This window comes from Streptomyces achromogenes subsp. achromogenes, assembly GCF_000720835.1.
GTDB lineage: Bacteria > Actinomycetota > Actinomycetes > Streptomycetales > Streptomycetaceae > Streptomyces > Streptomyces achromogenes.
Genome location: NZ_JODT01000037.1, coordinates 1 through 57671 on the forward strand (window position 1 = coordinate 1; position 57671 = coordinate 57671).

The following is a 57671-nucleotide window of genomic DNA, read 5'->3' on the forward strand; positions in this document are numbered from 1 at the left end:
CCCACCCCCACCCCCACCCCGAGCCCGACGCCGTGCCCGGCCGTCGTGACCGGCTGAGGAGGCCCGGGCCGGCCTGCGGCGCGTACCAGCGCGTACCAGGTCCGCGCATTCCCGTGCCGGACACCCCCCTCACTCTCTACCGTGGCGGAGACCGGTGACCCAGCGAGTCGGCCGGTCGTGACCCGGACAGAGAGGCCCGCGTGGAAGACATCTCGCAGTACGACGACGACCTCTGGGACGACTTCGAAGACGACTGGTTCGCACCGCCTGAGATCACTTACCAGGAGGCCGTCGAACGCCTTCGAAGCCTCGCGGGCCAACGCGCCGACGTGGTCGTGGAGTGGGACGGCAAACGCAAGGGGGACGGCCGCCGGTGGCGCGACGACGCACGGGTCGTCTTCACCGGCGCCGGCGGTCCCCGCATACGGCTGAGGTCGGCGGCGCAACTCCCGTACGTCGAACGCGTCGTCGGCTCAGGGGTTCCGCTGCCTGAGCGGCATGCCATCTGGTACCCGCAGCAGGGAGTGATCACGGCGCGCCTCGTCGGTGACTTCGACCAGTTCCACAGTGCCTTGGTACGCGGTCTCCTCCCGCGGCAGAAGCGGGCCGTCGACCTCGAGGGCCCGCTGGGCGCGGACCTGGCCGGTGTGCTCGCCTCCACCGGGGCGTTCCAGGTCGGCGAGGAGGCGGACGGCTCGGGCCGGTCGCTGCGGCTGGTCTCCGTCCCGCCCGAACTGTCCCTGCTGTACAACACCCGCGACGGCGGCGGCCTCTCACCGAGTCTGGAACTCTCGGGAGTGTCGGCCCCGGACGCGGCCGAAGCACAGAAGACGCTGGTGGCGTACGGCACTTCGTACCTCTTCGGCCTCGCCAGGGCGCAAGGGGCCTCGCTGCGCCTCTGGGACGACGGGTACCGTCTCGGGAGCCGGAGGGGTCCCTCCTACTCGACGAAACTCCGTTTCCCCCAGCGGCAGTACGACACGGAGCCCGCCGAGCTCTACGGCGCCGGCAACGCCGCGGGGCGGCACCCCGTCGAACGGTGGCTGAAGTACTACCAGGTGCTCGAGTTCTACATGCCGAAGGCCGCCGCCCAGGAAGTGGCCCGGCAGGGAGTCGCCAAGCAGGATCAGGCGCAGTCCCCGTATGCGCGCCCTGGCAGAACCCGCAGCCTGGGGAGCGAGCAGAACCAGCTCGACGCCGTGATCGACCTGGCGGTGACCCAGGCCGAGGTCGCCGGACTCCTGCGGGACCGGGAGCTGTTCACGACACTGAGTGACCCCGCGGTCATCCAGCACGTCGAGACACTCGAGGACGACGGCTCCGGCGCCCCGCTGCCCGGCGGCGACTACCGCGCGGCCATCTCTTCACGGGTGTACGGCATCCGGAACAGGATCGTGCACATGAAGGAGGGCGGCGGACAGCGGGGCACGCCTCTGCTGGGCCTGCACAGCAGGGAAGCGCGGGACCTGGCCGCCGACCTGCGACTGGTTCGCTACCTGGCCGAGAAGGCCATGGAGCACTGGGCCACAGACCTGCCCTGAATCCCCGCGATGTCGCGTCCGAAGCTCATCCGGGAGGATCGGGTCCGGTCGGAGGCGGGGTAGGGGGACTTCTCAACGTTCCGCCAGGGGAAGGGGGCATCACCTCGTGACCATGCCCGTACGCCGTATACGACCACGCACCGGCCGCCGGTCGTTCGATCTGCGCTCGACCGCCCTGTTCTTCGTGCTGCTCGCCCTGCTCCTGTGTGTCCTGGGCTTCGCCGTCCGTACGCTGGCCGGGACCGCCGAGCGGCGCCCCGCCTGGGTGGTCGTCCTGTGCCTGGCGGGTCTCGCCGCCGTCCTGGGGTGGGGCCGGCGGCGGCGCCGGCTGTCCGGCGCCCGGACCGCCCGGCGGGCCGCCGCCGCACTGGAGGAGGGGGTGCACACGGCGCTGGAGGAGTGGGAAGCGCCCGCGGCGGACACCCCCTCCGCCGGCGACCGCTACGTCGCCGCTTCCCCCGGGTACGACCGCGCGTACGACTACGACGCCCTGGACGCCGACGAGTTCGAGCGGGCCGTGGCCGGGCTGTGCGAACGGGATGGCTGCACCGGAGTGGAAGTCGTCGGTGGCGCGGGCGACTTGGGCGCCGATGTGCTGGCCGTGGCACCGGACGGGCGGCGGGTCGTCGTCCAGTGCAAGCGCTACGGCGACGGGCACCGGGTCGGCTCGCAGGACCTGCAGCGCTTCGGCGGCACGTGCTACACCGTGCACGAGGCCGATGTCGCGGTCCTCGTCACCACCAGCGACTTCACCGCCCCGGCCGTCGAGTACGCCGAACAGTGCGGCATCGTGTGTTTCGGCCGCCCGGACCTGCTGGCGTGGCACGACGGCACCGGGCCGGCCCCCTGGACGCTCGTGGACGGCGCCGGCGGATGCTGAACGGCGGCGGGCCCGCCCGCCGGGATCAGGACACTCGCCGGCGGCACGCGTCGGGGGAGCCGGGGCGGGTGGCCCGGCTCCCCCTTACCTCGCGGGGCGGTCAGCCGGTCGTCAGGGTGGCGTCGTCGACGACGAAGCTGGTCTGGAGGCCGGAGTCCTCGGTGGCCGTGAACGTCAGCGTGATCTGCTGGCCGGCGTACTGGCCGAGGTCCAGGGTGTGTTCGGTGTACCCGGTGGACGCGTCGGCGTTGGAGTAGGTCTGCTTGGCGGTGCCGTTCACCTTGACCTGGAAGGTGTCGTACACCGTCGTGCCCGACTCGGCGGTGTCGATGTGCAGCCAGTACCTCAGGGTCGCCTTCGCGCAGCCCGCCGGGACGGTCACCGTCTGACCGATGCTGTCGCTGGCGGCGTAGCCGTACCCCGCCAGCCAGGCGTACCGGGACCCGGAGTGCGCGGACTGGCCGCTGAACGTGCCGATCGCGCCGGTGTCACCCGTCCACGGCGACGTACCGCTCTCGAAACCGCCGTTGGAGATCACCTGGGACGGGGTGCAGCCACCGGCGCCCTTGACGGTCAGCGTGTACGACGCGCTGTGCGTGGCGGTGCCGGTGCCGGTGAAGGTGAGCGGGTAGGTGCCCGGCGGTACGGAGGAGCCGACGGAGACCGTTGCCGTGGACGGGGCTCCGGAGGTCACCGAGGCCGGGCTGAAGGAGACCGTGACGCCCGTGGGGGCACCCGAGGCGGACAGGTTGACCGTCTGTGCCGAGCCGCTGGTGGTGGCCGTGGACACGGTGGCGGTCAGCGAGGTCCCCGGGGCGGCGCTGCCGGTGGCCGGGTTCACCGAGACCGAGAAGTCGTTCGCCGGGGCGGTGTCCGAGACCGCCTGCTTCCACAGCGTGTAGGCGACACCGTCCGCGCTGCGGTTCAGTCCGGTGGCGTTGATGTTGCTGGTGGTGTCGCACGCGGAGTGGTAGCAGCCGTCGTACGCGGCGCCCGCCGTGCCGCCCCACTTGGCGGCCTGCGCCGAGGTCTTGCGGGCGCTCGCGCCCATGGCGTAACCGGAGGTGGGGATGGAGTAGTTCTCGAAGGAGTAGTCGTCGGAGCGGCCCGCCCCCTCGGTGTTCTCCTCGGGCTGGAGGTTCAGCGAGTCCCAGTACGCCTTCATCGGCGCGGCGGCGGCGGAGGTGATGTGGTTGATGAAGTAGCCGCCGTTGGGCGAGGCGACCATGTCGAAGTTGTAGTACGCCTTGATCGCCGAGCGCTGGGCGGAGGTCAGCGAACGGACGTAGAAGTCCGAGCCGTTCAGGCCCTGTTCCTCGTCCGTCCACCAGCCGAAGCGGACCCTCGCGGCCATGGAGGGGTCGGTCTGGGCGAGTTTGAGCGCGACCTCCAGGAGGGTGGCGCTGCCGGAGCCGTTGTCGTTGATGCCGGGGCCGGCGGAGACACCGTCCAGGTGCGAGCCGAACATGTACACCTTCGACGCGTCGCCGCGGGGCCACTCGGCGATCAGGTTGGGGCCGGCGCCGCTGGTGCAGCCGGAGGTGCAGGCCTGCTCGGTGACGGTGTAACCGGCCGCCTGGAGCTTGCCCTTCACATAGGCGACCGAATCCCGGTAACCCTGGCCGGTCGACCGGCGGTTGCCGCCGTTGCGGGTGGCTATGGCGTTCAGCTCGGTGAGGTGCGCCTGCACTTTGGTGACGTCGATGTCGGGCGCGGCGGCGGCCAGGGCAGGGGTGTGTGCCGCCGTGGTGCGGTGGCCCGCGGGGGCCGCCTGGGCGCTCGCGGGCAGCAGGGCGAGGCCCGCGGCGGCCGTGGCCAGCGCCAGGCCCGCCAGGGACAGTCTTCGTGGTCGTAGCACCATGTCTCCTTGTGGGGTGGAGGAAACGCCGGGCGTGCGGCGGGCCCGGGTGAGCCGCGCCACGACACCCTGAAGAGCATGCGCATGCCAAGCCCTCGGTAAGCACGGCCGCGCGGGACCGGCCGGATCAACGGCTCCCGCCCGTCCTCCCGGCGGGCGCCGGCACGGATGCCGTACGGGCGCGCCGGGGCCCCGAGGAACCGGGCGGGCGGCCACGAGGTTAACGGCCCCGCCCCGCTCGCGCCCCTGGCCGAAACCGGCGCGTCCGCTCCCGGCCAGACCGTCGCCCGGGCGTCCGGGTCCGGAGGACGGCTCTGGCCTCCGCCGCGAGCCGCCCGTATCGTGCGCGCATGCGTGCGCGGGAGAACCCTTCGCGGGGTCGGCGGCCGGCGGACTCCGGGGCGAAGGAGACCTATCTGGCCATGGTGGAACGGATCGAGACATCGGACGCGCGGCATACGACCGAGCGCGAGGAGCTGCGCGGACTGCCCGCCGAAGTGACGCGGTGGCTGGCGGAGCGGCGGCTGCTGGACCCGAGCGGGGAGCGGCTCAGCCCCCCGGAGCGCGCCCTGCGGCACGTCGTCTCCGAGCACCGGCGCCGCCTGCGGGAGACGGTCGACGGACTCGCCCGGGACGCCCGTGCGCTGGACGACGTGCTGTCCCTGCTGACGGTCGCGGTCGCCCGGCCCGGCAGCCGGGAAACCGTGGAGACGGAGTTCTTCACCGACCGCGAGCGCACCCGGCAGCGGCTGGAGGAACTCGACGCGCTGAGCCGGGAGGAGTTCCTGGCGATGCGCAACACCTTCCCCGGGGCACGGGTCCTGGACGCCAGCCTCGCGCGGGACCTGGAGATGGCGGCCGACGGCATCCGCATGCGCCTGCTGACCTCGCAGCAGGCGCTGCGCTCACCGGCGTCGGCCCGCTATCTGGCCGCGCTGGCCGAGGCCGGGGTCGAGGTGCGGGTCGCGGCGACGGTGCCGCTCCACATGAACATCATGGACCGCGCGGTCGTCGTCATCGGGGTGGGCGCCGGTCCGCGGGGCGAGGGCGGGGACGTCATCCTGCACAGCGGGCCCGTCGCGCAGTGCTTCGCCCGGGTCTTCCTCCACGCCTGGGACCTGGCCCGGCCCCACACCGAACGGCCCGCCGGGCCGGACCGCCCCGGGCCCCAACTGTCCGCGCTGGAACGCGAGGTGCTGGCGCTGCTGGCCACCGGCGCCAAGGACGACACCATCGCCCGCCGACTGGACTGCTCGGACCGCACCCTGCGCCGTCTGATGCACCAGATCATGACGAAACTCGGCACCTCCAGCCGCTTCGAGGCAGGAGTGACCGCGGCCCGCCTCGGCTTGGTGGACTGAAACCGGCGGCAGCCCTGCGCGGGGCGGCCGACGAACCCCGCCGGTGCACCCGGCCGCCCCGGAAGGGCCGACTAGAGGACCGGCGGTCCGGCCTCGACGCGGCGCAGCACCGGGGCCAGGCGGTCCAGGTCGGGGCCGGTCTGGAGCTGTCGCTCGTCCCACCAGGTGGCGCCGGCGTCGCGCAGGGGTCCGATGACGTCCCTGGCCTTGGCCGCGTCGGGGGGTGTGGCCCCGCCGAGCACGAACTCGAAGGGACGGTCGGTCCCGGCCGGGCGGTGCGCGCGCACATAGGCGACGAGATCCCGTACCTCCGCCACCTCGGGCACGTGACCGTGCCGGGCCGTCTCGAACAGCGGTACCGCGCCGTCCCACCGCGCCGCGCGCCGCATGGGCGCACGCCGCGGCCAGAATCCGCCGAGCCACACCGGCGGACGCGGCCGTTGCACGGGCGGGGGCAGCAGCGTCACGTCCCGGACCTCGTAGTGCCGGCCCCGGTGGTTCACCGGCCCACCGGACCAGAAGCGCCGCAACAGCTCCAGTCCCTCGTCCAGCCGCTCGGCCAGGACACGCGGCTCCGCTCGGTCGCCGAAACTGTGGTACTCGTCCTCGACCGGACCGCCCAGGCCCGCGGCGAACACGACCCGGCCGCCGCTCAGGTGGTCCAAAGTGGCCACCTGGCGGGCGAGTTGCTGCGGACGGTAACGGGGGACCGGTGTCAGCAAGGTGCCCAGCCGGATCCGGGAGGTCGCCAGCGCGGCCGCGGTCAGCAGCATCCAGGGGTCCCCGAAGGGGCGCCCCTGGTGCCGCCGGTGCAGCACGTGGTCCCAGACGAACAAGCCGTCCCAGCCGGCCTGTTCGGCGGTCCTCGCCACGGTCGCGACGGTGCGCGGGTCGGCGAAGTCCCCGAAGTTGGGGAGGTTGACGGAGAAGCGCATCCCCGAAGGATGCGCGCCCCGGCTCCCGCGGGGCAACGGGGAATCACCGCGTGCGTGTCCGTGACTTCTTGACGTGGGGTGGTCCCGGGGGGAGCCAGGACCACCCCTGGCGTGTTCTCGGGTGTCGGGACGGGTGTCCTTTCCGGTCAGGGGGCCACGGCGCGGCCCGTCTGGGGGGAGATGCGGCCGGCGCACAGGCCCTTGCTCGCCAGGGTCTGGGCGATGCGCGGGATGGCGGCCAGGGTGTTGGCCGGCCACTCGTGCATCAGGATGATCTGGCCGTTGCCCAGCCGGGACACCGCCTGCACGATCGCGTCGGTGCTCGCGCCGTTCCAGTCCTGCGAGTCGACGTCCCAGATGATCTGCCGCAGGCCGTACTTGGCCTCCACCGCCTGGACGGTGGCGTTGGTCTCCCCGTACGGCGGGCGGAACAGCTGCGGTGTGCCGCCGCCGGCCGCCGCGATCGCCTGCTGGGTGCGGGAGATCTCGGAGTCGACCTGGGCCTGGCCGAGCTGGGTCAGGTGGGGGTGGGTGTAGCTGTGGTTGCCGACCCACATGCCGGCGCTCACCTCGGCCCGTACCTGGGCCGGGTAGGCGGCGGCGAACTGGCCCTCGTTGAACATCGTGGCCCGCAGGCCGTTCTGCCGGAGCGCGTTGAGCAGGGCCGGAGTGTGGTCGTTGGACGGGCCGTCGTCGAAGGTGAGACCGACGTAGCCGTTGCAGGCGGCGGCCTGCGCCGGAGGGGCCTGGACGGCGGCGGTGACGGTGCCGGCCACGGCCGTCACGGCGACGGCCAGTCCGGTCAGCAGGGAACGGGGTGCGGCGCGCATGCGGGTGGGTCCTCCTCGGGTCGTGCGGGACCACGGGTGGGGGGATGGACGGACGGAGGGGAAGGGAGGGAGGGCCGGCCGGCCGCTCGGCCGGTCAGCCGCTCACCGTGATGTTGGAGTAGCCGCTGCTCTGGTAGCCCTCGGTGGCGAGGATCATGTAGTACTTGAAGCTGCCGAGGGGCATGCCGACGCGGGACCAGGCGTCGAAGTGGTTGCCGGTGGTGATGGTGCCGCCGGTCCGCTTGGACTGCCGGACGCTCCAGTACTGGTTGAAGGTCTTGGTGCCTTCCACCGACGGGGCGTTGTACCGCGTGGTCTGGTAGATGTCGTACGTGCCGCCGTCGCTGGTGACCGTGCCCTTGTAGGTGCCGGTGGGCCGGTAGGTGCCCCAGTTGTCGACGATGTAGTACTCCACCAGCGGGTTCGACGTCCATCCGTACAGGGCCAGGTAGCCGTTGCCGGACGGGCTGAAGCTGCCCGAGTAGTTCACGGTCCTGCGCCCGCCGGTGCTCCAGCCCTTGCCCGCGACGAAGTTGCCGCAGTTCGTCCACGAAGTGCTGTAGTTGCCGCCGGAGTTGAGGGTCATCGAGACCGCGCCGCCGCCGTCGGTCCAGAAGGAGTAGTAGAAGCCGTTGTTGGTGCCGGTCTGGTTGGTGGTGATGACGGTGGCGGCGTCGGCGGTGCCGGGCAGCAGCAGCCCGGAGGCGGTGGTGGCCGCGGCCAGGGCGCCGGCGCGGCCGATGAAGCCCCGGCGGCTCATCGGGCGGGAGAGGGCGTTGTCCATGTCCATGCTTCCTCCTGGTGGGGGTGGATGAGCAGGAGCCCGGGGCGGGCACGGCCGTGCGGGTGCCGGGCGCAGGGGTGGTAGGGCCGGCGATGGGGTGGCATGTACACGCCATGCGCTAGGTCGGGGCCGTTCCTGCTGGAGGGCGAGCTCGATTGCTGGAGAGTATGCGGCCGGGCCGAAACGGAGGTCAATCCGTCTGTTTCCGAAACTTCATCGAAACAAGGCGAGCGTTTGTGGGAGGCCGTGTCGAAAGTTTCGTGCTCTCTGGCTGGGTGGGGGTCAACCTTGGCTGTCCGGACGGTTGACGGGGTAGAGGTGGGTGTTTAGCGTGACGCAACACTCGTTGTCAGTTACGAAACTTTCGGCTTTCTCAGGAGTGCTTGTGAACCTGCCCCGCATCACAGCGGTCGCCGCCGCGGCTTGCTGCCTCGCCCTGCTGCCGCTCACCGCCGCGAGCCCCGCCGGCGCGGCGGGCGGCCCCGCCGTGCCCGACCGTCCGCTGCGGCAGCTCGCCGCCGACGACCAGCTGCGGATCGGCACCGCGGTCGACACGTCCGCACTCGCCGACGACGCCGCCTACCGCCGGCTCACGGGTTCCGAGTTCTCCACCGTCACTCCGGAGAACGTGATGAAGTGGGAGGTGATCGAACCCCGCCGGGGCGAGTACGACTACGCCGACGCCGACCGGCTCGTCGACTTCGCGCGCCGGCACGGGCAGAAGGTGCGCGGCCATGTCCTGGTCTGGCACAACCAGTTGCCGTCCTGGCTGACCTCCGGCGACTTCACCCCCGAGCAGCTGCGGGAGATCCTGCACCGCCACATCACCGACACCGTCCGGCACTTCAAGGGGCGGGTCTGGCAGTGGGACGTGGTCAACGAGGCGTTCAACGAGGACGGCACCCTGCGTGACAGCATCTGGCTGCGCGAGCTCGGGCCCGGCTACATCGCCGACGCCTTCCGCTGGGCCCACGAGGCCGACCCGCACGCCCTGCTGTTCTACAACGACTACAACACCGAGTGGACGGGCCCGAAGAGCGACGCCGTGTACGACCTGGTGAGCCGGCTGCGGGCCGAAGGGGTGCCCATCGACGGGGTCGGCTTCCAGGGGCACCTCGGCATCCAGTACGGCCTGCCCACCGACATGGCGGCCAACTTCGCCCGCTTCGACAAGCTAGGCCTGGCGACCGCCGTGACCGAGGCGGACGTGCGCATGGAGATGCCGGCCGACGACGGCAAGCTGGCCACCCAGGCCGAGGGCTACCGGCGCCTGCTCGACGCCTGTCTGCGCGCCCGGCACTGCATCTCGTTCACCGTCTGGGGCTTCACCGACAAGTACTCCTGGGTGCCCGACACGTTCCCCGGCGAGGGCGCGGCCAACCTGTTCGACGAGGACTACCGCGCCAAGCCCGCGTACCGCACCCTCCAGAAGCAACTGGCGGGCCGGGCACGCCCGCGGTCCGCGGAGTGAGGGAGCGTACCGCCCGCTGACGGAAGCGAGCCCGCCGGGTCCGGCGCCCACCGGCCCCGGCGGGCATTCCGGGCCCTGGTTATGGAATGGTCGGTGCAGATCGCACCCGCGTCGTCGTACGCGCGCCACCGAAGGTCCGGGCCGTGCGCCGCCTTGCCCGGCCCCCGCCCTCCTCCTCGGCACAGGCCCCCGGCCGCCTCACCTCCCCCCGGGCGGAGCCGTGCTCTGGCGTATCACCAGATGGGTGGCCAGTTCGATGCGCAGGGCCGACTTCCTGGCGTCCTTGGGCCGCAGCAGCATGCGCGCCGCTTCCTCGGCCATGCGCTGGAGGGGCTGCTGGACGGTGGTCAGCGGCGGGCTCGACCAGCGGGCCGGCGGCACGTCGTCGTAGCCCACCACCGACAACTGCCCGGGGACGCTCAGCCCGAGGACCCGGGCCGCCTCCAGGACGCCGAGGGCCTGGAGGTCGCTGCCGGCGAAGATCGCCGTCGGCCGGTCGGGACGCCGCAGCAGGTCCATGGCGTGTTCGAAGCCGCCCTGGACGTGGAAGTCGCCGAACCGCACCAGCGCCGGGTCCGGTTCGTGTCCCGCCATCGCCATCGCCGAGCGGTATCCGTCCAGCCGGGCCAGTGAGCACATCAGGTCCTCGGGGCCGGTGATGATGGCGACCCGCTCGTGTCCCTGGTCGGTCAGATGGCGCGTCGCGGCCATGCCCCCGGCCCAGTTGGCCGAGCCGACGGACGGCACGTCGGGGTCCGGATCGCCCGCCGGGTCCACGATGACGAACGGGATGGCCCGCGAACGCAGTTGGCGCTTGACGTCCTCCGGGACCGTCGAGAAGACCAGCAGGACGCCGAGCGGGCGGCGGCGCAGGACGCCTCCGATCCACTCCGGGCCCGGCGCCTGCCGGGTCCCGCTCTCGGTGAGCGCCACCGTCGCGTCGTTCTGCTTGGCGACGTTCTCCACCCCGCGGATGAGCTCCATCGCCCACACGCTCTCCAGCTCGTGGAAGACGATCTCGATGAGCGGTGCCTGCGGCGCACCGGCCGTCCGCCGGCGATAGCCGTGCACCTCCAGCAGACGCTCCACCTTGGCGCGGGTCGTCGGGGACACATCCGAACGACCGTTGAGAACCTTCGAAACTGTCGGAAGCGAGACGCCGGCCTCCCTGGCCACGGCTGCCAGGGTGACTCTCCGACCGACCTGGGCTTCTTCGCGCATGGACGCAGCATAGGGCACGCGCGCCGGGTAACGGTTTGGCCGCGTACGTGCAGGACCGTTGACCATTTCTTCTCTCGCCTCCTACTGTCCAGCCGCAGGACTTTCGGCGAGGATGCCGAAACTTTCGGAAGGGGATGACCATGCGTACACGGATGCCCAGACTGGTCGCCGGCGGTGCGACGCTGGCCCTGGCGGCGAGCCTCGCGGCGTGCGGCAGCGGGAGCGGGGGTTCCTCGAACGACGGCAAGATCCATGTGCTCGTCTACGGGGACTCCGCCAACAAGGTCGAGAAGCAGATCGTCGACACCTTCAACAAGACCTCGAAGGTCAAGGCGGTCCTCGACACCATCCCCGGCGCCGACTACCAGCAGAAGCTGCAGACCATCATCAGCACCCCCCAGGCGCCCGACATCTTCTTCAACTGGGGCGGCGGCAGCATCAAGCCCTTCGTCAAGGCCGGACTGCTGATGCCGCTGGACGACTTCGTCAAGAAGGACCCCAACCTCGACGACAAGTTCCTGCCCACGGTCTACAACAGCGCCGTCGTGGACGGGAAGCCGTACGGCATCCCCATGCGCGGCACCCAGCCGGTGCTGCTGTTCAGCAACAAGGACGTGCTCGCCAAGGCCGGTGTGAAGCAGCCCCAGACCTGGGACCAACTGCTCGACGCCGTAAGGAAGCTGAAGGACGCGGGCGTCACCCCCATCGCCCTCGGCGGCGGCGACCAGTGGCCCACGCTGATGTGGTTCGAATACCTCTACGACCGGGTGGCCGGACCCGGGCTGTTCCAGAAGGCCCTCGGCGGTGACAAGGACGCCTGGGCGAGCGCGGACAGCAAGAAGGCGCTCGGCATGATCAAGGAACTGGTCGACGCCGGCGCGTTCGGCAAGAACTACGACTCGGTGAAGTACACCAACGGCTCCTCGCCCGCGCTGGTCGCCCAGGGCAAGGCCGGCTTCGAGCTGATGGGCTCCTGGTACTACTCGCAGCAGCAGACGGACGCCAAGGACTTCGCCGCCAAGGGCCTCGGCTACGCCGCGTTCCCGACCGTCCCCGGCGGCAAGGGCGACCCCTCGAACGTCGTCGGCAACACCAACAACTTCTACTCGGTGCTGAAGAAGACCAAGCACCCCGAGGCCGTCGCCGAGTTCCTGAAGCTCATGTACTCGGACGAGTTCGTCAAGGCCCAGCTGTCCATCGGCAACCTGCCGACCACCACCACCACCTCGCAGTTCGTGGACCAGTCGGCGAGCCCCGAGTACTCCCGCTTCCAGTACGACCTGGTGGCCAAGGCCAAGTCCTTCCAGCTGTCCTGGGACCAGGCCTACCCGCAGACCGCCAGCACGCCCATGCACCAGGCCGTTCAGCAGTTCCTCAACGGACAGCTCGACGAGGACGGCTTCATCAAGGCCATGCAGGCCCTCCCGAACGAATGAACCGCTCATGACCACACAGCTCACGAGCGCCCCGCCCACCGCCGAGGCCCCCCGTAAGGCCCGGCGGCGGCCGGAGGACTCCTACGCCGCCCACGGCACCCGCCCCGGCTTCCTCTGGGCGCTGCCCGCCACCCTCTTCTTCACCCTCTTCGCCATCGCACCGCTCATCATGGTCGCGGTGCTGTCCTTCATGAGCTGGGACGGCCTCGGATCACCCGAGTTCGTCGGCACGGACAACTGGAAGCGCATCCTCGACGACCCGGTGATGATCCGCAGCATCTGGCTCACCCTGCTGCTCACCGCCCTCGGCGTGGTCCTCCAGACCCCGCTGAGCATCGTGATCGGTGTCTGGGCCGCCGGACACCAGCGCAACCGCGCCGTCCTGTCGGCGATCTACTTCATCCCGCTGCTGCTGTCCGCCACCGCCGTGTCGGTGCTCTGGCGGGCGCTGCTCGACCCGAACTTCGGCATCCCCGCGCGGATGACCTGGCTGTTCGGCGACGGCAACCTGTTCGGCGAACAGGCCAGCGCCATCGGTGTCCTCGCCTTCGTCAGCACCTGGCAGTACACCCCGTTCCACACGCTCATCTACCAGGGCGCGGCCCGGGCCATCCCGCCGGTGCTGTACCAGGCGGCGGAGATCGACGGCGCCGGCCGCTTCCGCCAGTTCTTCCACATCACCCTGCCGCAGCTGCGCAACTCGATCGTCACCTCGATGATCCTGATGATCGTCGGCGGCCTCACCACCTTCGAGACCGTGCTGATCCTCACCCAGGGCGGACCGGGCACCGACACGACCATCAGCGCCTACTACATGTACCAAAAGGCCTTCAAGGGCTTCGACTTCGGAGCCGGCTCGGCCATCGCCCTGTGCCTGGTCATCGCCGCCACCGTCGTCTCGCTGATCGTGGTCCGCGTCTCCGGCTACGACAAGATGCGCAGCGACATGGAGGGGGTGTCATGAGGCGCCGCCCCAACTACCTCGCCGGAGCCGGCTCGATCGTCTGGCTCGTCGTGGTCGGCCTACCCCTGTACGTGATGCTGGCCGCGACCCTGCGCACCCGGGAGGACTACGCCGGGAAGGGCCCCGTCTCCTTCCCCGACCACTTCACCCTGGACAACTACACCGGGGCGTTCGACTCGGGCTTCGGCCGGTACTTCCTCAACACCATCATCGTCACCGTCTGCGTCGTCGGCGTGGTGCTGCTGCTCGTACCTCCGCTCGCCTACGCGATCGTCCGCAGCCGCTCCCGGATCGCCTCGCAGATCTTCCGGCTGTTCCTGCTGGGCCTCGCCATCCCCGCCCAGGCCGTGATCGTGCCGATGTTCTACCTGATCAGCGAGGCCGGGCTCTACGACAACCTGCTGGGCGTCATCCTGCCCACCGCCGCGTTCTGCCTGCCGATGTCGGCACTCATCCTCAGCGGGGCCATGCGGGACATCTCCCCGGAGCTGTTCGAGGCCATGACCATGGACGGGGCCAGCCCGCGGCGGATGTTCTTCCAGCTCGTCGTGCCGCTCTCGCGCGGCGGACTGTCCACGATCGTGGTGTTCTCCGCGCTCCAGGCCTGGAACGGCTTCCTGTTCCCGCTGGTCCTGACCCAGTCCGAAGAGACCAAGGTGATCACCCTCGGTCTGTACAACTTCCAGACCGCACACGGCATCGACATCCCCGGCCTGCTGGGAGCCGTGACGCTGTCCATGGTGCCCGTCCTGCTCGTCTACCTGTTCGCCCGCCGCGCCCTGGTCCAGGGGCTGATGGGCATGGGAGGAAAGTGACCGCCAACGTGGCCGTAGAGACCACCCCCGAAGTCCCCCTGTGGAACGACCCGTCCCAGGACATCGGCACCCGCGTCTCCGCGCTGATCGACGCGATGACCCTGGAGGAGAAGACCGCCCAGCTGTACGGCGTGTGGGTCGGCGCGTCCGCCGAGGGCGGCGAAGTCGCCCCGCACCAGCACGACATGGAGGAGGCCGTCGACCTCGACGCCCTGCTGCCCGCCGGACTGGGCCAGCTGACCCGCCCGTTCGGCACGGCACCGGTCGATCCCGCGCTCGGCGCGCTGTCCCTGCTGCGCACCCAGACCCGGATCACCGCCGCCAACCGCTTCGGCATCCCGGCCCTGGCCCACGAGGAGTGCCTGGCCGGCTTCGCCACCTGGGGCGCCACCGCCTACCCCGTCCCGCTGTCCTGGGGCGCCACCTTCGACCCCGACCTGATCCGCCGGATGGCCGCCGCCATCGGCCGGGACATGCGCGCCGTCGGCGTCCACCAAGGCCTCGCGCCCGTCCTGGACGTGGTGCGCGACGCCCGCTGGGGCCGGGTCGAGGAGACCATCGGCGAGGACCCCTACCTCGTCGGCAGCATCGGCACCGCCTACGTCCAGGGACTGGGTTCGGCGGGGGTCGTCGCGACCCTGAAGCACTTCGTCGGCTACTCCGCCTCCCGGGCCGGCCGCAACCTCGCGCCCGTCGGCATGGGCCCGCGCGAACGGGCCGACGTCCTGCTGCCGCCGTTCGAGATGGCCATCGTCGAGGGCGGGGCCGACTCCGTCATGCACGCCTACACCGACACCGACGGCATCCCCTCGGCGGGCGACGAGGACCTCCTCACCGGGCTGCTGCGCGACACCTGGGGCTTCGAGGGCACGGTCGTCGCCGACTACTTCGGCATCGCCTTCCTCAAGATCCTGCACGGGATCGCCGCGGACTGGGCGGACGCCGCGGCCACGGCGCTGCGCGCCGGCGTCGACGTGGAACTGCCCACCGTGAAGACGTTCGGTACGCACCTCACGGAGGCCGTCGCCGCCGGCCGGGTGCCGGAGGCGCTCATCGACCGCGCCCTGCGCCGGGTGCTCACCCAGAAGGCCCGGCTCGGCCTGCTCGACGCCGGCTGGGACCCGGTCCCGGCCGCGCTGCGCGGAGCCGACCTGGACGACCCCGCCACCCTGCGCGGCAGCGTCGACCTGGACACCGAGGCGAACCGGGAACTGGCCCGCACCATCGCGGAGGAAGCCGTCGTCCTGCTCACCAACGACGGCACCCTGCCCCTCGCCCGGCCCCGCCGCATCGCCCTGGTCGGCCCGAACGCCACCGTCGGCACGGCCGTGCTGGGCTGCTACTCCTTCCCCCAGCACGTCGGCGTGCACCACCCGGGAACCCCGGCCGGCATCGACCTGCCCACCCTGGAGGACGCCCTGCGGCGGGAGTTCCCCGACACGGAGCTCACCGTCGTGCAGGGCACCGGCGTGGACGACGGCGACATCTTCGGCATCCCCGAGGCCGTCGACACCGCACGCCAGGCCGACGTCGTCGTGGTGGCCCTCGGCGACCGCGCGGGCCTGTTCGGCCGGGGCACCAGCGGCGAGGGCTGCGACGCGGAGTCCCTGGCCCTGCCCGGCGCCCAGCAGCGGCTGCTCGACGCGCTGCTGGACACCGGCACGCCCGTGGTGACGGTCCTGCTGGCCGGCCGGCCCTACGCCCTGGGCCGGGCCGTGGACGAGGCCGCCGCCATCGTGCAGTCCTTCTTCCCCGGAGCGGAGGGCACCGGCGCCATCGCCGGCGTGCTCAGCGGCCGGACCAACCCGTCCGGTCGGCTGCCGGTCAGCGTGCCCCGCTCCACCGGCGGCCAGCCCGCCACCTACCTCGGCGCCCGGCTCGCCCAGACCAGCGACGTCTCCAACATCGACCCCACGGCGGCCTTCGCGTTCGGGCACGGCCTGTCCTACACGTCCTTCGACTGGGACGAGCTGACCGTCGGCCGGGCGGAGACGGACTCCGCCGGCGAGTTCTCCCTCGCGTTCACCGTGCGCAACACGGGGGAGCGGGCCGGCACCGAGGTGGTCCAGCTGTATCTGCACGACCCGGTGGCCTCCGTCGTCCAGCCGGTGCAGCGGCTCATCGGCTACACCCGGGTGCGGCTCGCCGCGGGCGAGGCCCGCCGGGTACGGGTCACCGTGCCCGCCGACCTGGCCTCCTTCACCGGCCGCGACGGGCGCCGGGTGATCGAGCCGGGCGAACTGCACCTGCGCCTCGCGGCGTCCAGCGCCGAGGCCCGTCTGACCGCGACGGTGACCCTGACCGGCCCGGCACGCCACGTGGACCACACCCGCCGGTTCCACGCGCGGTTCGAGCAGGAGACGGTACGGCCGGCGGACCCCGCCGCCTGACCCGGTGCGCGCGCGGCCGGCCCCACCCGTGGCCGGCCGCCCGCCGACGCCGTACTCACCCGCGCCTCACCGTCACCGTCACCACCTCGCCCGGGGCCGCCCGCACCCACGCCCGCCCGGCCGTCCGCCGTACGACCGCCCCGCCCTCGGCCGTGATCCGCCAGGCGCCCGGCGGCACCGACAGCACGCTCACCCGGGAGCCGCGCGGTGCCGCACGGTAGACCAGCCGGTACCCGCCCGCCCCCGGGTCGTAGGCGGCCGAGCGCACCGTACCCGCGACGGCCTCGGCGTACGGCTCCACGGTCAGCTCCTTGTTGACGCGGAACGCTCCCGTGCCGTCGAGCGCGCAGTACCCGCCGCCGTAACACCACACATAGCCCGCCCAGCCGGAGGCATAGCGCCCGAGCGAGGCCATCGCGTCCCGGTAGAAGCGGTTCATGTGCGGCAGCGAGCTGTCCGGCGGGCCCCACTCGCCGACCACCACCGGGACCCGGTACCGCCTCGGGTACGCGGTGACGGCCCGCTCGTACGCCTCGATCCAGCCGGCCCCGGGGTCGTAGTCGGCACCCGCCTCCATCGCGGTGTCGTAGAAGTGCGGCGCGTACACCACCCGGGGGTCGCGGATCCGGCCGAGGCCCGTCGGCACGCCCTCCCCGACGACCGGGGTCGGCTCGACGAACAGCCAGGCGTCCCGGTCGGCCGGGCGGATGGCGCCGGCCAGCCGGTTGTACATCGGGGTGAGCTGTTCGCGTTCGACACGGCGCGCGGCCGCCGGCAGGTCCTCCCCGGGCCGCGGCTCGCCCATGGGCTCGTTGATCAGGTCGTAGCCGAGTACGGCCGGATGGCCGGCGAAGCGGGTGGCGAGCGTGCGCCACATCCGGGCCTGGGCGCGCCTGAGGTCGTGGTCCTCGTAGAGATGGGTGAAGGCGCGCTGCACGGCGGGCTCGAAGTACTCGGCGAACCAGTCGTCCGGGTGCGGGGTGAACGGCAGCCCGTCGGTCCTGGTCGCCCACTCGGGTATGCCCCGGTGGCCGAAGGCGGGCCCGAACACGTCCTGGTGGGCGTCGAGGACGACCCGCACGTCCTGGCGCCCGGCCCAGTCCAGGACGCGTTCGATCCTGCGCAGATACCGCTCGCTGTACTGCCCGGGCCGGGGTTCCAGGTCGTCCCAGAAGACCAGCAGCCGGGCGAAGCCGAAGCCCTGGGTGCGCAGATCGCGCAGATGGCGTTCGGTGATCGCGCTCAGGGCCTGCTCGCCCCGGTGCGTCTTGTCCTCGATGTTCCAGCCGCGCAGGGTGAGCACCCGCCCCTGCCCGTCGGTGAGCGGGGGAATGCCCGGGTCGGTGAGCGGGGGAATGCCCGGCCCGCCGGCCCCGGCGTGGGCGTGGGCGGTGGCGGGGGCCAGCAGCGCGGCGACGGCCGCGGCCGCCGTCAGCATCGCTCGCAGCACGGGAAACCTCCGGGACGGTGAGAACGGCGGCAACTTCCTTGATTCCGGGCGCACTTCGAACACTCCCGTGCTACCAGGCACACCCGGGAAAGACCAGCACCAGGGAGCGCACATCCTCGTTACACGCGGACATGTTCGTGAAATGATGTCCTGACAAAGGAAGGATGGACGGCGGGCCCGCCCGCGACGACCGCCCCGGAGAGGAACCCCTGACATGCCCCAGACCCTCGACCGCATCCGGGTCGGCTCCGCCCCTGACTCCTGGGGCGTCTGGTTCCCCGACGACCCGCACCAGATCCCCTGGCACCGCTTCCTCGACGAGGTGTCCGAGGCGGGCTACGACTGGATCGAACTCGGCCCCTACGGCTACCTCCCCACCGACCCGGCCCGGCTCGCCGACGAACTGGCCCGGCGGAACCTGAGCGTCTCGGCGGGCACGGTCTTCACCGCCCTGCACCGCGGACCGGCCGTCTGGGAGGACACCTGGGCCCATGTCGGCCGGGTCGCCGAGCTCACCCGGGCCATGGGCGCCCGGCACCTGGTGGTGATCCCCTCCTTCTGGCGCGACGACAAGACCGCCGAGATCCTGGAGCCGCCCGAGCTGACCCCCGGGCAGTGGGCCCACCTGACCCGGGGCATGGAACGGCTCGGCCACCGGGTCAGGGAGACCTACGGCCTGGACATCGTCGTCCACCCGCACGCCGACACCCACCTCGACACCGAGGCCCACGTCACCCGCTTCCTGGACGCCACCGACAGCCGGCTGGTGAACCTCTGCCTGGACACCGGGCACTACGCCTACTGCGGCGGCGACAGCGTCAAGCTGATCGAGACCTACGGCGAGCGCATCGGCTATCTCCACCTCAAGCAGGTCGACCCGGAGATCCTCGCCGAAGTCGTGGCCCAGGGGCTGCCGTTCGGGCCCGCCGTGCGGCGCGGAGTGATGTGCGAACCGCCCTCCGGCGTGCCGGACCTGGCACCGGTGCTGCGGGCGGCGCAGGCACTGGGCGTGGACCTGTTCGCGATCGTCGAGCAGGACATGTACCCGTGCGAGCCGGACCGTCCGCTGCCGATCGCCGTCCGCACCCGGCGCTTCCTGCGCTCCTGCGGCGCCTGAGCGGGCGTACGCGCCGGATCCTGCGCTCCCCTGACGGATTCGGCCACGGCGCGGCCGGGAACCAACCGGGGCACCCGGGCGTTCCACCGACAACGGGGAACGCCCGCGTGGACGGGAGGACGACATGACACACCGCACGCACCCCCAGGACACCCCCCGGGAGGCCGCCGACGCGGCCGTCATCCGGCGGCGGCGCTTCGGCCGCCTGCCCGAGCGGATACGGCCCGAGGACACGGTCGAGACGGAGCCGGCCACCCGGCCGGACCCGGCCCGGGACACCTACCACGCGGACGAGTGGCTGATCCGGTACTGCGGCTGATCCGGGCGCGGGGACGGGGCGGGCACCGCGTACGGGCCCGGCACCGTCCCCGCGCCGCTCAGGCCGACCGCACCTCCGCGAGCGTCACCGGCCGGTGCTCGCGCAGGGACAGGGTGCACGCCTCGGCGATCCAGCCCGCCTCCAGGGCGTCCTCCACGGTGCAGGGGGAGGGCCGGACACCGGCCACGACCTCGGTGAACGCGGCGAGTTCGGCGCGGTAGGCGGCGGCGAACCGGTCCATGAAGAAGGCGTGCGCAGTGCCCGCGGGAAAGTCCGTGCCGGGCTCGGCCGAGCGCAGCGGAAGCCGGTCGTCCAGGCCCACGGCGAGCGAGTCGGCGAAGCCGTGCAGCTCCATGCGCACGTCGTAACCCCGCCCGTTGTGCCGGGAGTTGGACACCACCGCGACCGTGCCGTCGTCCAGGGTGAGCAGCGCGCCGGTGGTGTCGGCGTCACCCGCGGCCGCGATGTGCCCGGCGCCTCGGTTGCCGCCCACCGCGTACACCTCGGTGACCTCGCGGCCCGTCACCCACCGGATGCTGTCGAAGTCGTGCACGGAACAGTCCCGGAAGATGCCGCCGGACGCGGCGATGTACGCCGCCGGCGGCGGCTGCGGATCCAGCGTCGTGGCCCGCACGGTGTGCAGCGCCCCCAGCTCACCGGCCCGTACGGCGGCCCGGGCGGCGGCGAACCCCGCGTCGAAGCGCCGGTGGTAGCCGATCTGGACCGGCACGCCCCCGTCCCGTACGACGCCCAGGAGCTCGACGCCCTCGCGCATCGTCCGGGCGACGGGCTTCTCGCAGAAGACGGGGACCCCGGCCTCGACCCCGGCCCGGATCAGCGCGGGGTGGGCGTCGGTGGCCGCCGCCACCACGATGCCGTCCACCCCGGACGCCAGCAGGGCCCGCGGCGACGGGGCCACCTCGGCGCCGAACCGCACGGCCGCGCGCTCGGCCGCGTCCGCGAACGGGTCGGTGACGACGAGCGATTCGACGGCGTCGAGCCCGAAGAGGGTCTCGGCGTGGAAGGAGCCGATACGGCCGAGACCGAGGATTCCGATACGCATGCGTCCCATTCTTGTCCTTACAAACCCCTCGCGCCTATGGGCTGACCCAGCCGCCCGTCCGCGCGGACCGCGCCATCGCGTCGAGCGCACGCGCGCTGTGCACCGCGTCCGCGAGAGTCGTGCCGTACGGCGTGCCCTCGGCGACGGACCGTACGAAGCGGCAGGCCTCGATCACCTTCAGGTCGTCGTAGCCCATCGCGTTGGCCGCGCCCGGCTGGAACGCGGCGAACTCGCCGGCGCCCGGGCCGACGTACACCGTGCTCACGGGCTGGTCCCGGTAGCCGGTGCCGCGGCTCACGCCCAGCTCGTTCATCCTCCGGAAGTCCCAGAACACCGCCCCCCGGCTGCCGTGCACCTCGAAGCCGTAGGCGTTCTGCTCGCCGACCGAGACCCGGCAGGCCTCCAGGACCCCACGGGCGCCGGAGGCGAAGCGGAGCAGACAGCCGACGTAGTCCTCGTTCTCCACCGGGCCCGGCTCGCCGCCCGCGGCCAGGGCGTGGCCGGCCGTCGCACCGCCCGGGCGGGCGCGCTCCGGCACGAAGACCGCCGTGTCCGCGGCGAGGGAGACGAGGTCGCCGCACAGGAAACGGGCCAGGTCCACGCCGTGCGAGGCCAGGTCGCCGAGCACCCCGCTGCCCCCGCGCCGCCGCTCGTAGCGCCAGGTCAGAGCGGTGTCCGGGTCCGCCGCGTAGTCGCTGAACAGGCGGACGCGCACATGCGTGACCGTGCCGATCCCGCCGGAGGCGATCAGGTCGCGGGCGGCCTCCACGGCGGGCGCGTTGCGGTAGTTGAAGCCGACCGTGCCCTGCACACCGGCCCGCGCGACCGCGTCGGCGACCGCGCACGCGTCGTCGGCGGTCAGGCCCACCGGCTTCTCGATCCACAGGTGCTTGCCGGCCTCGGCCAGCGTCACGCCGATCTCCCGGTGCAGGAAGTTGGGCGCGGTGACGCTGACGGCCTGGATGCGCGGATCGGCGGCCACCTCGCGCCAGTCGCGGGTCGCGGAGGCGAACCCGAACCGCTCGGCGGCCTCCTCGGCCCGCCCCGGCACCTCCTCGGCGACCGTGACCAGCCGGGGCCGCAGCGGGAGGTCCGGATAGTGGTGCGGGAGCCGCGCGTACGCCCGGGTGTGCACACGGCCCATCCAGCCGAACCCGATGACGGCGACACCCAGCGCATCCACCATGACAGCCTCTCCCAGAAGCGTGGGACCGGCGCCCGGACCGGTGCGCCCGGCTCCGGGCCACCTTTGTCCGGACATGGAGACGTGTCAACCCTTCCGGGCCGCTCGGGTCACCGCTTGGAGTACCGTTCGCGCTCCCTCGGAGATTGGCTCCCTCAGAGATTGATGGCGTACGCCTTGCGCAGCGTCTCGTGCACCGTCCACCGGGTACGGTCGCCCGCCCGCAGCACCGCCATGTCGCCGGGCCCCACCCGCAGCGTCGGACCGCCCTCGACCTCGATCGTGGCCGAGCCGCTGATCACCACGAACAGCTCGTCGGCCTCCGTGTCCGTGACCACGCCCGGGGTGATCTGCCAGATCCCCCGGATCTGCCGCCCGTCCGGCGACTCCCAGACCACCTTCCCGGTCACCTCGGGCCGACCGGAGACGATCTGCCCCGGGTCCAGGGGCTCGGGTTCGAGGTCGGCGTCGGGGATGTGGAGCGCGAAGCTGTGCGTCATGCGGCCGACCCTAGTCGGCGGGGGTGCCGTGGTGCCGTGGACAGGATGTGGGGCATCGGGGCCGGCCGCGGGACACTTCGTCGCCCCCGCTCAGCGGCCGGTGCGCACTCCGTCCAGCGCGATGGACAGCACCCGGTCGCGCTGGGCGGCGTCCTCGAAGTTCGTCGCCGTGATCCCGGCGACCAGCCGCAACAGGTCCCCGAAGTCCATGTCCGTGCGCGCCGCGCCGACGCGCTGCGCGCGCTCCAGCAGTGGGCCGCCGGCCGCGTACATGGACTCGCGGCAGGTCTGGAAGATGTCCGACTCGCCGTTCAGCGCCTCGCGCACCGCCCGCTTGGTGACCATGTAACCGGCGAACCGTCCCAGCCACGCCGTCAGCGCCTCCCACGGTTCCCGGTCCGCCAGCTCCAGGGCGGCCCCGCACAGGGCGGCGACCTCGTCGGCGTAGACCGTCTCGAACAGGTCGCGGCGGGTCGGGAAGTTCCGGTACAGGGTGCCGATGCCGACGCCGGCGCGGCGGGCGATGTCCTCCAGGGAGGCGTCGGCCCCGTGTTCGGTGAACGCCTCGCGGGCCGCGTCGAGCAGGGCGTCGTAGTTGCGGGCGGCGTCCTTACGGTGCGGCCGGCGGGCCGCGACGATCTCGCTGACGGGGAACGGCGTGGCCGTCACTGCTGCCTCCCGGGGAGGGAATCGAATTGAAGCGGAGGTGCGCCTCCGCTAGAGTGGAGGGGTACCTCCACTTTACCAGTGCGGGGTGGCTCCGCCGTGGCCGGACGCGGCCCGCGCCGCCGCCCCCACGACCGGGGCACGGCCGTACGACCGTGCCCCCGCGACCGGAAAAACGGCCCGTACAACCGTGTTCCCGCGTTCGGAAAACGGCCCGTACGACCGTGCTCCCGCACCACTCACCCCGCAGGTACCCGATCCTCCGCCCTTCCGATCCGTTCCCTGATCACGGAGAGGCTTCTCCATGCCCCGCGCCTCCACCCGCCTCACGTTCGCGGTCCTCGCGACCGGAGCCGGTGTCTTCGCCATGCTCCAGTCGCTGATCGCGCCGGCCCTGCCGACCGTCCAGCACGCCCTGCACGCCTCCCCGTCCACCGCGACCTGGGTGATGACGGCCTATCTGCTGTCCGCCTCGGTCTTCACCCCGATCCTCGGCCGGGTCGGCGACCTGGCCGGCCGGAAACGGACCCTCGTCGCCGTCCTGCTGGCCGTCCTCGCGGGCTGCTTGGTCGCCGCGCTGGCCCCGAACATCGGCGTGCTGATCGTCGCCCGTGTCATACAGGGCGTCGGCGGCGCCCTGTTCCCGCTCTCCTTCGGCATCATCCGGGACGAGTTCGCCCCGGCCGAGGTCAGCGGCAGCATCAGCAACCTCTCCGCCGTGATCGCGGCCGGCGGCGGCGTCGGCATGGTGGCCGCCGGACCGATCGTCTCCGCGCTCGACTACCGCTGGCTGTTCTGGATCCCGGTGGCGATCGTCGCCGCGACGGTCCTGATCGCCCTGCGCTACATCCCCGAGTCGCCCGAACGGACCGCGGGCAAGGTCGGCTGGGCCGGTGCCGTGCTGCTCTCCGGCTGGCTGGTGGCCCTGCTGCTGCCGCTGAGCCAGGCCGGGCAGTGGGGCTGGGGCTCGACGAGGGTGCTCGGCATGTTCGCCGCCGCCGTCGCGCTGTTCGCGGTGTGGCTGGTGACCGAGGCCCGCTCGCGCACCCCGCTGATCGACCTGCGGGTGCTGCGACTGCCCGCGGTGTGGACGACCAACACCGCAGCCCTGCTGTTCGGCGCCGGCATGTACTCCATCTGGTCCTTCCTCCCGGGCTTCGTCCAGACCCCGTCCGCGGCCGGCTACGGCTTCGGCGCCAGCGTCACCGAGTCCGGACTGCTCATGCTGCCGATGCTGGTCGCGATGTTCCTCTCCGGCGTGCTGTCGGGCCGGCTGGAGCCGCGCGTGGGCGCCAAGGCGCTGCTCACCGCGGGCGCCACGCTCGGCGCGCTGGCCTGCGGCTTCCTCACCCTCTGGCATGACGCCCGGTGGCAGATCGGCGTCGTCGCGGCCCTGTTCGGCCTCGGCATCGGACTGGCCTTCGCCTCGATGGCCCACCTCATCGTGGGCAGCGTGCCGGCGGCCCAGACCGGCGCCGCGACCGGCATGAACGCCAACATCCGCACCATCGGCGGCTCCATCGGCGCCGCGCTCACCAGCGTCCTGGTCACCGGCCGGCTCCAGCCCTCGGGCCTGCCGTACGCCTCCGGCTACACCCACGGCTGGGCCCTGCTCGCCCTGCTCTGCCTGGCCGCGGCCGGCGCCGCCCTCCTGGTCCCGGCCCGCCGCCCGGTTCCCCCGGCCGAGGCGCACACCGCCCCGGGGGTGACACGGGCACCCGTCCGGGTGCGGTAGTGTTGACCTGCGTGATCACGCGGGAAACCCCGCGTGGGACCGCGGCGGGACGTGGCGCAGCTTGGTAGCGCACTTGACTGGGGGTCAAGGGGTCGCAGGTTCAAATCCTGTCGTCCCGACTCGTGAGAGTCGCAGGTGAGGGCCGGTTTCGGAGACATCCGAAACCGGCCCTCGGCCGTTCTTGGGGGACAGTGGGGGACCAGGGCTCCCTTGACCGGTGTCAGCGGGTCATGACGATCGGGCCCGGGAGTGAGCGGGGGGCGCGGACCGCGGCCACCGGCGGTGATCGGCGAACGAGTCAGCCGAACCTAGGCGCAGAAGCGGTAGACGAACGGGATCGTGGCCACGCCCGTTCTGCTGGGGTGTCAGGCGCACATTGGGCAGACGGTGCGGGCCCAGTGAGTGGCTCAGGTGCGCTCGGAGCGTCCGGTCGGCAGGCGTGGGCGGCCCCCGCCGCTCCTGGTGGGAGTGGCGGAGCCCCGGTGTGGATGGTGTCACCGGTAGTGAGCACCCCGCTTCCTGGCAGGGCGACGGTCTCGCCGGAGGCCGGCTGTTGTCGCCGTATATGCTCTCCGGGCCTTCATGCCCTGACCAGCCGACCGGAGTGCACGATGTCCAAAGTCCGGAAGACCACAGGCATTTCGATTCTCACGGCCGTTGCGGCCGGCACGCTGCTCCTGGGCTGCTCGACTTCCGTCGAGGTCAAGAAGTCCACGCCGCCGAAGCTGTCTGCGGAGAAGCTCTCCAGCACCCTGTCCCAGAAGCTCGCCGATGCCACGGGGCAGCCGAAACCGCACGTCGCCTGCCCCGAGGACCTCGTCGGCAAGGTGGGTACCACCTCGCGCTGCACGCTCACGGCGGACGACGGCAGCACCCTGGGCGTGACGGTCAAGGTAACCTCTGTCAGCGGAGACCAGATCCACTACGATTACAAGGCCGATGACAAGGCGTCTCCGGCGTCGAGCTGACGCGGTGTGCTACAGGGCGGAGAGGGCGTATCGCTCGTGGTTGGTCAGTCCGGAGCCGTCCGCCGGTGATCACCGCGGCGCGCACCTGATGGCCCGGTTCGGCTCGTCGGCCCGTGCGCGGCTGCACGTCTCCGCCGCGGCCCTTCTTCTTCTTCTTCGGCCGCCGCGCCAGTCGGCCGCAGCTCTGAACGCGACTGCCCGCCGCACTCGTCGCCGAGTCCGGCCGCCCCGCACCTGACGAGTCATCGTGAGAGTCGCAGATCAGGGCCGGTTTAGTCGACCAGTTGGGGACCAGCGCTCGTCCGGCGATGCGCCGCAGGATGTGGACCGCTGGTTGCTCCATGGGGGCGGCCACCGGCAGGACCGGGCGGACGCCACATACCGCCCGCCGCCCTGCCCCGGCTCGCACGTCCGGTCTACTGGGAGCGGGGCGGCTTCTCCGCGGTTGCCGTGGGCGCCGTGGGTGTCTCCGGGGCCTTCGGAGCCTGCGGGGTCTTGGGGGGCTCGCTGAAGTCGCTCTTGCTCGGCCTGTCCTGCAGGTCCTCGTCCTTCTGGAGGTCGCCGTGCTTCTTCACCGTCGCGCTCGCGTCCTGCATGCCGGCGGAGGCTGCCTTGGTGACCGAGCCGGGGTCCTGGGCGTACTGGGCCTGTGAGCCGGCGGACGCCTGGGTGGTGCGGACGAAGGAGCCGAGGAAGCCCAGGACCGCGCGGGCCTCGGGCGAGGTCTCCTGCACGATCTTCGCGCGGGAGGAGGCGCCGTGGATCGCGGTGTTGAACAGGCTGGTGCTGGTGTCGTCGTACGTGCCGTCGTCGGAGTCCTCGAAGTCGACATCCTCGCCGGGCCGGGGCTTCGTCCTGTCGGTCGTCACGGAGAACAGCCCCGCGCCCCTGCTCGCGGAGTTGAAAATGTTGTCGAACACCATGGTCGTCACCTCTGGTCGTCTACGTCGTGGCGGCGGTGCCGCGGGGTCAGGGCTGCTTGAAGAGCGTCTGCTTGTTCACGGTCAGGGCCTCGACGTCGAGCAGGGTGTGGTGGACGTCCAGGGCGGAGACGACCTCGGCCAGCCCGTGCATGTGGAAGCCGCCCGGCGCCAGGTCGAGGTCGTTGATGTCGCGGGCGACCATGTGGTCGAGGCCCGGATAGGTGCCGGGCTGCGGGGGAGCGAGGACCGCCACCGGGACGGCGTACTGCACCGCGATCAGCCCGGAGAAGGTCACCGGGATCTCGTAGGTGTACTGCTTGCGGGTACGCCGCTGGGTGACGAGCGTCTGCACGCGGGAGTTCGCCGGCACCTTCCCGGAGATCTGCGACTTCGAGACCCAGCTGGTGGTGAGCGAACCCCCGACGGTGGCCGCGATGCCCAGCGCCAGCTGGGCGTTGAGGGACGCGTTGCCCGTGGCACTGCCCGAGGTCGTGAACCCTACCGAGTTGGTCATCGTGTTCGACGAGGAGTTCGTCGCGGAACTGCTCGCGGACGTCTCGGTGGTGTTGGCGTTGTCCACGCCGACGCTGTCTTTGCTGTTCTTGTTCGTGACCGTGTTCGCGTTCTTGTTCGCCGTCCCGTTCTGGCACGACGCCGCGAGCTGCGACTGCAGGTCCAGCCGCAGCTGGTTCTGCAGCTGCAGCTGTAGCGACGCGCCGATGCTGCCGCCGAAGGTGAGTTTCGCGTCGCCGTGGAGTGACCAGGTGACCCCGTTGGAGATGGTGAAGTCGACCGAGTCGGTGAAGGTCATCTCGTCGCTGCCGCGGTTGACGTAGGTGCGGGAGGAGAACGTGTCGGGTGGGGGCTGGGCGATGTCACCGCGCACCTCGATCAGCGGCTCCCCGAGGTTCATGTAGGCGAGCCAGCCCCGCTCGAACGCGGTCCCGGAGAAAGTGCCGAAGCTCGACTTGTTCACGGAGAACCCGACGGGCTTGTGCTTCACACCGGAGGGGTCGACGTAGACCAGGTTGGGGTGGTTCAGGAGCGACTGCCAGGTCTGCTCGATATTGAGTTCCCGCAGGTTCTTCTTCGTCAGCGGCTGACGCTTGGCGTCTACCAGGCTGTATGCGGTGGATGGCATCTACCCGTCCTCGACTAATTCCGGCCGAACCGCGCTCGGTGAAATGCGAACAGAAATCGCGCGTGTTCCGGCAGGCGAAATTATCGCGTCCCCTCTTGCCTGGGAAGATGTATTCACATGTCACACTCAATCGAGTGATCGATTTTCGGAAGTTGCTTCCGAAATACGGGTGAAGTGACCTTTCTTCGTCCGGCATTCACTCGATCGAAGTGTTTTTGTCTGCCCTGCTCACGGGTACCGTGATCCCGGGCGCCACCGCGGCGGGAATTTCGCTTCCAGTCGTCCGTCCCGCTCCCCATCCGGATTCCTTTCGCAGTCCACGTCCGCCTCGATGCGGTTCCATCGAATACCGCGACAGGCATCGAAAATCTTCGTGTTTCACATTCAGAACAGGTGAGGTTTCCGCCATGTACACCCAAGAGCGCACCGTAATGTCCAATTTGGTGGTCGGCGGCCCGGTGGCGGTGAACAGCTACGACAACGCGATCGTGGCGGCACTGGTCGAGAACCGGCCGGTCATGCTCGTCCACGCCTTCAACGGCGGCTACCTGCGACCTGCCGAGCTGGGCGAGGCAAGCCACGACAAGGGCGTCCAGCTGGCCACCGCCCTCGACGACACCGTCAAGGAGGCCAAAGGCCACCTCTGGCACATCACCCCCGCCGGCTTCTTCGGACAGCGGCCCCTGTACTTCATCGAGAGCGCCGCTGGCCAGGCGACGCCCCAGCCCGCCGGCACGGGCGGAACCGACGCCGGACGCGGTGACGACGGCACACCGAAGCCGCAGCGCAGGCGCATGACCGTCCACCAGGACGCGCCCCAGAGCACGGCCGACACCGTCCAGGTCGGCCTGCCCGACAAGGTGGGCGAGAAGTGGCGGGGGAAGAACGGCGCGCCCGAGGACACCCAGCTGTGGGTCGTCACGGTCACGCCGTGGGGCGGCATCACCTTCGTGCCCATCACCCACCCCGACACCATCCTCGGCTTCAAGGACCACGCGGTGACCGCCGACAGCGAGGTCCGGCTCACCCACAACTGGGGCGGGGACTTCACCGGGACGGTCATCAACACCTTCTACCCGCGCCTGCCCAGCGAGTGGAACGTCCCGTACCACCATGTCTTCACGTGACCGGCGGCCACCGCCGTACGACCCCCGCCCCGAACCACCGTCCGCACCGCCTGGAAGAGGCACCACGATGCCCGTGCCCACCGAAGAACTGAAACTGGAGATCGTCAACGCCGCCACGGGGAAGACCCTCGACGGCAGGGCCGCACCGGGGCAGGACGGGACGCTCGTCGTCCGTGAGCTCCCCGAGGACGGTCCGGCTCCGGAGCAGTGGCACCTTGTCCCCGCGCAGCCCGCGCAGGACGAGCAGATCTACGTGATTCACCACGCGACCGGCGGCAAGGTACTCGAGCAGCCCGCCGCCGCAGGCGGCGGCGTCCAGCAGGCGAACGCGGCCGACGGCAGGAAGACCCAGCAGTGGCGCCTCGTCCCCGTCGCCGGCGAAGCAGCCCTCTACGTGATCGAGAGCGCGGCCGACGACACCGTCCTCGACCTGGACCTCGATGCCGGCCTCGGCGCGTCCGCTGAACAGGGAACCCCGGTCGTCGTGCGCGCGTACGACGAGGACGCGGAGAGCCAGCGGTGGCGTCTCGTGCCGGCCGAGCCCGAGCGCGTCAGCGACCCCGTACTGCGCTGGACGCGGCTGGGGCACTGGAACGGCCGGCAGTCCTGGCGGCTGGCTCCCTCGACGGCACTGCGGCCCGCGCCCGACGCGACACCCTCGTTCAGCGATCTGCTGCTGGTCCTCGACCGGTTCGGCACCGACCAGGACGCCGGCGGCTGGAAGACCGAGGGAGCCATGCCCCGCCCCTGCGGGCAGCCAGGCTGGTGGGCCGGGCCCGGCGCGCGGTTCCTCGCTGAAACCGCCGGCAAGGCGCCGGCGGACATCGTCGCGCTCAAGCCGGCCGAAGGGGCCGTGACGGCGGCCGCGCGAGGTGACGGTACGTTCGAGGACGAGGAGCGCGTCCTGCACCCGCCCGCCCCCTCCCAGAGTCCCGCGGACCTGTGGACCCTGGCCGACCTCACGGGCGACGGCACGCCCGGCATCGTGACGCTGGCAGCCGACGGGGTGCGGGTCTCCCTCCAGGAGGAGGACGGAACGCTCCCGCCCGCGGGCGGCGAGCCGGCCCTCAAGGCGTTCGGTCACGGCGACCAGGCCGGTGGGTGGCTGGCCGACAAGCATCCCCGCTTCCTCGCCGACACCACCGGCAACGGTCGGCTCGACCTCGTCGGCTGCCACGACGACGGCGTCTGGATCTCCCTCCAGGACCAAGACGGAAAGTTCGCGCCGCTGCCCGACGAGCCCGCTCTCCGGGCGTTCGGCCACGGCGACAAGGCCGGCGGGTGGCTGGCCGACAAGCATCCCCGCTTCCTCGCCGACACCACCGGCAACGGCCGGCTCGACCTCGTCGGCTGCCACGACGACGGCGTCTGGATCTCCCTCCAGGACGAGGACGGCGTCTTCGCCGAGCCCCTGTACGTCCTCGACGACTTCGGCACCGACCAGGGATGGGCCTCGGTCGAGGAGCACCCCCGGTTCCTGCTGAAGACCACCGGCGACGGAGCGACGGACATCATCGGCTTCGGCCCTTACGGCGTCGTCGTCGCACGCGGCCTCGAGGACGGCACCTTCGAGCCCGCGAAGCTCGTTCTGAACGACTTCGGCACCGCCCAGGGATGGACGGCCACGAAGCACCTCCGCTTCCTCGCCGACATCACCGGCGACGGCAACCCCGACATCGTCGGCTTCGGCGACGAAGGAGTCTGGGTGGCCCACAACCGCGGCGACGGCAGGTTCGAACAAGCCCAGCTCGTCTGCCGTGGCTTCGGCTACCACGACGACGCCGGCGCCTGGCGGGTCGGCCACCACCCCCGCTTCCTCGCCGACATCACCGGCGACGGACGCCTCGACATCATCGGCTTCGGAGGCCCCGGCGTCTACGTGGCCCGCAACCTCTACCGCCGCTTCCGCACCCGATAAGCCCCTGGAACAGCAACAGCGGCATCTCCGTCCGCCCACGGGCACACCCACCTGCCGTGTGATCGATCGGCAAATCTACGTAATCGAAATCGGGAGGATTCATGCGCAAGTCCACAGCGGCATGCACCGTACTCGCGCTGGGAGCGAGCCTGTTCCTCGGAGGGCTGGCGCCCGGAGCCACCGCTGCGCCCGCTCCTGCCACGGTCGCGGCGCTCCGTGCGCCGACGCCCCCGTCCTCCGTCCCTGACCTCGATGCCCCGGGGCCGGCCAGGACGGTCGAGTTCCCGCCGGACGGGCGAGTCCGCTCGAGTCCCGGACATGTGCAGATCCAAGCTCCGCAGTACACACGCATCGTCCGGGTGGACCCCTGGTGCAGCGGCATGAGCTGCCCTGTGACCATTGCCGCCGACGGCTCATCCGCCAGCGTCTCGCTGCAGAGCAGCAACTGGATCTGGAGCCGGCCCTTCAAGGTCGACGTCGTCGCCACGGATGACGCCCCCATGGCAGGTGGCCGGTATACCGGCACTCTGACCGTCGAAGGCGCGACGGTGGACTGGACCGTCAACATCACCCAGGGCACCCCCGGCGCCTTCGGCGGATACGTCAGCAGCGTCCCCGGCGGAGGAGGCGCCCGGGTCCGTTTCGTCGACCCCGATCTGAACGCCGCCGCCGCAGGGTTCAAAGACAAGGACGTCATCACCTCCGTCGACGGTCAGCCCGTCACGTCGGCGGCATCCCTCAGCGCCGTCCTGGCCGGCAAGCGAGCCGGAATCCCGGTACCCGTGGGCATCACGCGCAACGGCACCCAGACGACCCTGCGGTACACGGTCGACGCGTGACCACCACGGCACCCACGCACGGTCACCCCTGCCGCCTGCCGCTCCTGCGGCCTTCGGACACGACCGGCAAGGCCTCCGCACCGGCCGGCCGGCACATGGTGAGGAGATGATGATGAGCAAGGCCCGAACAGCAGCAGAGGGTGAAGACCTCGCCCCCACGATCACCACGGTGGCCGGAACCGGAGATGCCGGGGCCCAAGGAGACGACGGGCCCGCTGCCGCGGCCGGCCTTGACCGTCCCTACGGCCTCGCGATGGACAGCGCGGGCACCCTCTACGTCTCCGACCACAACAATCACAGGGTCCGGAAGGTCACCACCGACGGCAGGATCCGTACGGTGGCAGGGACCGGTACCGCCGGGTTCGAGGGCGATCACGGCCCTGCCCGCTCAGCCCGGCTGGACGGCCCGCGTGAGGTGGCGGTCGACCGTGCCGGGAACCTCTACATCGCCGATTCCGAGAACCACCGGGTCCGCAGGGTCACGGTCGGCGGACTGATCGACACGGTCGCCGGCACGGGCACCGCCGGGTTCAGCGGTGACGACGGCCCCGCCGAGGCCGCCGAGTTGAACTGCCCGTACGGGATCGCAGTGGACAGCCTCGGCAACCTCTACATCGCCGATACCGACAACCACCGGGTCAGGCAGATCACACCGGACGGGAAGATCCGCACAGTCGCCGGGACCGGGACCCCGGGATTCTCCGGCGACGACGGGCCTGCCACCGCGGCTCAGCTCAACACCCCGTACGGCGTCGCGGTGGACGGCGCCGGGAACCTCTACATCACCGACGCCGAGAACCACCGGGTCCGCAGGGTTACCGGGGACGGCACGATCAGCACGGTCGTGGGCACGGGCACCGCCGGGTTCAGCGGTGACGGCGGCCCCGCCCCCTTCGCCCGGCTGGACTTCCCCCTGGGCGTGGTGGCGGACACCACCGGCACCCTCTACGTCTCCGACCACAACAACCACCGGGTCCGCAGGATCGCCGGGGACGGCACGATCAGCACGGTCGCGGGCACGGGCACAGACGGCTTCGACGGTGACGGCGGCCCCGCCACCTCGGCCCAGCTGAACTACCCGTTCGGTCTCGCGGTCGACTGCGTCGGCGCCCTCTACATCGCCGACTACGTCAACAACCGCGTCCGGAAGGTCGCGGCGTCCGCCATGGCAGGACTGCCCGCATCGGGCACGGTGGTCTCCTGGGCAAGCGTCCGCAGCCGGCTGCGGATCGGAGTCACGCGCGAGTCGTTCAAGGACGGAGCCAAGATCCAGCAGTCGCTCGCCGCCCCCCGCCCGTCGCAGCGGTGGCGCCTGGTCGTAGTCGGCCACACCGCCGGCGGCGACGTGGTCTACACGATCGAGAACGTGCGCAGCAGGAAGGTTCTGGAAGTCGACGAAGCTCGGGGAGCGGCCGGGGCGGTGGTCGCACAGCGCGCCTACGAAGGCGACGAAGCGCACCATCAGCACTGGCGGCTGATCCCGGTGGGCGCCGTGACCGACGATCCCCGGGTCTACGAGATCGCGAACCGGAACAGCGGTCTGCTTCTGGGCGTCGAAACCAACGCACCCGTGGTGATCACGCAGCGCTGGGCGGAGGGCGACCACCAGGGCAGGCAGTGGCAGTTGCTGCCCATGTGACGAACGAGCAGGGGGCGGGAGCGGCCCCGCCGCTCCTGCCCCCTGCCTTTCGGCCGGGGGCTGTTCGGCCTCGGGTCCGGGACGCCGCCGTGCATCGTTCCGAGCCGACGGATCGAGTCGGAAGGAGTCACATCAGCGGCTCGGCGAGTGCTGAACTCACGGTAGCTGACCGCCCTCCGCGTCGTCTGCGGCGGCGTCCTCATGGATCTGTGCTTCCTCACCGGGGGCGATCACTTTCGGATGCCGTCGGCTTCCGGAGACGGGAGGCTAGGGGGTGCGGTGGGACAGGGCGACGATCGCGTGTGCCGCCGAGGCGAGGGTCATGTGCCGGTGCCAGCCGCCGAAGGAGCGTCCCGTGAAGTCCCGCATGCCCACTTTCTCGGAGATGTCGGTGAAATCCGCGTCGACCTTGTCCGCGAGACGGGTCAGCCGTACCAGCAGCGCGGGCTGCGCGCTGATCATGTTGGACAGCCACAGCTGCGTCCTGCCGCGCCCAACCGCGTCCTCCACTCCCAGCAGAGTCAGTACGCCACAGGGGGCGGCGGACCCGCCCGCGGCCGGCAGGGTTACCCGGACGGTCGCGGCCAGGTGGGTGTGACGGGCGCTGTCCGGACGCCGGTCGGTCCAGTTGGCGGGCCGTCGCAGGTCCCGTGCCATCGCCATGATCTGGTCCGCGGGCATCGTCTGGCCCTCGCCGGCCGGCAGCAGCGGATCGGTGACGGTCAGGCTCGTTCCCCCGTCGGCGCGCACCAGCAAGGGGATGCCCGGGTCCGCGAACTCCTGGATGAACGTGGCCCCCTCGACCTCGCCGGTGTCGACGACGAGCGGGCGCGGGGCAAGGTTCCAGGCCAGAACGGTCTCCATACAGACCGCGCCGAGACACTCGGTCAGGGTCTCCGGCCCGACGTCGTCCGGTATGGCGACCTGACTGCGCCGGCGGTGGTCCTCGAGCCACGTGTGCGTCAGGTGCAGCCGCCAGTTGACCGGCGCCGTCATGTCTTCGGACGCGGCCCACACGCCGATGGCCCGCTGTGCGTTGAGCACTTGGCCGAGGGACGGGAAGAACTGCCGTTCCACGCCCACGGAATGCTGCCCGGACTTCGGGATGATCAGGAGCCGGGCCACCCAGGCCTGGACATGGGTGAGGGACGTCAGGTGGTGCGCGAGCGCCCGCCGCATGGGCACCCAGTCCCAGGTGGAGGAGGACACGAAGTGGTGCAGGTTCTGCTCGGAGACATGGTCGCCGGACCGCGCGGCGATGGTGCGGATGAACTTGCGTCCCTCGGCCTCCAGCAGCCCGCGTAAGTAGTAGAGGGCCTTGCGGTGCTGGTCGCTGCGTTTCAGGGAGGCGAGGAGCCGGGGTGCCAGCTCGCCGAGGACCCTTTCGCGAGAGGGAGGGGTGGCCGGGGGGAAGGTCGCTCGCCCGGTGGTCTCAGGATGCACGTCGACACAGGTCATGGTGAATCTCCTTGGGAACCGGGAAAGACGCGCACGGCACGCGCGGGCGCATAAGCGGGCACTCTGATACGGGATGGGGCGACCTGGGGACTCAGCAGCGCTCGTGGGCACGTGGGGCGACCGCTCCGGTGTGCGTCGTCGGGGTCCCCCACACCCGGTGTCCGGGCGCCGCCGGATCGACGCGCGATGCCATCCCCACCTCCATGAACCGTCATGATCCGCTCGCACGAGAGCCCTGCCGACTGTAATAGGCGCTCACGGTGGGGGCCACTGTACGAAGAGAGAGTGTCAAGTCCTCACGAAGTAAAGTGCGTATCAATCATCGGTCAAGTACCAATCACGCCAGTACCATGCGCCACTGTCGGTCAACTCCGCCCCGTGGGGGAGCGCGACGACACATGCGCCGGCCGGGAACCGTGTCCCGGCCGGCGCGGTGCCGCGGCAGGATCACTGCACGGGCTCGGCCGGGCGGCTGAGCGTGGCAGGTGCGTCTTCCGGGGCGCTCGGCTTCCGCCGGGGCGAACTCCAGCGCCGCATCATGGGTTTCTCGACGTACGTGTGCAGGACCCAGGCGCACACCAGGGTGACGGCGTAGGTGGTCACGATGAACAGGAGGGCACCGGGAATGCCCCAGGACTTGTCCTGCCCGATCAGCTTCCGGGCGCCGAGCATGACCGACAGGTGTACCAGGTAGAAGGCGAAGGAGAGGTCGCCGAGCCAGACGATGCGCCGTCCGCGCATCAGGGTGCGCCGGCCGGTGAGGTCGGCCCGGATGGACGCGCCGACGATCAGGATGACGGGGACGAAGGTGAACGTGGCGAAGGCGAACACCTCCGGCAGCTGCGGTGCGACACAGCAGAAGACGGCCAGCAGCAGGGCCGCGGGGCCGAATCCCACGTTGAGCCAGCGGCCGCCGAGGACCAGGCGGGCCACGATGATGCCGGCGACGAACTCCAGCATGCGCACCGGGGGGAACACGTAACTGAACCAGACCTGGTGTTCCAGGGGGATCGCCAGATGGCTGAGAGTGGTGAGCGCGAGGGCGACTGCCACCAGGCCCGCCAGCCAGCCGTAGAGGTGGGTCTCCTTGATCCTCCTGACGCCGAGCAGCAGGAACGGGAAGAGGAGGTAGAAGAACACCTCGGCCGATATGGACCAGCTCGGACCGTTGGCGCTGAAGATGACCCTGGTGTCCGGCACCCAGTTCTGCACGAGGAAGATGGCCGGCAGGTCCTTGGCGTTGGTGTTCGCTCCGGTGAGGACCAGCATGCCGATGCCGTAGGTCACCAGGTGCAGCGGGAAGATCTTGAAGAAGCGGCGACGGTAGAAACGGGCCAGGGTGTCGTTCGGGCGGGACGCCCAGGTCAGGATGAAGCCGCTGGTGACGAAGAAGAAGGACACACATGTGTAACCGATGAACCCGAAGACCGACCGGTAGGTGTCGCGCACTCCGGGGTCCTCGAAGATGGTGAGGACGTCGACCTCGTAGGGCAGGTCGCCGGCCAGGATGATGATGTGGCAGAGGAATACGATCACCGAGGCGACGCCGCGCATCCCGGTGAGCGACGCCAGCGGGGGCCGTTTCCCCTCCGTGCCGGTCAGCGGTTCCCGGGCATGTGGTGTCTGAGCCATCGGACGGCCCCTTTCGAGTGTCAAGTCTGCGCAGCGCAGCGGCGTGAGCCGGCCGCCGTCGGAGGGATCCGGGGCCGTGGCCGGCTCACGCGTGGTGTGAGGTGCTGTCGCCGAAGGGCGCCTACGCGTACTCCTCCTCGGCCACCGGCCGGTCGATGACCATCAGCCAGTTGCCGTCCTCGCCGCGGCGCAGTACGTCGGTGCAGATGCCGCGCATGTGCACGGGGTCACCGTCCGGCTGGGGCACCTCCATGTCGTACTCGACGAAGATCAGAAGAGTGTCGCCCGCGGTATAGGCGTTGAGGAACTTCGCGTTGAGCCTCGGCTTTTGCGCCAGGAACTCCGTGATCACGCGGGTGCGTTCGGCACCGGTCAACGGGCTGCCCGACAGATTCGATATGGCGTCGTCCCGGTAGAGACTGTCGAAGACCGCTCCGTCGCCGGTGTTGAACGCGGCGAGGAACACCTCGTTCTGCTGGACAGGGTCGTCCGTGAGCTTCAGGTCACGCGGATCGATGGACATGGGTATGACCTCCGTTGTCTGTCCGCCGGGCGTCCACGTCGTGCTAGATCAGTGCCGCGGCCTGGTTCGCGGCGCGGTTTCCGGTCTCGATGGCGCCTTCGAAAGAGCCGATCCAGCCGTTGGGCATGTCGCCGGTGGCGAAGGTGATCCGCCCGTGCGGCTGGTGGATGGCGGGCAGCTGACGGAGCATCTGACCGGGGCGGCGCATGCCCCAACCACCCTGCGTGTAGGTCTCGTTGACCCAGTCCTGGACCTTCATCGAGATGACCCGGGCGGTGGGCACGATGCGCTTCAGCGCCGCGTCGACACTGGCCCGGTCGCTCACGTTGAGACCGGGGCCGTTGAGGGCGATCATCAGGGCGTCGCCGTTGCTGAAGGTGCCGTGGGTGACCAGTGACGCGATCGGGTCGCCGGCCTCTCCCTGAGCCGCGAGCCGGGTGGTCACGCCCGCGACCCTGAGCCACATCTTGGCCGCGTGGGGGCGCACTCCGACGCCTTCCGTGGTCGCGCTGGCGAACACGGCGGGCAGGCCCGGGTTGAACTGGATGGTGCGCCATATGTTGACCGGGACGGCGACGACGGCCACCGGCGCGGAGAAGGCCTGCCCGCTCTTGGTGACGACCCGCACCTTGCCGCCGCTGTCGGTGACGGACGCGACCGGGGAGTTCAGCCGGATGTCGACGCCGCTGAGCATGGCCTTGACCAGCGAGGTGGCGCCGGTGCTGATGCGGGCCGCGGTCATCTTGTTCCAGCCGTCGGCGCTCCAGTCGCACAGCGCCCACCACTGGGCGAGAGCGGTCAGGCCGCCGTTGGCGGCATCGCCGCCCGAGTACGTGGCCAGCTGGCCGTGGATGAGGCTGCGGTCGTCCGACGAGAGGTTCAGCGCCTTCAGCCGGTCGGCCAGCGAGAGCGGATCGACGCTCTTGAGGAGGTCGGCACGGTACAGCGGCTCGTTGGGGCGGGGGAAGTAGTCCCGGGATCCCTCGAAGACCCGGCCCAGCAGCTCACCGACGCGCTGCGAGGTGGCCACCGGGTCGACCGGGGCGTAGGTGCCGTTGCGCGGGTAGATGACCTGCTGCACCGGGGCGTCCACGACCGTGGTGAGGCCGTAGCGCTGTATCTCCGCGTAGGTGCGGTGGTAGTTGGGGTGCAGCCAGGCGCCGCCCCGCTCGATCGCCACGCCGTCGTAGTCGGAGCTGTACACCCGTCCGCCGACCCGGTCGCGGGCCTCCAGGACCAGCGGGCGCAGCCCCTTGTCCTTGAGGTCCCGGGCGGCGGTGGCGCCGGCGAACCCGGCACCGATGACGATGGCGTCGTAGCCGGTGGTCTCGCCGTCCTCGGCGGAGGCCGGGCGGGTGAGGAGCGAGCCGGCGCCGACGGCGAGCGCGGCCGTGCCACCCGTCTTGAGGACGCTGCGGCGGCTTACGGGATGCTGCTTGTTCACTGTTCCCCCGTGGGTAGGTGTGCGGTCTGTCCGTGGTGTGGGATCGGTACGGGAAGGTGCGGAACCGGAGCGGTGGGACGCCCGCCGGCTCACAGCAGGGGTGTGCCGGGATCGAGCCCCAGCAGGACCCGTCCGTGGGTCTCCAGGTTGGTGCTGAGCAGCAGCAGGGCGTGCAGAGCCAGGCCCTGGCTGTCGCGGTGGAACCGCTGGATGGGGACGCCGCGTTGGATCGCCGAGGCGCCGCTGGCGTTGTAGAGCGTCTCCACCGCCTCCTTGGCCAGCTGGATGGCGTACGCGGCCTGGCCGCGCACGGTGGCCTTCTCCTCGACGGTGGGCTGTTCACCCGCGTCGGCCCGCGCCTGGAGCCGTCGCAGCCAGCCCTCGGCGAGCCCTTCGGCCGCCGCGATCCGGTTGGCCGCGGCGGCGACCTGGATCTGGGTCAGCGGGTGCTGCACCTGGTCGGTCCAGGAGGTGTAGGTGATCGGCCGGCCGGGCACCCGGTCGAGGAACAGCTCCAGCGCGCCACGCGCGATGCCGATGAAGGTGGCGGCGCACTCCGCCATCACGAAGCTGAACAGGCCGTAGTCCCGGCCGGTCTTGCCGGCGTGGGCGCGGCCCGGGGTGGTGTTGAGGACGGCGTCCTCGAAGCCGATGACGCGGTGGGCGGGAACGAAGACGTCCTCGGCGGTGGTGGTGGAGCTGCCGGTGGCCGCGGCGGACGAGGTGTTCCAGTCGTCGGCGATGGTGAACCGGTCCATCGGCACGAGGGCGACGAGGTCCTCCACGGTACCGTCGGGCTTCTCCAGCAGCGCGGCGGCGATGTTCCAGTGCGCCGCACGGCAACCGGTGTTGAAGCGCCAGCTGCCGTTCAGGAGGTAGCCGCCCTCGGTGGGCGTGAGGGTGCCGCTCGGGGTGAAGCCGCCGGATATCCGGACGGACTCCTGGGCGAAGACCTCCTCCTGGGCCTGGTCCGGGTAGAGCGTCGCCACCCAGGCGTTGGACACCCACACCATGGAGACCCAGCCGGTCGAGCCGCAGCCGCGAGCGATCTCGGTCAGGACCCGGGCCTGGTCGGCCAGCGAGAGGTCGAGGCCGCCGAACCGGCGCGGTGTGGCGATCCGGAACACGCCGGCCTTGTCCAGGAGGTCGATGTTCTCGTCGAGGATCCAGCGGCGCGTCTCGGACGCCTCACCGTTGTCCCGGAGGGTCGGCACGATCTTCTCGACCTGGCGCAGCACGGTGTCGACTGCTGTGGCTGTGGTGGTCATTTCGCCTTCCTGGGCGTTGCGCGAAGTGGGTCGCGGTGCGGTGGGCGTCAGTTGATGAAGCCGAGGATGCGGTGGATGCGGCCGTCCCGGATCAGGACGGTGTCGGTTCCGGTGGCACGTGACATCGCGCCGCCGGGGGTGGCCCAGCGCCAGGTGAACAGCACCATGTCGTTGTGGGAGCCGAGCACCGAGATGATGGAGAAGTAGTCGTCGGGCGCCAGTTCCTGCATCTCGGCCATCGACTGGTCGATGGCCTCCAGCCCCACCAGGGGAGCGGTGAGGTTCTGGTCGATGTACGACCCGTCCTCGGTGAACAGGCCGGCGAGCAGGGCGCGGCGGCGGGCGGCGTCGCGTTCGTTGATGACCTCGATGTAGCGGTGGACGAGGTCGACGGATGTGTCGGTCATGGTGTGCGTGCACCTCTTTCGGCCGTGCCCGGTATCAGGGCGCGGAGGTATGCGGGGGCGGTGCCGAGCGAGTGCTTCAGGACGCGCAGCAGGATCGTGGGCCGCAGCAGGGACTCCTCGGGTTCGAGGAGCGCGATGACCCGCAGGAACGCGGCGGCCACGTCGGGGTCGCGGGTCCCGGCCCGCTGCACCAGCGTCACGTAGGAATGGCCTGCGCGGTCCATCAGGTGCCGCTCGCCCTCGACGCCGGGGTAGGCGCGGTCGCTGCCGGTCATGAGGTTCCAGACCCGGTCGACGGCGTCCCGGGCGATGTCGCGCTGGAAGGCCAGGGGCTGCGGTGCCCGGCCGGAACGCAGGTGCCGGCGCAGTGTGCGGGTCTCGAGCGCGGCGACCGTCATGCCCTGCGCGTAGGAGGGGTTGAGGCTGCACACGGCGTCACCCATCACCAGCAGCCCTCGCGGGAACCGGGGCAGCCGCTCGTAGCGGCGGCGCAGGCTGACGGGGAACCGGTAGGCCACCGGGGTGTGCAGCGGCTCCGCGTCCTGGAGGGCGTCGTAGATGTCCGGCGCCGCCACCGACTTGATGAAACCGAGGAAACCCTCGTGGTCGGCGGGCGGGTGGTCGCCGAGGATGCCGTAGGCGGTGACCACGGTGCGGTCTCCGTCGACCTTCGCGGCGATGGCGCCCCGGGGCAGGGCGGGGGAGGCCATGATGTTGATGGCGGTGTCACCCCGGTAGGGGTCCGAGCGCATCCGGTAGTGGCAGGTGGTGTAGCCGAGGCCGATCTTCTGCCGTTCCTCCTCGACCTGTCCGTAGCCGAACTCCGCCAGCCAGGCCGGGGTGCGCGAGCCGCGGCCGGTGGTGTCCACGACCAGGTCGGCGGTGAGGGTCTCCTCCGCGCCACCGTCGTCCTGACGGGCCACCACGGCACCGGTGACCGTGTCGTGGCCGGGTGTGGTGCACAGCCGCAGGATGTCGCGGCGCTCCAGGAACTCCACGTTGGGCAGGGCCTGGACGCGCTCGCGGACATGGCGTTCGAGGAACGGCCGGCTCGATGTGAGCGCCTGTACCCCGGTCCGGGTCCGCCGCAGACGCACGCCGTTCACGTACCAGCGCAGGTTTCCGGCGAGGTCACCGAGGTGTGCCCCGGCCCGCACCATGTCGTCCGTGATGCCGGGAAACAGTTCCTCGATGACGTGGTGACCGCTGGCCAGCAGCCCGTGCACCTGGCGTCCCTGGGGCACGCCCTTGCGCGGCTCGGTCGCACCGGTGAGGGTGTCCCGGTCGACGACGGTGACATGTGTGTAGGCGTCGGAGAGGACCCGGGCCGCGAACAGCCCCGCCATGCTCCCGCCCAGGACGATCGCCCGGTCTCCGCATTTCGTACCCATGGCCGGCGGCTATTCGGCCGTGTTGCGCGGGTCGCCGTACGGGGCGTCCACGGTGTAGCGCCAGTTGCCGTCCGCCCCGCGGGTCAGGACGTCCGTGCCGATGCCGGAGAGCCGCTCGACGTCGCCGTTCTCGCCGGGGACCTCCATGGTCCAGTCGACGGTCAGCAGCGCGGTGTCACGGGTGACGTGGGATTCCCGGATCTTCGCCGTCAGCGTCGGCTTCTGCGCCAGGAACTCCGCGAGGCTGTCCTTGCGGGCCTGACCGGACAGCGGTTGTTCGGGATCCCAGGCGGAGACCGCTTCGTCGGTGTAGTGCTCGTTGACAGCGTCGGGGTCGCCCGAGTTGAAAGCCCGGACGTAGACTTCGAGGTGCGCTTCGACGCCGCCAGCATGGGTAGTGGTCACAGTGAAACCGCCCCAACCAATCGTCGTGCTGCCACGTTTGACCGGATCGGGTGCTTCGGATGACCCGAATCCGGCGAGAAGCCTATGGGCGGTGATCCACTGCCTGGGCATCAGCGGGTAACGCGCTCTCCACCGCGGCGATGACGCGGTTTCCCGGCCGGTCGTGGCGGCGTCGCGCGGTGGAAAACAGACGGTCCCGGCCCCGGGCGGGGCTGGGACCGTCGGACGTCGTGGGACGGCTACAGGAGCGTCACGGGCGCGGCGTCGCCTTCTTGAACAGCTCGTGGATCGCCAGGTAGCTCTGGCCGCTGTGGCCCTCGGCGATGGCGCGCTCGGCGATCTCCTTCATCAGCCGCGGGTGGTCGGAGTGGATGCCCTGCTCCTCGCTGGTGCGGGTGATGTGGTCCAGTGCGTTGAGGTTCATCTCCAGGGTGTTCAGGGTGCCCGGGTAGTTGCCGGCGTCCAGGTCGGGCGCCTGCTGGGCCAGGGCCGCGTAGTCGACCACGACCGGCATGAACCAGCCGAGTGCCATCTCCGCGAACTTCTCGGCCGACACGTTCGCGGAGCCGACCAGAGCGGTGGCGTGCAGCCAGCCGTTCAGGGTCGTGTACATCATGTCGAGCATGGCGGTGTTGTAGAGCACCGCGAGGCCGGGGTCGTCCCCCAGGAAGCGCGGCTCGCCGAGGCTGGTCAGCGGTGCCAGGTGCTGGTCGTAGACGGCCTGGGAACCGCTGTAGAGGAAGACCGCGCCCGGCTCGCCCACCATCGGCGGCGGCACCATGATGGCGCCGTCGAGGTAGCCCGCGCCCCGCTCGTCGAACCACTTGACGGCCGCGTGCGCCTCGGTCGGCGTACCGGAGTTGAGGTTGACCAGGGCGCGGCCCCCGAGCGCCTCGGCGGCCGGTTCCAGGACCTTGTACATGGTCTCGTAGTCGGTGAGACACACGAGGGTGACCGGGCTCGCGGCGACCGCCTCGGCCACCGTCGCCGCGCGCCGGGCCCCCTTGGCGACGAGCCCGTCGGCCTTCTCGGGGCTGCGGTTCCAGATGGTGAGGGCGTGGCCCTTCTTGAGCAGGGTCTCGGCCAGGGCCATGCCCATCGGGCCGAGTCCGATCAGGGTAACTGCGTTGTTCTGCTGGTCAGTTGACTGCTGTGTCGTCATGCCGTCTACGCTAGGGTCTCACATCGATGTGAGAGTCAACTCGAATTTGTGTGGTGAGCGACACATGCGCATCGGAGACCTTTCCCGTCGGACCGGCGTCAGTGTGCGCCTCCTTCGCTACTACGAGGAACAGGGACTGCTGCGCCCACTGCGCCGTCCCAGTGGGTACCGCGAGTATCTCGAGGACGATGTCCGTACGGTGCAGAACATCCGTACGCTGCTGGGGGCCGGCCTCTCCACACGGACGATCGCCGCGCTGTTACCGTGCATGGTCGACGACGGCCAACTGCTGGCACCGGCCTGCTCCGGGATGCTGTCCGACCTTCAGCGCGAACGGGAGCGCATCGACCGGGCGGTGGCCGATCTCCAGTCCGCGCGGGCGGTGCTGGACACCATCATGACCGCCACGCTGCCGCACGACGTCGCCGAGGACGGGGCCTGCCACGCGGCGGAGCCGGCACCGGCCGATTTCGAGGCACTGCTGCGCGGCGCGCACAGCTGACGCGGGCCCGGTCCGCCGTCGCGGGCCCGCATCGGGTGCTTTCGCCGCCGGGACCGGACGGCACCGGCCGGGGGCGCTGTGCCGGCCCTGGGGTCAGCCGGCCGCCGTCGAGGTCCAGAAGGGCGGGGCGCCGTACGGCGCGGGCCTGAGTTCCTTCAGCCGCGACGGCTGCCGGGGGAGCTCGGTGACGGTGGAGTCCAGTATGCGGGCCTGGAGTTGCCGGAGTTCCGGCGAGGGTTCCAGACCCAGTTCACGCTTGAGGATGCGATAGAGGTTCTGGTACGCCTCCAGGGCCTCGCCCCGGCGGCCGGCCCGGCACAGGGCCGAGATCAGCTCCCCGTGGAACCACTCGTGCAGCGGGTAGTCGTCGACCAGGGTGCGCAGTTCGGGGAGCAGCTCCCGGTGGCGGCCGAGACGGTTCTCGGTCTCCACCCAGAACTCCAGCGCGCGCAGGCGCATTTCCTCGAAGTGGGCGACCCGCGAGGCCAGCACGCTGCCGTGGGGCACATTGCTCAGGATGGGGCCGTGCACCAGCTCCCGGGCGGTGACGAGATGTCTGGAGGCCTGCTCCGGCGAGCCGTTCACGAGCTCCCACTGGGCGCGGCGCACCAGCTTCTCGAAGGCGGCCACGTCGACCTCGTCCTCGCAGACGTCCAGGCGGTAGCCGGGCGCCTCGGTCGCCAGTAACCGGCGGCCGGAGGCGCTGACGCGGGCGTCGTTGAGCATCCGGCGCGCGTGGTAGATGTGCGTCTGCAGGGTGTGGACGGCGCCGGCCGGCGGGTCGGCCCCCCACAGTTCCCGGACGAGCACGTCCGTGGCCACGACCTTACAGCCGTGCAGGGCCAGGACGGCGAGCGTCTGGCAGACCTTCGGCGCCTTGGGAGTGAGCCTTTCGCCGTCGTCGGTGATGATCTCGAACAGGCCGATGAGATTGAACCGCACTACGCACGCTCCTGTTCCAACGCTTGTCACGCCCCGAGGCGGGCGGGTTGTCCTGCCCCGAGGGTAAGGAGTCATCGGTCTAGGACGCCTGTATATGACAAAGAGAGAGTCAAGTTACCGGATAGTAGTCCGGTATTGGTTCTCAAATGTCGCATCCGGTGGCCGATGGACTGCGAAGGGTGCGGTCGTGGTGGGAGCGACGCGGCCGGTGGAAGGGCGGCGCACGGGACGCGCCGGGGGAGGGAAAAGCGGACGACGGGTACGCGGCCCCCTCACACCCTCTCCTGGTGCGAGGCGTTCAGGCCCGCGTCGCGGGGGCGAGTTGGCGTTTCGCCGGTACGGGCGCGGCCCGGGAGGCGTGACGCCGCGACGGGCGCCCGCCCCGCCCCCTGAAAGAGGATGCCGATCCGGTTTCCGGTCGGCAGGGAGGCGTGGTGGGGGTACGGCGGTATGACGGGGGCTCAGGCGGGTGCGTCGAGCGGCTCGGCGACGGCTTCGGTGGGAGGCCCTCCGTCGGCCGGCCGGTGCGTGGGCGGCGTCCGCGGCGACGGTGAGGTCGCGCTCGGTGGTTCGGTCGCCGCGCCCGGCCCGGCCGGTCCGTCGGCCCCGCCGCAGGCGTCGGCGCGAGCGTCGGCGCGGGCGGGGCAAATCGTTTTCCACCGGGCCGGGGGCGTGGCGGTTCCGCACCGGCCGGGAGGGCGGGCAGCGGTGCTTACGACGGGGTGGCGGGCCGGTGGGGCGTGCGCGGCCGGGCCGCGCCGGGCGGATGCTCCTCCGCCCGGCCGAGCCTGGTGGTGGCCCGTAGCGCCGCCGACCGGGCGAGCCCCACGTTCAACGCCCGGACGATGAGGCCCGCGTTGGGGGTGTCGGCGAGGTCGTCGCCGTCCGGTCCGTCCTCGTCAGGCATGGCCCGGTTCCCCGGTGCGCTCCCCACCCCGGGTCCCGGTCTCCAGGAACGCGCTGCCGAAGAAGAGCAGGCCCGATCCGCCGGTACGGGTCTTGGTGTCGGCGACCCTTCCGAGGAACAGTGTGTGGTCACCCGAGTCGTGACTTGCCGTCAGTTCGCATTCCAGCCACGCCAGCGCGCCGTGCAGGAGCGGGGCCTGGCTGAACTCACCCAGGTCCCAGTCGAGACCGTCGAACTGCTCCGGCCCCAAGGGGCGCCGCTTGTCGGCGAAGTAGCGGGCGAGTTGTTCCTGCCCAGCCTCCAGGACCGAGATCCCGAAGCGCCGTTGGGACGTGAGCGCCTTGTGCATGACCGCGTCCCGCGCCACACAGCACAGGACCGTCGGCGGATCGAGGGAAACCGAGGTGAACGCGTTGGCGGTCATACCGTGGATGTCCTCGCCGCCGACGCTCAGCACGATGACACCCGTCGCGAAACACGCCATCGCGTCTCGCAGGGAGGAGGAGGCCAGGGGAGTGCGGTCGGTGGATTTCACGACGGACGCCGGATTCATGCCAAACCCTTCGTCGGACTCATGAGGCGAACATAGGCCGCTGCGTACCACGGTCACTCATTCACGGGTAACCGGATGATCAGCGGCCTCGTCCGCCGGCCCGCTGCACGTGTTTGGCACGCGCCGCGGGCAACGGCAGGCTCATGGACCGCTCGGTGGCGATCCGCTCGGGGGAGCCCAGGGTCACGGTGGTGGCGTGACCCAGGCCGCCGCTCCAGGCGGGGCGCCGCAGCAGCAGTTCGGGCCGGACGGTGGCGACCACGAACAGCGGCACCGGCGCGGCGTCCCCGACCAGCCCGGCGACGGCGTCGATCGCGGCGTCCCCGGCCCGGTGCAGGTCGTCGACGCACAGCACCAGGGGCTCGCTCCCCGCCGCCCGGTGGAAGAACTCCCGCCAGGCGGCCATGACCTCGTCGGCGGGCGCGGGCGCGAGGGCGGGGTCGACCAGGGGCAGCAGCCGGGACAGGAGCCATCGCGCGCTCCGTCCGGAGCGGACCAGCGTCTCGGTCCGCCGGGTCACCGCGGCGCGCGCGGCGGGGGCGTCGTCGCCGGGGCGGACGCCGCAGTACAAGGAGAGCAACCGCGCCTGCACATGCGACGGGCCGGCGTCCGCGTCCGCGGCGGTGGTCAGCACCCGCACCGGCGCCGGCTGGGCCGCCATGCGGCGGGCGAACTCCCCGAGCAGCCGGCTCTTCCCGGCCCCGGCGTCACCGACCACCGTGACCAGATGGGGCACCGAACGGTGCCGGGTGCGCTGGGCCAGGGCGCACAGGACATCCGCCTCGGACGACTGGTCCGCCGCCGGCACGCCGCCCCCGCGGGCCAGCACCTGGCGCGTGCCGATGGCCTGCCAGGGGGCCGCCGTGCTGCCCGACGGGCGGTACGCGACGGTGTCCTCGGTGACCCGGCGGACGGCGTCGCTGACCCGCACCTCACCGGCGGGCACGTCGAAGAGCATCGGCTGGGACTCGTCGAGGACGGTGCCGATGACGATCGGCACATCGCCCTTCGCGGAGGGGCGCAGCAGCACCTCCCCGGTGTCGACGTAGGCGTGCACCGTCAGGCCGGCCGCCGCCGCGCCGGCCGAGGCGGTGCGGGCCCCGAGGGTGACACGTACGGCCAGAGCGGCGGACACCGCCTGACGGACGTGGTCCTCGTCGGCGGAGGAGCCGATGCCGAAGAGGGCCAGGGAGACCGACCCCAGCGACGCCGTCACGGTGCCGCCGAACCGTTCGATCTGTTCGCCGACCACCCAGGCCGCCTCGTCCAGGAGGTCTTCCAGGCCCTCGCCGGACACATCGCCCGGCGGGGGCACGAACTGGGTCCGCAGCGCGACCACGCTCACCCACCGGCGTTCGGCACCCCGGTCCGCCGTCGCGCCCGTAGAACGGCCCCGCGGGTTCCGCGGGGCCGGACCGGCGGCGGGACGGGCCGCCCGTAACCCGTTCCCCGCGGCCGCCGGCGCGGACACCGCGACGGTTCCCCGGGGCTGGTCGCCTGTCAGGCCGACGACCGGGCCGGGACCGGCGTGCCGCGGGGACAACGTCGGGTCCTGGGTGAGGATCGCCTGCTGCAACCGTTGCAGGGACCGGCTCGGGACCAGCCCCAGGTCCTCGACCAGCAGGTTCCGCACACGGCTGTAGGTGCTCAGGGCGTCCGCCTGCCGGCCGCACCGGTAAAGCGCCAGCATCAGCTGGCCGCACAGCCGCTCCCGCAGCGGTTCGGCCCGCACCGTCGCCTCCAGCTCCGCGAGCACGGTGTGGTGCCGGCCGAGGGCCAGCTGTGTGTCGAAGTAGTCCTCCAGCACGTCGAGCCGGGAGTTCTGCACCGCGACCAGCTCGGGCCACTCGAAGCCGACCTCCACCAGGTCGGCGAGGGCGGGGCCGCGCCACAGCGCCAGGGCGTCGCGCAGCAGTTCCGCGGCCTCCTCCGGGGCGCCCTGCGCCTTCTTCTCCCGCGCCTGGGCCACCCACTTCTGGAACAGATGCAGGTCGATCCGTTCCGGGGCCACCTCCAGCATGTAGCCGGGCGACCTGGTCAACAGTCGCGCGGCTCCCGGTGAGCCGTCGGAGGCGGAGGCGAGGACGCCGCGCAGCGCGTACACGGCGTTCTGCAGGATCTTCCGCGCGGTCCGGGGCGCCTCGTCCTCGCCCCAGAGCGCGTTCAGCAGTCGGCTGGCGGCCACCGTACGGTTGGCCTGGAGCAGCAGGAAGCCGAGCATCGCCCGCCGCTGACTGCCGCCCAGCCCGACCTGTTTGCCGTCGTGTATGACCTCCATCGGACCAAGAACCCGAAACTCCATCGGTTCCCCCATGTCAGTGTGCGCCTGATGGCGCTGAGCCTGGACGACAAGTCGTCCCCGTACCGGCCACCATCCTGCGGTGGTCCAGTCCAAGCGCACACAAACCTCGGCCAAAGCGCCCCAGGACGGGGCGCTCTGCGGCTTCCCTGCCGGGAACGGAGGAACATTTCCCGTCCGGAGCGGGCGGAGGGCGACGGCCGGGCCTGTGGCGCCAGGGCCTTCCGTGCCGCCGCCTTCCGTGCCGCCGCCTTTCGCGCCGCCGCCTTCCCCGTCGTCGCCTTCCGTGCCGCCACCCGCGGACCCACCCCCCGGCGGCAGCCCTGCCGAAGGGCCGGGACAGGGTTCAGGACGTCGCGGGGCCGCCCCCCAGGAAACGCTGTCCGTCCTCGGCGCGCAGGACGGAGCACACCCCGCGCAAGGCCGTCCGGAGCTGGTCGATGCCGTCGTCGGTGAGCCGGACGGACGGTTCGAGGCGGAGGGTGTTCACGGCGCTGCCGGTCGGGAAGAGCCGGACGGCGTGCTCCCGCAGCAGGTACCCGGCGACGGCGTAGCCGAGGAAACCGGAGCGCGCCAGGTCCCGGACGGCCGGCGCTCCGGCATCGGACCGGTCGTGGAACTCCACGCCCAGCATCAGCCCCCTGCCCCGCACGTCCTTGATCACATCGGGGAACTCGGCCCGCACCGCTTCCAGCGCGGCCAGGAGCCCGCGGCCCAGCTCCCCGGCCCGCCGGTACAGGGCGCCGCCGTCCGCCTCCAGCAGTTCGAGGACCTTCAGGGCGATGAGGCTGGAGAACCCGTCCTTGGCGAAGGTCGAGCTGTGCACCAGCTCGAACTCCTTGTGGTAATGCGATTCCCGGATCAGGGCGACGGAGGTCTTCGCCACTCCGCCCCCCAGACTCTTGGCGAGGGTGTAGTAGTCGCCGCGCAGCCCGGCGGCCGGGGCGGCGAGGAAGGAGCCGGTGCGGCCCATGCCGCTCTGGATCTCGTCCACGATGACCGGGCAGCCGATGGCGTCGCAGGTCCGCCGCACCTCCCGGGCGAACTCCGGCGGCACTTCGTGGATGCCGCCCTCGCCCTGGACCGGTTCGAGCACGAAGGCGCAGAAGACCGGGAAGTCCCGGTCGACCACGGTGACGGACCCGTCCACGACCACGACGTCGTACAGCACCGCCCGCTCGGCGTCGACCGTCTTCCGGATCGCCTCCGGCTGGTCGAGGGGGATGAAACGCGCCTGCGCGGCCAGCGACCTGAAGGGGGCCCGGAAAGCCTCGTTGTGGGTGAGCTGCACACTGCCCATCAGCTTCCCGTGGAACGCGCCCTCGGGGGCGAGGAACAGCGGCGGCGCCGACAGCCGGTGCGCGTTGTGGCGCTCGATGCCCGCCACCAGGGCGTCGAACCCCGCCTCGGGGTCCTGAGGCCGCTCCCGGACACCGGCCCGGTCGAAGGCGCCGTCCGCCACGACGGCCCGCCCGGCCCGCACCAGGGCGCGTGCCGCCTCCACGTTCGCCGCGATCCCGCCGGTCAGGGCCGCCACCCGGAGCGTGCGGTCGAGCTCGGCGTGCTTGACCGCCGCCTCGACCGCCTCCGCGCCGCTGTTGGCGAATATCGCGAAGTACCGTTCGTCGTCCCCGTGCTCCCGCCGCAGTATCTCGTTCAGCGCGGCGGCGAGCCTGTCGGCGTGGGACGCCCGGGAGAACTGGGCATGGATCGGCAGCTGCTTGTCGAGCAGTTTCCGCGCGTAGGCGACGATCTCCGGATCGTTGTGCCCGAGGAGGACGGAACCGAATCCGCCGACGAAGTCCAGCACCGGGACTTCCCGGCCGTTGTCGTCGAGCCGGAAAAGGTGGTTTCCCGCCGCCCGCACATACTCGACGTCAAGGCTGACCGTCTTCAATATTTCGGCCAGATGAGGTTCCGCAAGGCCGGTTTCCGGTGCTCCAGGGTTCATGTGGCCCTCGCTGTATTCGGTTTCGGTGCGCCGCCGGCGCGAATCGGAAACAGGGTAGGCGTGTTCTCTCATCGCGGGTTAATCAGCGGGTAACGGCCCGGCCATCGATTCCGCGGAACGGGGATTGTCGGTTGATGACTGCACATTGACCCCGCCTGTCCCGGGCGCCGCTAGCATCGCCGGCAGCACCAATTCAACGTTCTTGTCGGGGCTCTGCGGAAAGCTGAGCGGGATCGAAATTCTTCGCCCGCTGGGGCGGCTAGGAAAGGGCGGACGAGCGGTGACGGCACCTGAGCGGGCTGAGTCAGCGACGTCGTACGAGAAAATGGACCGGGCAGTCGCCGTCATCGGAATGTCCTGCCGGCTGCCGATGGCCGACGGCCCCGCGGAATTCTGGGAACTGCTGCGGGACGGCCGGAGCGCCGTCACCCGGCCACCGGCCGGCCGGTGGGACGCGGCGACACCCGGCGACGGGGACGGGGACGGGGACGACGACGGGGACGCCACCGGACCACGGCCCGGCGAACCGCCGTACCAGGGCGGCTTCATCGACGGCGTCGGCGACTTCGACGCGGCCTTCTTCGGCATCTCGCCGCGCGAGGCCGCGGCCATGGACCCGCAGCAGCGACTCGTCCTCGAACTCGCCTGGGAGGCGCTGGAGGACGCGCGGATCGTCCCGGCCACCCTGCGCGGCAGCCGCACCGCCGTCTTCGTGGGCACGCTGCGCGACGACTACACCAGCCTGCTCTACCAGCACGGCACCGACGCGATCACCCAGCACACGATGGCCGGGGTGAACCGGGGCGTCATCGCGAACCGGGTCTCGTACCACCTCGGTCTGCACGGGCCCAGCCTGACCGTGGACTCCGCCCAGTCGTCGTCCCTCGTCGCGGTGCACCTGGCCTGTGAGAGCCTGCGCAGCGGCGAGTCCTCGCTGGCGCTCGCGGCCGGCGTCAACCTGAACATCCTCGCCGAACACGCGGTCACCCAGGAGCGGTTCGGCGGCCTGTCCCCGGACGGCCGCAGCCACACCTTCGACGCCCGCGCCAACGGCTTCGTCCCCGGCGAGGGCGGCGGCGTCCTGGTGCTCAAGCCCCTGGCCGCCGCGCTCGCCGACGGTGACACCGTCCACGGTGTGATCCGGGGCAGCGCCGTGAACAACGACGGCACCACACCCGGACTGACGGTGCCCAGCGAGCAGGCCCAGGCACAGGTGCTGCGCGAGGCGTACCGCCGGGCCGGGGTCCGGCCCGGCGAGGTGCAGTACGTCGAGCTGCACGGAACCGGCACGCCGGTCGGCGACCCCATCGAGGCCGCCGCGCTCGGTGCGGTGCTCGGCACCGGGCGCGACGCCGGCGAGCCGCTGCGGGTCGGTTCGGTGAAGACCAACATCGGGCACCTGGAAGGTGCCGCCGGCATCGCCGGACTGCTCAAGGTGCTCCTGAGCCTGCGTCACCGCAGGCTGCCCGCCAGCCTGAACTTCGAGACCCCCAACCCCCGTATCCCCCTGGCCCGGCTGGGACTGTCCGTGCAGGCGGAACCCGGCGACTGGCCGCGGCCGGACCGGCCGCTGGTCGCCGGGGTCAGCTCGTTCGGCATGGGCGGCACCAACTGCCACGTGGTGGTGTCCGAGGCGCCCGCGCCCACCGGCCGCCCGGAGGACCGGCCCGCGTCCCGCCCGGCCTCCGAAGGCCCCGCCGGGCCGCTGCCGTGGGTGCTGTCCGCCCGCGACCCGCGGGCGCTGCGCGCCCAGGCCGGCCGCCTGCACGAGCTGTGGACCGGCGATCGCGGACCCGGTGACTACGGACCCGGCGACCGAGGCCCCGGTGACCGCGGACCCGGCGCCGCGGACATCGGCTGGTCCACGATCACCACCCGCACCGTCTTCGAGCACCGCGCGGTGCTGCTCGCCGGCCCCGGGGAACTGTCCGCGGGGCTCACCGCCCTCGCCTCGGGCGACCCGGCGCCCACAGTGGTGACCGGCACGGCCCGGCCCGGCCCGCTGGCCTTCCTCTTCACCGGCCAGGGGGCCCAGCGGGCGGGCATGGGAGCCGGACTGTACGCGCGTTTCCCCGTGTTCGCCGAGGCCTTCGACGAGGTGTGCGCACGGCTCGACCCCCTGCTGGAACGGCCGCTGCGCGAGGTGGTCTTCTCCGGGGAGGGACTGGACCGTACCGGATGGACCCAGCCCGCGCTGTTCGCCCTGGAAGTCGCGCTGTACCGGCTGGCGGAGTCCTGGGGCGTGCGGCCCGGCCTGCTGGCGGGCCACTCGGTCGGCGAGGTGGCCGCCGCCCACGTGGCCGGGGTCCTCTCGCTCCAGGACGCGGCCCGGCTGGTGGCGGCCCGCGGACGGCTCATGCAGGAACTGCCCGAGGGCGGGGCGATGACCGCCGTGCGGGCGAGCGAGAAGGACGTGCTGCCGCTGCTCGCCGGGCACGCCGGCCACGTCGGGATCGCCGCGGTCAACGGGCCGCGGGCGACCGTGGTCTCCGGCACCGGGGAACACGTCCTCGCGGTGACGGCCGAGGCCGTGGCGCGCGGCTGGAAGACCAAGCGGCTGACGGTCAGCCACGCCTTCCACTCGCCGCTGATGGAACCGATGCTGGACGAGTTCCGGCGCGTGGCCGAGACGCTGTCCTTCGCCGAGCCGCGCATCCCGGCCGTGTCCACGGTGACCGGCCGCGAGGTCGGCGCGGGGGAGTGGAGCTCCCCGGAGTACTGGGTGGAGCAGGTGCGCCGCCCGGTCAGGTTCCTGGACGCCGTACGCACCATGGAGGCCGCCGGAGCGGGCACCTTCCTGGAACTGGGACCGGACGGCGTGTGCTCCGCCCTGGCCGCCGAATCCGTCCTCGACCCGGAGTCGGCCGGCGCGTTCGCGACGCTGCGCCGCGGGCGCCCGGAACCCGAGTCGTTCCTGACGGCACTCGCCGCCGTCTTCGTACGCGGGGCGGACGTCGACTGGACCGTGGCCTACGAGGGCACCGGCGCCCGGCACACCGCGCTGCCCACCTATCCGTTCCAGCGGGAGACGTACTGGATCGACGGCGCCCTGCGCGCCTCGGCGGCGCACGGGCCCACGGCCCGGCCCGGACCCCGCCCCGGCCGTGAGGCGCAGCGGCCCGGGGCGGAGCGCGACGGATTCGCCGGCCGGCTCGCGAAGCTGCCGGCCGGCCAGCGCCCGCGCGCGGTGACCGAGCTGGTGGCCACGCACACCGCGGCCGTCCTGGACTACGCGCCGGGCCGGGCCGTCGACCTCCGGGCGGCCTTCGCGGACCTGGGCTTCGACTCCCTGATGGCGGTGGAACTGCGCGACGCGCTCGCCCACGCCACCGGCCTGCCGCTGCCCAGCGGCCTGCTGTTCGCCCACCCCACGCCGGGCGCGCTCGCCGCCCACCTGCTCACCGAGCTGACCGGTGCGGCCGGCGACGACGCGGCGGACACCCCCGAAGCCGGGGCCGACCCCGGCGAACCGATCGCGATCGTCGGTATGGCCTGCCGGTTCCCGGGCGGCGTGGACACCCCCGAGGCCCTGTGGCGGCTGGTCGACGAGGGCGGCGACGCCATCTCCGCGTTCCCCGGAAACCGGGGCTGGGACGCCGATCTGCACGACCCGGGCCGGCCCGGCGGCGGCCGGAGCTCGGTCGGCTCGGGCGGATTCCTGCACGACGCGGGCGCCTTCGACGCCGCCTTCTTCGGTATCTCGCCGCGCGAGGCGCTGGCGATGGACCCCCAGCAGCGGCTGCTGCTGGAGACCGCCTGGGAGGCCGCGGAGAGGGCGGGCATCGACCCGGTGTCCCTGCGGGGCAGCCGGACCGGCGTCTTCGTCGGCGGCACCGCCCTCGAATACGGGCCGCGCATGCACGAGGCGTCCGACGGCGTCGAGGGACACGTGCTCACCGGCACCACCCCCAGCGTCATGTCCGGGCGCATCGCCTACCAGCTCGGACTGATCGGCCCGGCGCTGACCGTCGACACCGCCTGCTCGTCGTCGCTGGTGGCGCTGCACATGGCGGTGCGCTCGCTGCGGTCGGGCGAGACCAGCCTCGCGTTCGCCGGCGGCGTCACCGTGATGGCGTCACCCGGCATGTTCGTCGAGTTCTCCCGGCAGCACGGGCTCGCCGCCGACGGCCGGAGCAAGTCGTTCGCCGCCTCGGCCGACGGCACCTCCTGGGCCGAGGGCGTCGGACTGCTCCTGGTGGAGCGCCTCTCGGACGCGCGCCGCAACGGGCACGAGGTGCTCGCGGTGATCCGCGGCAGCGCCGTCAACCAGGACGGCGCCTCCAACGGCCTGACCGCGCCGAACGGAACGTCCCAGCAGCAGGTGATCCGACAGGCCCTCAAGGACGCGGGCCTGACGGCCGGCGAGGTCGACGCGGTCGAGGCGCACGGCACCGGCACCCGGCTCGGCGACCCGATCGAGGCCGAGGCGATCCTCGCCACGTACGGCCGTGACCGCGACGGCCGGGAGCCGGTCTACCTGGGGTCGCTGAAGTCGAACATCGGCCACGCGCAGGCCGCGGCCGGCGTCGGCGGCGTCATCAAGATGGTCCAGGCCATGCGGCACGGAACGCTGCCGAAGACCCTGCACGTCGACGAGCCCACCCCGCACGTCGACTGGTCCTCGGGCGCGGTGGAACTGCTCACCGACCGGCGCCCCTGGCCCCGCACCGGCCGGGCACGGCGCGCTGCCGTGTCCTCCTTCGGCATCAGCGGCACCAACGCGCACGTCGTCGTCGAGCAGGCCGAGGCCGCCGCGCCCCCGCGGCCGGCCGGGCCGCCGGACCACACCGGATCCGCCGGCGCGCCGACCGCCGCACCGGTGCCCTGGGTGATCTCCGCCAGGGACGACAAGGCGCTGCGGGCCCAGGCCGCACGGCTGCGGGACCACATCGCCGCACTGCCCGAGGTCCCCGTCGCCGGCGTCGGCCGGGCGCTCGCCGCCCGCACCCGCTTCGAACGGCGCGCCGCCGTGCTCGGCCGCGACACCGCCGGCCTCCTCGCCGGTCTCGACGCGCTCAGCCGCGGCGCCCGGGACCCGAACGTGGTGGAGGGCGACGCGGGCCGCGCCGCGCTGACCGCGTTCCTGTTCACCGGCCAGGGCGCCCAGCGCGTCGGCATGGGCCGGGAGCTGTACCGCGCGCACCCGGTGTTCAGGGCCGCCCTGGACGCCGTGGCCGCCGCGGCCGACCCCTACCTGGAACGCCCGCTGCTGCGCGTGATGTTCGCCGAGGACGGCACGGAGGACGCCGGCCTGCTGCACCGCACGACGTACACCCAGCCCGCGCTGTTCGCCGTGGAGGTGGCGCTGTACCGCCTGGCGGAGCACCACGGACTGGTCCCCGACCGGCTGGCCGGCCACTCGGTCGGAGAGCTGGCCGCCGCGCATGCCGCCGGGGTGCTCTCCCTCCAGGACGCCGTCGCGCTGGTCGCCGCCCGGGGCCGGCTGATGCAGTCCGCGCCCCCGGGCGGAGCCATGATCGCGGTCGAGGCGGAGGAGGCCGAGGTGGCGGCCGACCTGGCCGGCCTTGAGGACGCCGTCGCCGTCGCCGCGGTCAACGGGCCCACCGCGCTGGTGATCTCCGGGGACGAGACCGTGGCCGAGCGGCTCGCGGACCGGTGGCGCGCGCGAGGGCGCAAGACCCGGCGGCTGCGGGTGAGCCACGCCTTCCACTCCCCGCACATGGACGGCGTCACGGAGGAGTTCCGGGCCGTCGCCGCCGGACTCGACTTCCGGCCGCCCGCGATCCCGATCGTCTCGACCGTCACCGGCGCGCTCGCCGGGACCGAAGAACTGACCTCGCCCGACTACTGGGTGCGCCAGATCCGCGGCACCGTCCGGTTCCTCGACGCCGTACGGACCCTGGAGGCCGACGGGGTCACCCGGTTCGTGGAGATCGGCCCCGACGCCGTACTCACCGCCCTGGCGGACACCTGCTTCACCACCGGGACCTCGCTGGCCGTCCCCCTGCTGCGCGCCGGCCGCGACGAGACCGCCACCCTCACCGCCGGCCTCACCACCGCCCACGTCCACGGCGCCGGCCTCGACCTCACGTCCTTCTTCCCCGAGGCGGCCCGGGTCCCCCTGCCCACCTACGCCTTCCAGCGGGAGCACTACTGGCTCGTGCCCCGGGGACGTACGGACGCCACCAGCCTCGGCCTGACCCCCTCCGGCCACCCGCTGTTCACGGCCACCGTCGAACTCGCCGACCGCGGCGAGCTGCTGTTCACCGGCCGGCTCTCGCTGAGCGAGCACCCCTGGCTGGCCGACCACACCATCGACGGCAGCGTCCTGCTGCCCGCGACCGCCTTCGTCGAACTGGCCACGGCGGCGGGCGAACAGGCGGGCACGGCACGCGTGGACGACCTCACCCTGGAGTCCCCGCTGGTGCTGCGGGACCACTGCGCCACCCAGGTCCAGATCGCCCTCGGCGCACCGGACACCACCGGCGCGCGCCCCTTCACCATCCACTCCCGCCCGGACTCCGGCACCAGCGGGCAGACACCGTGGACCCGGCACGTCTCCGGAACCCTCACCCCGCCGGCCGCGGGCGCGCCCGCCGCCGAGGACCCGGCCGCCTGGCCGCCCGCCGGGGCGGTGCCCCAGCCGCTGACCGACGTCTACCCGCGGCTGGCCGGCCACGGCTACGCCTACGGCCCCGCCTTCCAGGCGCTGCGCGCCGTCTGGCGCGCGGGCGAGGACATCTACGCCGAACTGCGGCTCCCCGAGGAACACCACGAGGCCGCCGCTCTCTTCGCGGTCCACCCCGCGCTGCTCGACGCCGCCCTGCACCCGCTGGTCCTCGACGCCGCCGACGAGAGCGGCGACGCCACACACATCCGGCTGCCCTTCGCCTGGTCCGGGACGACGGTGCACGCCACCGGAGCGACCTCGCTGCGGGCCCGCCTCACCCCGGCCGGACCCGACAGCTTCACCCTCGCCCTGGCCGACCCGGCGGGCCTGCCCGTCGCGACGGTCGAACGGCTGACCCTGCGGCCCGTCCCCAGAGACCGGCTCGCCCGGTCCGCCGCCGACACCGCCGACGCCCTGTTCACCGTCGACTGGCAGGCCGTCGCCGTACCGGAGCAGGCCGGGACACGCCTGGTGGAGGCCACCGGCGAGGAACTGCCCGACCCGGACGGCGCCGACGCCGTCGTCGTGACCTGCGCCCCGGAGGCCGGCCGGGAACTCTCCGCCGAAGCCGCGCACGCCGCCGCGCACCGGGCACTGCGGCGGGTCCAGGACATGCTCCGGGACGACCGGTACGCCCGGACCCCGCTGGTGTTCGTGACCCACGGGGCCGTCGCGGCGCTCCCCGGCGACCCGGTGCCCGGCCTGGCGGCGGCCCCGGTGTGGGGCCTGGTGCGCGCCGCGCAGTCCGAGCACCCCGGCCGGGTGCTCCTCGTCGACCTGGCACCCGGCGACCTCGCGGACGCCCGGGACCTGCTGCCCGCCGCCGTCGCGTGCGGCGAACCACAGCTCGCCGTCCGCCACGGCCGGCTGTACGCGCCGCGGCTGACCCGGACGGCACCCGGGACCGGCCCGGCACCGACCGCGCTCGACCCCGAGGGCACCGTCCTGATCACGGGCGGCACCGGCGGGCTCGGCGCCCTGCTGGCCCGGCATCTCGTGGTCCGCCACGGCATCCGCCATCTGCTGCTGGCCAGCCGCCGGGGACCGGCCGCCCCGGGCGTCGACGCGCTGCGCGGGGAACTGGCCGGACTGGGCGCCGAGGTCACCGTCGCGGCCGTCGAC

43 protein-coding genes, 1 tRNA gene and 1 pseudogene (1 of these 45 running past the window's edge) are annotated in these 57671 nt (G+C 71.9%); 19 read left to right on the forward strand and 26 right to left on the reverse strand.

The features are described 5' to 3' along the window. Positions 1 to 200 precede the first annotated feature (200 nt). Both IH25_RS0130595 and IH25_RS0130600 read left to right on the forward strand, forming a co-directional pair. On the forward strand, positions 201 to 1541 hold the full coding sequence (locus IH25_RS0130595) for a hypothetical protein (RefSeq protein ID WP_030617941.1): 1341 nt from the start codon (positions 201 to 203) through the stop codon (positions 1539 to 1541). Between the two features lie 106 nt (positions 1542 to 1647). Continuing rightward, a complete protein-coding gene (locus IH25_RS0130600; protein ID WP_030617945.1) occupies positions 1648 to 2421 on the forward strand; it encodes a restriction endonuclease in 774 nt (257 codons plus the stop codon). Between the two features lie 100 nt (positions 2422 to 2521). On the opposite strand, the gene IH25_RS0130605 is transcribed toward IH25_RS0130600, so the two are convergent. Next, positions 2522 to 4279, reverse strand: coding sequence for a M28 family peptidase (locus tag IH25_RS0130605; protein ID WP_394298455.1), 1758 nt, complete (start codon positions 4277 to 4279; stop codon positions 2522 to 2524). 350 nt (positions 4280 to 4629) lie between these two features. Here IH25_RS0130605 and IH25_RS0130610 point away from each other — a divergent pair, with 350 nt between their 5' ends. Then, entirely contained in the window at positions 4630 to 5640 is a 1011-nt protein-coding gene (locus IH25_RS0130610) for a helix-turn-helix transcriptional regulator (RefSeq protein ID WP_107058502.1), read from the forward strand. Positions 5641 to 5711: 71 nt separating this feature from the next. On the opposite strand, the gene IH25_RS0130615 is transcribed toward IH25_RS0130610, so the two are convergent. From IH25_RS0130615 to IH25_RS0130625, 3 genes and pseudogenes are all read right to left on the reverse strand, one after another. Continuing rightward, the gene (locus IH25_RS0130615; RefSeq protein ID WP_030617955.1) at positions 5712 to 6575 is read right to left on the reverse strand and encodes an LLM class flavin-dependent oxidoreductase; all 864 of its coding nucleotides are present in this window, start codon (positions 6573 to 6575) and stop codon (positions 5712 to 5714) included. A 149-nt stretch (positions 6576 to 6724) separates the two neighbouring features. Continuing rightward, positions 6725 to 7405, reverse strand: a pseudogene (locus IH25_RS0130620) (polysaccharide deacetylase family protein); the annotation flags it as partial. 94 nt (positions 7406 to 7499) lie between these two features. Further along, positions 7500 to 8195 (reverse strand): glycoside hydrolase family 11 protein, encoded by a 696-nt coding sequence (locus IH25_RS0130625; RefSeq protein ID WP_037655928.1) that lies wholly within the window; start codon positions 8193 to 8195, stop codon positions 7500 to 7502. Between the two features lie 379 nt (positions 8196 to 8574). Between IH25_RS0130625 and IH25_RS0130630 the strand changes: the two genes are divergently transcribed. Beyond that, positions 8575 to 9660 carry an endo-1,4-beta-xylanase gene (locus tag IH25_RS0130630; RefSeq protein ID WP_030617963.1) on the forward strand — a complete coding sequence of 362 codons (1086 nt, stop codon included), beginning with the start codon at positions 8575 to 8577 and terminating at the stop codon, positions 9658 to 9660. Positions 9661 to 9858: 198 nt separating this feature from the next. Here IH25_RS0130630 and IH25_RS0130635 read toward each other — a convergent pair whose 3' ends face one another. Continuing rightward, a complete protein-coding gene (locus IH25_RS0130635; RefSeq protein WP_030617966.1) occupies positions 9859 to 10881 on the reverse strand; it encodes a LacI family DNA-binding transcriptional regulator in 1023 nt (340 codons plus the stop codon). A 134-nt stretch (positions 10882 to 11015) separates the two neighbouring features. Here IH25_RS0130635 and IH25_RS0130640 point away from each other — a divergent pair, with 134 nt between their 5' ends. Genes IH25_RS0130640 through IH25_RS0130655 form a run of 4 tightly spaced genes read left to right on the forward strand, consistent with a single transcriptional unit; the run spans position 11016 to position 16486 of the window. Further along, positions 11016 to 12317, forward strand: a complete 1302-nt coding sequence (locus tag IH25_RS0130640) for an ABC transporter substrate-binding protein (protein ID WP_030617970.1) — start codon at positions 11016 to 11018, stop codon at positions 12315 to 12317. 7 nt (positions 12318 to 12324) lie between these two features. Further along, on the forward strand, positions 12325 to 13281 hold the full coding sequence (locus IH25_RS0130645) for a carbohydrate ABC transporter permease (RefSeq protein WP_030617975.1): 957 nt from the start codon (positions 12325 to 12327) through the stop codon (positions 13279 to 13281). Further along, positions 13278 to 14096, forward strand: coding sequence for a carbohydrate ABC transporter permease (locus tag IH25_RS0130650; protein WP_030617978.1), 819 nt, complete (start codon positions 13278 to 13280; stop codon positions 14094 to 14096). Before IH25_RS0130645 ends, IH25_RS0130650 begins: the two co-directional genes overlap by 4 nt. Then, positions 14093 to 16486: a beta-xylosidase/alpha-l-arabinosidase gene (locus IH25_RS0130655; protein WP_030617981.1), complete on the forward strand. Its 2394-nt coding sequence runs from the start codon at positions 14093 to 14095 to the stop codon at positions 16484 to 16486. Before IH25_RS0130650 ends, IH25_RS0130655 begins: the two co-directional genes overlap by 4 nt. Positions 16487 to 16541: 55 nt before the next feature. On the opposite strand, the gene IH25_RS0130660 is transcribed toward IH25_RS0130655, so the two are convergent. After that, positions 16542 to 17924, reverse strand: coding sequence for a cellulase family glycosylhydrolase (locus IH25_RS0130660; protein ID WP_209445396.1), 1383 nt, complete (start codon positions 17922 to 17924; stop codon positions 16542 to 16544). Between the two features lie 226 nt (positions 17925 to 18150). On the opposite strand from IH25_RS0130660, the gene IH25_RS0130665 reads away from it, so the two are divergent. Continuing rightward, complete coding sequence (locus tag IH25_RS0130665) at positions 18151 to 19053, forward strand: sugar phosphate isomerase/epimerase family protein (protein WP_030617991.1); 903 nt, start codon at positions 18151 to 18153, stop codon at positions 19051 to 19053. A 124-nt stretch (positions 19054 to 19177) separates the two neighbouring features. Then, entirely contained in the window at positions 19178 to 19372 is a 195-nt protein-coding gene (locus IH25_RS0130670) for a hypothetical protein (protein WP_030617994.1), read from the forward strand. A gap of 58 nt (positions 19373 to 19430) precedes the next feature. Here the strand turns inward: IH25_RS0130670 and IH25_RS0130675 are convergent, their stop codons facing one another. From IH25_RS0130675 to IH25_RS0130690, 4 genes are all read right to left on the reverse strand, one after another. Further along, positions 19431 to 20435: a Gfo/Idh/MocA family protein gene (locus IH25_RS0130675; RefSeq protein WP_030617997.1), complete on the reverse strand. Its 1005-nt coding sequence runs from the start codon at positions 20433 to 20435 to the stop codon at positions 19431 to 19433. Between the two features lie 34 nt (positions 20436 to 20469). Then, positions 20470 to 21621 carry a Gfo/Idh/MocA family protein gene (locus tag IH25_RS0130680; protein ID WP_030617999.1) on the reverse strand — a complete coding sequence of 384 codons (1152 nt, stop codon included), beginning with the start codon at positions 21619 to 21621 and terminating at the stop codon, positions 20470 to 20472. 152 nt (positions 21622 to 21773) lie between these two features. Next, positions 21774 to 22118 carry a cupin domain-containing protein gene (locus IH25_RS0130685; protein ID WP_030618002.1) on the reverse strand — a complete coding sequence of 115 codons (345 nt, stop codon included), beginning with the start codon at positions 22116 to 22118 and terminating at the stop codon, positions 21774 to 21776. A 90-nt stretch (positions 22119 to 22208) separates the two neighbouring features. After that, a complete protein-coding gene (locus IH25_RS0130690) occupies positions 22209 to 22787 on the reverse strand; it encodes a TetR/AcrR family transcriptional regulator (RefSeq protein ID WP_030618005.1) in 579 nt (192 codons plus the stop codon). A 301-nt stretch (positions 22788 to 23088) separates the two neighbouring features. Here IH25_RS0130690 and IH25_RS0130695 point away from each other — a divergent pair, with 301 nt between their 5' ends. The 3 genes from IH25_RS0130695 to IH25_RS0130705 all read left to right on the forward strand — a co-directional run bounded on the left by IH25_RS0130695 (position 23089) and on the right by IH25_RS0130705 (position 25487). Further along, positions 23089 to 24519: an MFS transporter gene (locus IH25_RS0130695; protein WP_030618008.1), complete on the forward strand. Its 1431-nt coding sequence runs from the start codon at positions 23089 to 23091 to the stop codon at positions 24517 to 24519. Positions 24520 to 24564: 45 nt separating this feature from the next. Further along, a tRNA-Pro gene (locus IH25_RS0130700) sits at positions 24565 to 24638 on the forward strand. A gap of 492 nt (positions 24639 to 25130) precedes the next feature. Continuing rightward, on the forward strand, positions 25131 to 25487 hold the full coding sequence (locus IH25_RS0130705) for a DUF4333 domain-containing protein (RefSeq protein ID WP_030618010.1): 357 nt from the start codon (positions 25131 to 25133) through the stop codon (positions 25485 to 25487). Between the two features lie 416 nt (positions 25488 to 25903). Here IH25_RS0130705 and IH25_RS0130710 read toward each other — a convergent pair whose 3' ends face one another. Together IH25_RS0130710 and IH25_RS0130715 are read right to left on the reverse strand one after the other, a co-directional pair. Then, positions 25904 to 26410, reverse strand: coding sequence for a hypothetical protein (locus IH25_RS0130710; RefSeq protein WP_030618013.1), 507 nt, complete (start codon positions 26408 to 26410; stop codon positions 25904 to 25906). A 46-nt stretch (positions 26411 to 26456) separates the two neighbouring features. After that, on the reverse strand, positions 26457 to 27551 hold the full coding sequence (locus tag IH25_RS0130715; protein ID WP_030618016.1) for a hypothetical protein: 1095 nt from the start codon (positions 27549 to 27551) through the stop codon (positions 26457 to 26459). Positions 27552 to 27958: 407 nt separating this feature from the next. Between IH25_RS0130715 and IH25_RS0130720 the strand changes: the two genes are divergently transcribed. The 4 genes from IH25_RS0130720 (at position 27959) to IH25_RS0130735 (ending at position 33074) form a co-directional block, all read left to right on the forward strand. After that, positions 27959 to 28678, forward strand: a complete 720-nt coding sequence (locus IH25_RS0130720; RefSeq protein WP_030618019.1) for a hypothetical protein — start codon at positions 27959 to 27961, stop codon at positions 28676 to 28678. 67 nt (positions 28679 to 28745) lie between these two features. Next, the gene (locus IH25_RS0130725) at positions 28746 to 30596 is read left to right on the forward strand and encodes an FG-GAP-like repeat-containing protein (RefSeq protein ID WP_030618022.1); all 1851 of its coding nucleotides are present in this window, start codon (positions 28746 to 28748) and stop codon (positions 30594 to 30596) included. Positions 30597 to 30988: 392 nt separating this feature from the next. After that, the gene (locus IH25_RS41385; RefSeq protein ID WP_051754247.1) at positions 30989 to 31435 is read left to right on the forward strand and encodes a PDZ domain-containing protein; all 447 of its coding nucleotides are present in this window, start codon (positions 30989 to 30991) and stop codon (positions 31433 to 31435) included. A 112-nt stretch (positions 31436 to 31547) separates the two neighbouring features. After that, positions 31548 to 33074, forward strand: coding sequence for an NHL domain-containing protein (locus IH25_RS0130735; RefSeq protein ID WP_107058503.1), 1527 nt, complete (start codon positions 31548 to 31550; stop codon positions 33072 to 33074). A gap of 267 nt (positions 33075 to 33341) precedes the next feature. Here IH25_RS0130735 and IH25_RS0130740 read toward each other — a convergent pair whose 3' ends face one another. The 9 genes from IH25_RS0130740 to IH25_RS0130780 form a co-directional block, all read right to left on the reverse strand. Beyond that, positions 33342 to 34532: an IS701 family transposase gene (locus IH25_RS0130740; protein ID WP_245172926.1), complete on the reverse strand. Its 1191-nt coding sequence runs from the start codon at positions 34530 to 34532 to the stop codon at positions 33342 to 33344. Positions 34533 to 34979: 447 nt separating this feature from the next. Further along, positions 34980 to 36164: an acyltransferase family protein gene (locus IH25_RS0130745; protein ID WP_078844500.1), complete on the reverse strand. Its 1185-nt coding sequence runs from the start codon at positions 36162 to 36164 to the stop codon at positions 34980 to 34982. A gap of 121 nt (positions 36165 to 36285) precedes the next feature. Next, positions 36286 to 36687, reverse strand: coding sequence for a YybH family protein (locus tag IH25_RS0130750; RefSeq protein WP_030618035.1), 402 nt, complete (start codon positions 36685 to 36687; stop codon positions 36286 to 36288). Between the two features lie 43 nt (positions 36688 to 36730). Further along, positions 36731 to 38131 (reverse strand): flavin monoamine oxidase family protein, encoded by a 1401-nt coding sequence (locus IH25_RS0130755; protein ID WP_037655932.1) that lies wholly within the window; start codon positions 38129 to 38131, stop codon positions 36731 to 36733. Positions 38132 to 38220: 89 nt separating this feature from the next. Then, entirely contained in the window at positions 38221 to 39399 is a 1179-nt protein-coding gene (locus IH25_RS0130760) for an acyl-CoA dehydrogenase family protein (protein WP_030618041.1), read from the reverse strand. A gap of 47 nt (positions 39400 to 39446) precedes the next feature. Next, positions 39447 to 39806: a nuclear transport factor 2 family protein gene (locus tag IH25_RS0130765; RefSeq protein ID WP_030618044.1), complete on the reverse strand. Its 360-nt coding sequence runs from the start codon at positions 39804 to 39806 to the stop codon at positions 39447 to 39449. Next, positions 39803 to 41197 carry an FAD-dependent oxidoreductase gene (locus IH25_RS0130770; protein ID WP_030618047.1) on the reverse strand — a complete coding sequence of 465 codons (1395 nt, stop codon included), beginning with the start codon at positions 41195 to 41197 and terminating at the stop codon, positions 39803 to 39805. Before IH25_RS0130770 ends, IH25_RS0130765 begins: the two co-directional genes overlap by 4 nt. Positions 41198 to 41206: 9 nt before the next feature. Next, positions 41207 to 41602: a YybH family protein gene (locus IH25_RS0130775; RefSeq protein WP_030618050.1), complete on the reverse strand. Its 396-nt coding sequence runs from the start codon at positions 41600 to 41602 to the stop codon at positions 41207 to 41209. 250 nt (positions 41603 to 41852) lie between these two features. Further along, positions 41853 to 42764, reverse strand: coding sequence for an NAD(P)-dependent oxidoreductase (locus IH25_RS0130780; RefSeq protein WP_030618054.1), 912 nt, complete (start codon positions 42762 to 42764; stop codon positions 41853 to 41855). 64 nt (positions 42765 to 42828) lie between these two features. Between IH25_RS0130780 and IH25_RS0130785 the strand changes: the two genes are divergently transcribed. Then, positions 42829 to 43266, forward strand: coding sequence for a MerR family transcriptional regulator (locus tag IH25_RS0130785; RefSeq protein ID WP_051754252.1), 438 nt, complete (start codon positions 42829 to 42831; stop codon positions 43264 to 43266). A 93-nt stretch (positions 43267 to 43359) separates the two neighbouring features. Here the strand turns inward: IH25_RS0130785 and IH25_RS0130790 are convergent, their stop codons facing one another. The 5 genes from IH25_RS0130790 to IH25_RS0130810 form a co-directional block, all read right to left on the reverse strand. Beyond that, on the reverse strand, positions 43360 to 44208 hold the full coding sequence (locus tag IH25_RS0130790; RefSeq protein ID WP_078844503.1) for an AfsR/SARP family transcriptional regulator: 849 nt from the start codon (positions 44206 to 44208) through the stop codon (positions 43360 to 43362). A 712-nt stretch (positions 44209 to 44920) separates the two neighbouring features. Further along, positions 44921 to 45115 carry a hypothetical protein gene (locus tag IH25_RS0130795; RefSeq protein ID WP_030618063.1) on the reverse strand — a complete coding sequence of 65 codons (195 nt, stop codon included), beginning with the start codon at positions 45113 to 45115 and terminating at the stop codon, positions 44921 to 44923. Next, positions 45108 to 45668 (reverse strand): flavin reductase family protein, encoded by a 561-nt coding sequence (locus IH25_RS0130800; RefSeq protein ID WP_030618066.1) that lies wholly within the window; start codon positions 45666 to 45668, stop codon positions 45108 to 45110. The genes IH25_RS0130795 and IH25_RS0130800 overlap by 8 nt, the downstream gene beginning before the upstream one ends. A gap of 79 nt (positions 45669 to 45747) precedes the next feature. Continuing rightward, a complete protein-coding gene (locus IH25_RS37950) occupies positions 45748 to 47946 on the reverse strand; it encodes a BTAD domain-containing putative transcriptional regulator (RefSeq protein ID WP_051754254.1) in 2199 nt (732 codons plus the stop codon). A gap of 367 nt (positions 47947 to 48313) precedes the next feature. Beyond that, the gene (locus tag IH25_RS0130810) at positions 48314 to 49918 is read right to left on the reverse strand and encodes an aspartate aminotransferase family protein (protein WP_030618071.1); all 1605 of its coding nucleotides are present in this window, start codon (positions 49916 to 49918) and stop codon (positions 48314 to 48316) included. 325 nt (positions 49919 to 50243) lie between these two features. On the opposite strand from IH25_RS0130810, the gene IH25_RS0130815 reads away from it, so the two are divergent. Beyond that, positions 50244 to 57671: the 5' portion of a type I polyketide synthase gene (locus IH25_RS0130815; RefSeq protein ID WP_037655936.1), read on the forward strand. Its footprint extends 6402 nt past the window's final position; the window shows 7428 of its 13830 coding nt (coding positions 1–7428); its start codon is at positions 50244 to 50246; its stop codon lies off the right edge, out of view.

What these genes read in the sequence shown, in the direction of transcription:
- IH25_RS0130710 (WP_030618013.1), bottom strand. Translation starts at nt 26,410, where the DNA reads ATGGTGTTCGACAACATTTTCAACTCCGCGAGCAGGGGCGCGGGGCTG.
- IH25_RS0130615 (WP_030617955.1), bottom strand. Translation starts at nt 6,575, where the DNA reads ATGCGCTTCTCCGTCAACCTCCCCAACTTCGGGGACTTCGCCGACCCG.
- IH25_RS0130705 (WP_030618010.1), top strand. Translation starts at nt 25,131, where the DNA reads ATGTCCAAAGTCCGGAAGACCACAGGCATTTCGATTCTCACGGCCGTT.
- IH25_RS0130735 (WP_107058503.1), top strand. Translation starts at nt 31,548, where the DNA reads ATGAGCAAGGCCCGAACAGCAGCAGAGGGTGAAGACCTCGCCCCCACG.
- IH25_RS0130695 (WP_030618008.1), top strand. Translation starts at nt 23,089, where the DNA reads ATGCCCCGCGCCTCCACCCGCCTCACGTTCGCGGTCCTCGCGACCGGA.
- IH25_RS0130665 (WP_030617991.1), top strand. Translation starts at nt 18,151, where the DNA reads ATGCCCCAGACCCTCGACCGCATCCGGGTCGGCTCCGCCCCTGACTCC.
- IH25_RS0130610 (WP_107058502.1), top strand. Translation starts at nt 4,630, where the DNA reads ATGCGTGCGCGGGAGAACCCTTCGCGGGGTCGGCGGCCGGCGGACTCC.
- IH25_RS0130635 (WP_030617966.1), bottom strand. Translation starts at nt 10,881, where the DNA reads ATGCGCGAAGAAGCCCAGGTCGGTCGGAGAGTCACCCTGGCAGCCGTG.
- IH25_RS0130715 (WP_030618016.1), bottom strand. Translation starts at nt 27,551, where the DNA reads ATGCCATCCACCGCATACAGCCTGGTAGACGCCAAGCGTCAGCCGCTG.
- IH25_RS0130740 (WP_245172926.1), bottom strand. Translation starts at nt 34,532, where the DNA reads ATGACCTGTGTCGACGTGCATCCTGAGACCACCGGGCGAGCGACCTTC.
- IH25_RS0130750 (WP_030618035.1), bottom strand. Translation starts at nt 36,687, where the DNA reads ATGTCCATCGATCCGCGTGACCTGAAGCTCACGGACGACCCTGTCCAG.
- IH25_RS0130670 (WP_030617994.1), top strand. Translation starts at nt 19,178, where the DNA reads ATGACACACCGCACGCACCCCCAGGACACCCCCCGGGAGGCCGCCGAC.
- IH25_RS0130645 (WP_030617975.1), top strand. Translation starts at nt 12,325, where the DNA reads ATGACCACACAGCTCACGAGCGCCCCGCCCACCGCCGAGGCCCCCCGT.
- IH25_RS0130720 (WP_030618019.1), top strand. Translation starts at nt 27,959, where the DNA reads ATGTACACCCAAGAGCGCACCGTAATGTCCAATTTGGTGGTCGGCGGC.
- IH25_RS0130765 (WP_030618044.1), bottom strand. Translation starts at nt 39,806, where the DNA reads ATGACCGACACATCCGTCGACCTCGTCCACCGCTACATCGAGGTCATC.
- IH25_RS0130800 (WP_030618066.1), bottom strand. Translation starts at nt 45,668, where the DNA reads ATGAATCCGGCGTCCGTCGTGAAATCCACCGACCGCACTCCCCTGGCC.
- IH25_RS0130660 (WP_209445396.1), bottom strand. Translation starts at nt 17,924, where the DNA reads ATGCTGACGGCGGCCGCGGCCGTCGCCGCGCTGCTGGCCCCCGCCACC.
- IH25_RS0130745 (WP_078844500.1), bottom strand. Translation starts at nt 36,164, where the DNA reads ATGGCTCAGACACCACATGCCCGGGAACCGCTGACCGGCACGGAGGGG.
- IH25_RS0130625 (WP_037655928.1), bottom strand. Translation starts at nt 8,195, where the DNA reads ATGGACATGGACAACGCCCTCTCCCGCCCGATGAGCCGCCGGGGCTTC.
- IH25_RS0130650 (WP_030617978.1), top strand. Translation starts at nt 13,278, where the DNA reads ATGAGGCGCCGCCCCAACTACCTCGCCGGAGCCGGCTCGATCGTCTGG.
- IH25_RS0130685 (WP_030618002.1), bottom strand. Translation starts at nt 22,118, where the DNA reads ATGACGCACAGCTTCGCGCTCCACATCCCCGACGCCGACCTCGAACCC.
- IH25_RS0130810 (WP_030618071.1), bottom strand. Translation starts at nt 49,918, where the DNA reads ATGAACCCTGGAGCACCGGAAACCGGCCTTGCGGAACCTCATCTGGCC.
- IH25_RS0130680 (WP_030617999.1), bottom strand. Translation starts at nt 21,621, where the DNA reads ATGGTGGATGCGCTGGGTGTCGCCGTCATCGGGTTCGGCTGGATGGGC.
- IH25_RS0130795 (WP_030618063.1), bottom strand. Translation starts at nt 45,115, where the DNA reads ATGCCTGACGAGGACGGACCGGACGGCGACGACCTCGCCGACACCCCC.
- IH25_RS0130760 (WP_030618041.1), bottom strand. Translation starts at nt 39,399, where the DNA reads ATGACCACCACAGCCACAGCAGTCGACACCGTGCTGCGCCAGGTCGAG.
- IH25_RS0130785 (WP_051754252.1), top strand. Translation starts at nt 42,829, where the DNA reads ATGCGCATCGGAGACCTTTCCCGTCGGACCGGCGTCAGTGTGCGCCTC.
- IH25_RS0130640 (WP_030617970.1), top strand. Translation starts at nt 11,016, where the DNA reads ATGACCATGCGTACACGGATGCCCAGACTGGTCGCCGGCGGTGCGACG.
- IH25_RS0130675 (WP_030617997.1), bottom strand. Translation starts at nt 20,435, where the DNA reads ATGCGTATCGGAATCCTCGGTCTCGGCCGTATCGGCTCCTTCCACGCC.
- IH25_RS0130770 (WP_030618047.1), bottom strand. Translation starts at nt 41,197, where the DNA reads ATGGGTACGAAATGCGGAGACCGGGCGATCGTCCTGGGCGGGAGCATG.
- IH25_RS37950 (WP_051754254.1), bottom strand. Translation starts at nt 47,946, where the DNA reads ATGGAGGTCATACACGACGGCAAACAGGTCGGGCTGGGCGGCAGTCAG.
- IH25_RS0130780 (WP_030618054.1), bottom strand. Translation starts at nt 42,764, where the DNA reads ATGACGACACAGCAGTCAACTGACCAGCAGAACAACGCAGTTACCCTG.
- IH25_RS0130725 (WP_030618022.1), top strand. Translation starts at nt 28,746, where the DNA reads ATGCCCGTGCCCACCGAAGAACTGAAACTGGAGATCGTCAACGCCGCC.